This window comes from Geodermatophilus marinus (assembly GCF_003428645.1).
Taxonomy (GTDB): Bacteria; Actinomycetota; Actinomycetes; order Mycobacteriales; family Geodermatophilaceae; genus Geodermatophilus.
On the sequence record NZ_QVQH01000027.1, the window covers coordinates 1 to 57,038 of the forward strand.

At 75.8% G+C, this 57,038-nt stretch carries 50 protein-coding genes and 3 tRNA genes; 18 read left to right on the plus strand and 35 right to left on the minus strand.

Annotated elements, in window-relative coordinates; translation table 11 throughout:
- Positions 1-450 precede the first annotated feature (450 nt).
- Positions 451-1,674, plus strand: a complete 1,224-nt coding sequence (locus tag D0Z06_RS20980) for an HNH endonuclease signature motif containing protein (protein ID WP_158580051.1) — start codon at positions 451-453, stop codon at positions 1,672-1,674.
- Positions 1,675-1,721: 47 nt separating this feature from the next.
- Here D0Z06_RS20980 and D0Z06_RS20985 read toward each other — a convergent pair whose 3' ends face one another.
- From D0Z06_RS20985 to D0Z06_RS20995, 3 genes are read right to left on the minus strand one after another with little or no spacing between them, the layout of a single operon-like run.
- Positions 1,722-2,348, minus strand: coding sequence for a cytidylate kinase-like family protein (locus tag D0Z06_RS20985; protein WP_117379495.1), 627 nt, complete (start codon positions 2,346-2,348; stop codon positions 1,722-1,724).
- Positions 2,336-2,866, minus strand: a complete 531-nt coding sequence (locus D0Z06_RS20990) for a GNAT family N-acetyltransferase (RefSeq protein ID WP_117379496.1) — start codon at positions 2,864-2,866, stop codon at positions 2,336-2,338. Before D0Z06_RS20990 ends, D0Z06_RS20985 begins: the two co-directional genes overlap by 13 nt.
- The gene (locus D0Z06_RS20995; protein WP_117379497.1) at positions 2,850-3,890 is read right to left on the minus strand and encodes a thiamine-phosphate kinase; all 1,041 of its coding nucleotides are present in this window, start codon (positions 3,888-3,890) and stop codon (positions 2,850-2,852) included. The genes D0Z06_RS20990 and D0Z06_RS20995 overlap by 17 nt, the downstream gene beginning before the upstream one ends.
- Before the next feature lie 92 nt (positions 3,891-3,982).
- Between D0Z06_RS20995 and D0Z06_RS21000 the strand changes: the two genes are divergently transcribed.
- Positions 3,983-4,216: an Lrp/AsnC ligand binding domain-containing protein gene (locus D0Z06_RS21000; RefSeq protein ID WP_117379498.1), complete on the plus strand. Its 234-nt coding sequence runs from the start codon at positions 3,983-3,985 to the stop codon at positions 4,214-4,216.
- Between the two features lie 66 nt (positions 4,217-4,282).
- Complete coding sequence (locus D0Z06_RS21005) at positions 4,283-4,819, plus strand: DUF3515 domain-containing protein (RefSeq protein WP_233517862.1); 537 nt, start codon at positions 4,283-4,285, stop codon at positions 4,817-4,819.
- Position 4,820: 1 nt separating this feature from the next.
- Here D0Z06_RS21005 and D0Z06_RS21010 read toward each other — a convergent pair whose 3' ends face one another.
- Together D0Z06_RS21010 and D0Z06_RS21015 are read right to left on the minus strand one after the other, a co-directional pair.
- A complete protein-coding gene (locus D0Z06_RS21010) occupies positions 4,821-5,474 on the minus strand; it encodes a DUF7373 family lipoprotein (RefSeq protein ID WP_117379499.1) in 654 nt (217 codons plus the stop codon).
- Positions 5,471-6,607 carry a D-alanine--D-alanine ligase family protein gene (locus tag D0Z06_RS21015; protein WP_117379500.1) on the minus strand — a complete coding sequence of 379 codons (1,137 nt, stop codon included), beginning with the start codon at positions 6,605-6,607 and terminating at the stop codon, positions 5,471-5,473. Before D0Z06_RS21015 ends, D0Z06_RS21010 begins: the two co-directional genes overlap by 4 nt.
- Before the next feature lie 81 nt (positions 6,608-6,688).
- On the opposite strand from D0Z06_RS21015, the gene D0Z06_RS21020 reads away from it, so the two are divergent.
- Positions 6,689-7,426 carry a CDP-alcohol phosphatidyltransferase family protein gene (locus D0Z06_RS21020; protein WP_117379501.1) on the plus strand — a complete coding sequence of 246 codons (738 nt, stop codon included), beginning with the start codon at positions 6,689-6,691 and terminating at the stop codon, positions 7,424-7,426.
- Positions 7,427-7,458: 32 nt separating this feature from the next.
- Here D0Z06_RS21020 and D0Z06_RS21025 read toward each other — a convergent pair whose 3' ends face one another.
- The 4 genes from D0Z06_RS21025 to D0Z06_RS21040 are packed head-to-tail and all read right to left on the minus strand — an operon-like array spanning position 7,459 to position 12,102.
- Complete coding sequence (locus tag D0Z06_RS21025) at positions 7,459-9,105, minus strand: TIGR03767 family metallophosphoesterase (RefSeq protein ID WP_158580052.1); 1,647 nt, start codon at positions 9,103-9,105, stop codon at positions 7,459-7,461.
- 4 nt (positions 9,106-9,109) lie between these two features.
- Positions 9,110-10,267, minus strand: coding sequence for a cystathionine gamma-lyase (locus D0Z06_RS21030; RefSeq protein WP_117379503.1), 1,158 nt, complete (start codon positions 10,265-10,267; stop codon positions 9,110-9,112).
- A 39-nt stretch (positions 10,268-10,306) separates the two neighbouring features.
- Positions 10,307-11,302 carry an NAD(P)H-dependent glycerol-3-phosphate dehydrogenase gene (locus D0Z06_RS21035; RefSeq protein WP_117379504.1) on the minus strand — a complete coding sequence of 332 codons (996 nt, stop codon included), beginning with the start codon at positions 11,300-11,302 and terminating at the stop codon, positions 10,307-10,309.
- Complete coding sequence (locus D0Z06_RS21040) at positions 11,299-12,102, minus strand: lysophospholipid acyltransferase family protein (RefSeq protein WP_233517863.1); 804 nt, start codon at positions 12,100-12,102, stop codon at positions 11,299-11,301. Before D0Z06_RS21040 ends, D0Z06_RS21035 begins: the two co-directional genes overlap by 4 nt.
- Positions 12,103-12,251: 149 nt before the next feature.
- On the opposite strand from D0Z06_RS21040, the gene cofC reads away from it, so the two are divergent.
- The 3 genes from cofC to D0Z06_RS21055 are packed head-to-tail and all read left to right on the plus strand — an operon-like array spanning position 12,252 to position 15,936.
- Positions 12,252-12,917, plus strand: a complete 666-nt coding sequence (cofC, locus tag D0Z06_RS21045) for a 2-phospho-L-lactate guanylyltransferase (protein WP_233517864.1) — start codon at positions 12,252-12,254, stop codon at positions 12,915-12,917.
- Between the two features lie 18 nt (positions 12,918-12,935).
- Entirely contained in the window at positions 12,936-14,990 is a 2,055-nt protein-coding gene (locus D0Z06_RS21050) for an RNA degradosome polyphosphate kinase (protein WP_117379505.1), read from the plus strand.
- The gene (locus D0Z06_RS21055) at positions 14,980-15,936 is read left to right on the plus strand and encodes an NUDIX hydrolase (protein WP_117379506.1); all 957 of its coding nucleotides are present in this window, start codon (positions 14,980-14,982) and stop codon (positions 15,934-15,936) included. Before D0Z06_RS21050 ends, D0Z06_RS21055 begins: the two co-directional genes overlap by 11 nt.
- A 150-nt stretch (positions 15,937-16,086) precedes the next feature.
- Here the strand turns inward: D0Z06_RS21055 and leuD are convergent, their stop codons facing one another.
- Positions 16,087-16,689 carry a 3-isopropylmalate dehydratase small subunit gene (gene leuD / locus D0Z06_RS21060; RefSeq protein WP_117379507.1) on the minus strand — a complete coding sequence of 201 codons (603 nt, stop codon included), beginning with the start codon at positions 16,687-16,689 and terminating at the stop codon, positions 16,087-16,089.
- A gap of 4 nt (positions 16,690-16,693) precedes the next feature.
- On the minus strand, positions 16,694-18,154 hold the full coding sequence (gene leuC / locus D0Z06_RS21065; protein ID WP_233517865.1) for a 3-isopropylmalate dehydratase large subunit: 1,461 nt from the start codon (positions 18,152-18,154) through the stop codon (positions 16,694-16,696).
- 64 nt (positions 18,155-18,218) lie between these two features.
- Between leuC and D0Z06_RS21070 the strand changes: the two genes are divergently transcribed.
- Positions 18,219-18,896 (plus strand): IclR family transcriptional regulator, encoded by a 678-nt coding sequence (locus D0Z06_RS21070; RefSeq protein WP_255419367.1) that lies wholly within the window; start codon positions 18,219-18,221, stop codon positions 18,894-18,896.
- A gap of 32 nt (positions 18,897-18,928) precedes the next feature.
- On the opposite strand, the gene D0Z06_RS21075 is transcribed toward D0Z06_RS21070, so the two are convergent.
- From D0Z06_RS21075 to D0Z06_RS21120, 10 genes are all read right to left on the minus strand, one after another.
- Positions 18,929-19,222 carry a hypothetical protein gene (locus D0Z06_RS21075; protein ID WP_117379510.1) on the minus strand — a complete coding sequence of 98 codons (294 nt, stop codon included), beginning with the start codon at positions 19,220-19,222 and terminating at the stop codon, positions 18,929-18,931.
- A gap of 14 nt (positions 19,223-19,236) precedes the next feature.
- Positions 19,237-20,898 carry a sodium:solute symporter family protein gene (locus tag D0Z06_RS21080; protein WP_233517866.1) on the minus strand — a complete coding sequence of 554 codons (1,662 nt, stop codon included), beginning with the start codon at positions 20,896-20,898 and terminating at the stop codon, positions 19,237-19,239.
- A gap of 25 nt (positions 20,899-20,923) precedes the next feature.
- Positions 20,924-22,117: a galactokinase gene (galK, locus tag D0Z06_RS21085; RefSeq protein WP_117379512.1), complete on the minus strand. Its 1,194-nt coding sequence runs from the start codon at positions 22,115-22,117 to the stop codon at positions 20,924-20,926.
- A complete protein-coding gene (galT, locus tag D0Z06_RS21090; protein WP_117379513.1) occupies positions 22,114-23,202 on the minus strand; it encodes a galactose-1-phosphate uridylyltransferase in 1,089 nt (362 codons plus the stop codon). Before galT ends, galK begins: the two co-directional genes overlap by 4 nt.
- Before the next feature lie 109 nt (positions 23,203-23,311).
- Positions 23,312-23,384, minus strand: a tRNA-Glu gene (locus tag D0Z06_RS21095).
- A gap of 101 nt (positions 23,385-23,485) precedes the next feature.
- Positions 23,486-23,558, minus strand: a tRNA-Glu gene (locus tag D0Z06_RS21100).
- Positions 23,559-23,614: 56 nt separating this feature from the next.
- A tRNA-Gln gene (locus tag D0Z06_RS21105) sits at positions 23,615-23,686 on the minus strand.
- Positions 23,672-25,000, minus strand: a complete 1,329-nt coding sequence (locus D0Z06_RS21110; protein ID WP_117379514.1) for a CPBP family intramembrane glutamic endopeptidase — start codon at positions 24,998-25,000, stop codon at positions 23,672-23,674. Before D0Z06_RS21110 ends, D0Z06_RS21105 begins: the two co-directional genes overlap by 15 nt.
- Positions 25,001-25,004: 4 nt before the next feature.
- On the minus strand, positions 25,005-26,492 hold the full coding sequence (gltX, locus tag D0Z06_RS21115; protein WP_117379515.1) for a glutamate--tRNA ligase: 1,488 nt from the start codon (positions 26,490-26,492) through the stop codon (positions 25,005-25,007).
- Positions 26,489-27,301 carry a fumarylacetoacetate hydrolase family protein gene (locus D0Z06_RS21120; protein WP_117379516.1) on the minus strand — a complete coding sequence of 271 codons (813 nt, stop codon included), beginning with the start codon at positions 27,299-27,301 and terminating at the stop codon, positions 26,489-26,491. The genes gltX and D0Z06_RS21120 overlap by 4 nt, the downstream gene beginning before the upstream one ends.
- A gap of 53 nt (positions 27,302-27,354) precedes the next feature.
- Here D0Z06_RS21120 and D0Z06_RS21125 point away from each other — a divergent pair, with 53 nt between their 5' ends.
- The gene (locus D0Z06_RS21125) at positions 27,355-27,723 is read left to right on the plus strand and encodes a VOC family protein (protein WP_117379517.1); all 369 of its coding nucleotides are present in this window, start codon (positions 27,355-27,357) and stop codon (positions 27,721-27,723) included.
- 482 nt (positions 27,724-28,205) lie between these two features.
- Positions 28,206-28,874, plus strand: a complete 669-nt coding sequence (locus D0Z06_RS21130; protein WP_117379518.1) for a hypothetical protein — start codon at positions 28,206-28,208, stop codon at positions 28,872-28,874.
- 27 nt (positions 28,875-28,901) lie between these two features.
- Here the strand turns inward: D0Z06_RS21130 and cimA are convergent, their stop codons facing one another.
- Positions 28,902-30,500, minus strand: a complete 1,599-nt coding sequence (gene cimA, locus D0Z06_RS21135) for a citramalate synthase (protein WP_117379519.1) — start codon at positions 30,498-30,500, stop codon at positions 28,902-28,904.
- 286 nt (positions 30,501-30,786) lie between these two features.
- Here cimA and D0Z06_RS21140 point away from each other — a divergent pair, with 286 nt between their 5' ends.
- Both D0Z06_RS21140 and D0Z06_RS21145 read left to right on the plus strand, forming a co-directional pair.
- Positions 30,787-32,310 carry a class I adenylate-forming enzyme family protein gene (locus D0Z06_RS21140; protein WP_233517867.1) on the plus strand — a complete coding sequence of 508 codons (1,524 nt, stop codon included), beginning with the start codon at positions 30,787-30,789 and terminating at the stop codon, positions 32,308-32,310.
- Between the two features lie 40 nt (positions 32,311-32,350).
- Complete coding sequence (locus D0Z06_RS21145; RefSeq protein WP_117379520.1) at positions 32,351-33,331, plus strand: phosphotriesterase family protein; 981 nt, start codon at positions 32,351-32,353, stop codon at positions 33,329-33,331.
- Between the two features lie 123 nt (positions 33,332-33,454).
- On the opposite strand, the gene D0Z06_RS21150 is transcribed toward D0Z06_RS21145, so the two are convergent.
- Together D0Z06_RS21150 and serA are read right to left on the minus strand one after the other, a co-directional pair.
- Positions 33,455-34,477 carry a 3-isopropylmalate dehydrogenase gene (locus D0Z06_RS21150; protein WP_117379521.1) on the minus strand — a complete coding sequence of 341 codons (1,023 nt, stop codon included), beginning with the start codon at positions 34,475-34,477 and terminating at the stop codon, positions 33,455-33,457.
- Between the two features lie 16 nt (positions 34,478-34,493).
- Positions 34,494-36,095, minus strand: coding sequence for a phosphoglycerate dehydrogenase (gene serA / locus D0Z06_RS21155; RefSeq protein WP_117379522.1), 1,602 nt, complete (start codon positions 36,093-36,095; stop codon positions 34,494-34,496).
- Between the two features lie 185 nt (positions 36,096-36,280).
- Here serA and D0Z06_RS25940 point away from each other — a divergent pair, with 185 nt between their 5' ends.
- From D0Z06_RS25940 to D0Z06_RS26985, 3 genes are all read left to right on the plus strand, one after another.
- Entirely contained in the window at positions 36,281-37,126 is an 846-nt protein-coding gene (locus D0Z06_RS25940) for a hypothetical protein (RefSeq protein ID WP_199522460.1), read from the plus strand.
- Positions 37,127-37,182: 56 nt separating this feature from the next.
- On the plus strand, positions 37,183-37,644 hold the full coding sequence (locus D0Z06_RS21165; RefSeq protein ID WP_117379523.1) for a hypothetical protein: 462 nt from the start codon (positions 37,183-37,185) through the stop codon (positions 37,642-37,644).
- A 196-nt stretch (positions 37,645-37,840) separates the two neighbouring features.
- Positions 37,841-38,554, plus strand: coding sequence for a DUF805 domain-containing protein (locus D0Z06_RS26985; RefSeq protein WP_199522461.1), 714 nt, complete (start codon positions 37,841-37,843; stop codon positions 38,552-38,554).
- Between the two features lie 208 nt (positions 38,555-38,762).
- On the opposite strand, the gene ilvC is transcribed toward D0Z06_RS26985, so the two are convergent.
- The 6 genes from ilvC to ilvD all read right to left on the minus strand — a co-directional run bounded on the left by ilvC (position 38,763) and on the right by ilvD (position 50,068).
- On the minus strand, positions 38,763-39,791 hold the full coding sequence (gene ilvC, locus D0Z06_RS21180; RefSeq protein ID WP_117379526.1) for a ketol-acid reductoisomerase: 1,029 nt from the start codon (positions 39,789-39,791) through the stop codon (positions 38,763-38,765).
- 89 nt (positions 39,792-39,880) lie between these two features.
- Positions 39,881-40,420 carry an acetolactate synthase small subunit gene (gene ilvN / locus D0Z06_RS21185; protein WP_117379527.1) on the minus strand — a complete coding sequence of 180 codons (540 nt, stop codon included), beginning with the start codon at positions 40,418-40,420 and terminating at the stop codon, positions 39,881-39,883.
- 262 nt (positions 40,421-40,682) lie between these two features.
- Positions 40,683-42,554, minus strand: coding sequence for an acetolactate synthase large subunit (locus tag D0Z06_RS21190; protein WP_117379528.1), 1,872 nt, complete (start codon positions 42,552-42,554; stop codon positions 40,683-40,685).
- Between the two features lie 273 nt (positions 42,555-42,827).
- Positions 42,828-45,488, minus strand: coding sequence for a putative bifunctional diguanylate cyclase/phosphodiesterase (locus D0Z06_RS21195; protein WP_147332100.1), 2,661 nt, complete (start codon positions 45,486-45,488; stop codon positions 42,828-42,830).
- Between the two features lie 35 nt (positions 45,489-45,523).
- Complete coding sequence (locus tag D0Z06_RS21200; RefSeq protein ID WP_117379530.1) at positions 45,524-48,187, minus strand: putative bifunctional diguanylate cyclase/phosphodiesterase; 2,664 nt, start codon at positions 48,185-48,187, stop codon at positions 45,524-45,526.
- A 177-nt stretch (positions 48,188-48,364) separates the two neighbouring features.
- Entirely contained in the window at positions 48,365-50,068 is a 1,704-nt protein-coding gene (gene ilvD / locus D0Z06_RS21205; protein ID WP_117379531.1) for a dihydroxy-acid dehydratase, read from the minus strand.
- A 167-nt stretch (positions 50,069-50,235) separates the two neighbouring features.
- Between ilvD and D0Z06_RS21210 the strand changes: the two genes are divergently transcribed.
- Together D0Z06_RS21210 and D0Z06_RS21215 are read left to right on the plus strand one after the other, a co-directional pair.
- On the plus strand, positions 50,236-51,117 hold the full coding sequence (locus tag D0Z06_RS21210; RefSeq protein ID WP_117379532.1) for a helix-turn-helix transcriptional regulator: 882 nt from the start codon (positions 50,236-50,238) through the stop codon (positions 51,115-51,117).
- Positions 51,114-51,461: a PH domain-containing protein gene (locus D0Z06_RS21215; RefSeq protein WP_117379548.1), complete on the plus strand. Its 348-nt coding sequence runs from the start codon at positions 51,114-51,116 to the stop codon at positions 51,459-51,461. The genes D0Z06_RS21210 and D0Z06_RS21215 overlap by 4 nt, the downstream gene beginning before the upstream one ends.
- A 2-nt stretch (positions 51,462-51,463) precedes the next feature.
- Here the strand turns inward: D0Z06_RS21215 and D0Z06_RS21220 are convergent, their stop codons facing one another.
- On the minus strand, positions 51,464-51,916 hold the full coding sequence (locus D0Z06_RS21220; protein WP_117379533.1) for a hypothetical protein: 453 nt from the start codon (positions 51,914-51,916) through the stop codon (positions 51,464-51,466).
- 170 nt (positions 51,917-52,086) lie between these two features.
- Here D0Z06_RS21220 and D0Z06_RS21225 point away from each other — a divergent pair, with 170 nt between their 5' ends.
- Positions 52,087-53,235 (plus strand): PQQ-dependent sugar dehydrogenase, encoded by a 1,149-nt coding sequence (locus D0Z06_RS21225; RefSeq protein WP_233517868.1) that lies wholly within the window; start codon positions 52,087-52,089, stop codon positions 53,233-53,235.
- An 81-nt stretch (positions 53,236-53,316) separates the two neighbouring features.
- Here D0Z06_RS21225 and gatB read toward each other — a convergent pair whose 3' ends face one another.
- From gatB to gatC, 4 genes are read right to left on the minus strand one after another with little or no spacing between them, the layout of a single operon-like run.
- Complete coding sequence (gene gatB / locus D0Z06_RS21230) at positions 53,317-54,828, minus strand: Asp-tRNA(Asn)/Glu-tRNA(Gln) amidotransferase subunit GatB (protein WP_117379535.1); 1,512 nt, start codon at positions 54,826-54,828, stop codon at positions 53,317-53,319.
- Positions 54,825-55,004 carry a hypothetical protein gene (locus tag D0Z06_RS21235; protein ID WP_117379536.1) on the minus strand — a complete coding sequence of 60 codons (180 nt, stop codon included), beginning with the start codon at positions 55,002-55,004 and terminating at the stop codon, positions 54,825-54,827. Before D0Z06_RS21235 ends, gatB begins: the two co-directional genes overlap by 4 nt.
- Positions 55,001-56,527 carry an Asp-tRNA(Asn)/Glu-tRNA(Gln) amidotransferase subunit GatA gene (gene gatA, locus D0Z06_RS21240; protein WP_199522462.1) on the minus strand — a complete coding sequence of 509 codons (1,527 nt, stop codon included), beginning with the start codon at positions 56,525-56,527 and terminating at the stop codon, positions 55,001-55,003. Before gatA ends, D0Z06_RS21235 begins: the two co-directional genes overlap by 4 nt.
- 5 nt (positions 56,528-56,532) lie before the next feature.
- The gene (gene gatC, locus D0Z06_RS26545) at positions 56,533-56,970 is read right to left on the minus strand and encodes an Asp-tRNA(Asn)/Glu-tRNA(Gln) amidotransferase subunit GatC (protein WP_117379538.1); all 438 of its coding nucleotides are present in this window, start codon (positions 56,968-56,970) and stop codon (positions 56,533-56,535) included.
- Positions 56,971-57,038: the final 68 nt, after the last annotated feature.

The following is a 57,038-nucleotide window of genomic DNA, read 5'->3' on the forward strand; positions in this document are numbered from 1 at the left end:
GACGGCAGGCACGAGCGGTCCACATCTCACGGAGCGTTAGCACCTTCGCGAGCGTGGCCCTCGTGCCTGCCCCCAACGATCAGCCACGCCGAAGGCGACGATCACGCCTACTGGCGGGGACTCTTAGTAGGACATTCCTCACCCGCTCGCGGGCGGGCCTCGGGACGGGGGCCCACCGCGGAGCGCCGGTACGTGACGAGGACCCCGGAGGTCGGTGACCTCCGGGGTCCTCGTCGCGTGCGTCCGCCCCTGGGCGGGGCCCTTCGAGGCCGCCCCGGCCCCGCGCGGCAGCCTCCTCGCGACGGGAGAAGACCCGGCTGGGACGACTACCGAGCACCCCACCTCGGACAACGGACAGCACATCTGACCTGGGCGTTTCTGTCGTATCTTTCCCTTGCCGTGGGCGTGTCGGCAGGTCCACCGGCGGTGCTGGGGCGGAGGGAGGGCGGGGTGTCCGAGCTGCGTTCGGCCCTCGACGGGCTGGCCGCCCTCGACCTCGACGAGCTGGCCGACGGGCCGCTGCTGGAGCTGGTCGGCGAGCTGGTGTGCGCGGCGAACCGGGTCGCCGCGGCCCTCACCACCGCGGTGCGCGCGGCCGACCGCCGCGAGGCGCACCGCCGCGACGGTGCGGTGTCGATGCGGGCCTGGCTGCGCGGGCAGTGCCGGCTGGCGCCCTCCGACGCCGCCGCGATCGTCTCCACCGGCCGGCGCCTGGCCGGCATGCCCGCCACCGCGGCCGCCTTCGCCGCCGGCGAGATCACCGCCGCGCACGCCCGGGTGATCACCCGGGCCATGACCCCGCGCCGGGTCGCCAAGGCCGCCGCGGCCGGCATCGACCCCGCCGTCACCGACCGCATCCTGGCCGAGCTCGCCCGCCGGACCGGCCCCGGCGCGACCGCCGCCGGCGTGGCCCGCTGGGTGGCCGGCGTCGACCCCGACGGCACCCTCGACGACGCCGCCGATCCCCGCCGCCGGCTCTCCCTCGCCGCCGGCACCGACGGGCGGGTGCACCTGCGCGGTGAGCTCGACGCGGTCGGCGGGGAGTTCGTGCGCACCGCGCTGACCGCGCTGGTGAACGGCGACCGCCCGGCCGGAGACCGGCGCGGGCACGCCGAGCGGCAGGCCGACGCCCTGGTGGCACTGGCTCGCGGTGCGCTCGACGGCGGCGCGCTGCCCGCGGTGCGGGGTGAACGAGCGCACGTGCGCGTCACCATCGACTGGCAGGCGCTGTGCGCGGCCCGCGGCACCCCCGGCGTGGCCGGCGGCGAGCTCGGCTGGGCCGGTCCGATCAACCCCGAGACGGCCCGCCGGCTGGCCTGCGACGCGCAGGTCGTCCGCATCATCACCGGCCCCGACGGGCTGCCCCTCGATGTCGGCCGCGCCCAGCGCACCGTCACCGCCGCCATCCGCCGCGCCGTCGAGGCGCGCGACGGGCACTGCGTCTTCGCCGGCTGCGACGCCCCACCCGAGTGGTGCGACGTGCACCACGTCATCCACTGGGCGTTCGGCGGGCCGACCTCCTGCGACAACGGTGCTCTGCTCTGCGAACGGCACCACACGGCCTGCCACGAGGGCGGCTTCAGCGTCAGCCGCGACCCGCGCACCAGCACCTGGCACACCCGGCGGCCCGACGGCAGCGAGGTCCGACCGCCGCTCCCGCACCTCCGGATCTGACGCGGGGCCCGCCGCCCATGCGATCGGGTGACCCGGGACCCCGCCGGTCAGCCGCCGATGCCGCGGGCGCGGGCGGCGGTGACCACCAGCTCGACCACGGTCTCCAGCGGCAGGGCCGTGCTGTCCACCACCAGGTGGTAGCCGCGCGGGTCCGACGGCTCGCACCGGTAGAAGTGGCGCACGTAGGCCTCGCGGGCCGCGTCGTTGCCGGCCATCTCCCGGCGCACCTCCTCCAGCGGCCGGCCGGTCCGCAGCACGGCGAGCTCCAGCCGCCGCTCGGGCGGGCCGTCCAGGCGCACGTGCAGGGCGTCCGGCCGGTCCCCGAGGACGAAGGCGGCGCCCCGGCCGAGCACCACGCCGCCGGGTCCGTCGGCGATCTCGGCCAGGACCCGCTCGGTCTGCTGCCGGAAGGACCGCTCGTCGGGCAGCGCGGCCACCGGGACCACACCCCCCACCGGGTCCGGCATCGTGCCGAGCGAGGCCACCAGCCGCCACAGGCCGCGCAGGACCCGCTCGTCGTTGGCCTCCGCCTCGGCGACCGGGACGCCGAGGCGGCCGGCCACCTGCGCCGGGATCGCCCGGTCGTGGAACGTCAGCCCGAGCCGCTCGGCGACCGCCGGACCGACCTCGGCACCCCCGGCCCCGTACGAGGCCGACACCGTCACGACGACCACGGCCCACCTCCCTCTCCGCCCGCGGGGGGCAGCTCCCGGCCGAGGAACACCGCCCCCGGCGACTCCGCGTACACCCCGTACCCGGGGACTGGGCCGTACCCCAGCGCCGCGTACAGCGCCAGGGCCTCCGGCTGCCGGTTCCCGGAGTTGAGCACGACCGCGCGGTGGCCCGCCCGCGCCGCGCTCGCCTCCAGCTCGGCCATGAGCACCTGGGCCAGCCCGCGGCGGCGGAAGCCCGGCGCCACGAAGACCCGCTTGACCTCCACGACCCCGGGGGCGTGCACCCGCCAGGCCCCGCAGCCGGCGGGCCGGTCCCCGACCTCGGCGACGAGGAACAGCCCGGCCGGAGGCTCGAACTCCGCCGGGTCGACGGTCGCCTCGTCCGGGCCCCCGTAGCGGGTCACGTACTCCTGCTGCACCGCGGCCACCAGGCGACGGGCCACCGGGTCGTCGTAGGGGACGGCCCGCAGGCGGACGACGTCCCCACTCGGCAGCAGCGCCTCAGCGGAAGTGGGCATGACCGGTCCCCCCTGCCCCGACGGCGGCGGCGACCGCCGCGGCCGGTTCCCCGTCGACGGTCACGGCGGCGCCGCCCGGCGCCTCCCGCACCGCCCCGACCGCGGCCCAGCCCGCGGGCAGCACCGCCCCGGCCGGGAAGGTGGCCAGCAGCGCGTGGTCCTCCCCACCGGTCAGCACCCAGGCCAGGGGGTCACCGCCGAGCGCGGCCGCCACCTGCTGCAGCGGGCCGGACGGCTGGAGCGTGGCCCGCACGAGCGCGGCCCGGTCGACGTCCACGACCACACCGCTCTCCTCGGCGAGGTGGCCGGCGTCGGCCAGCAGGCCGTCGCTGACGTCGCACATGGCGGTGGCGCCGGCGTCGGCGGCGTCCGGACCCGCGGCGTACGGCGGCGTCGGCCGGCGGTGTGCCTGGACGACGGCGATCGGGCTGGAGAACCCGCGGCGCAGCACCGCCAGCCCGCAGGCCGACCAGCCCAGCCGACCGGCGAGCGCGAGCACGTCGCCCGGCCGGGCCCCGGACCGGAGCACCGGCGCCCGGCCGCCGAGGTCCCCGAGCGCGGTGACCGACAGGACGACGGCCCCGCTGCCCGGCGCGGCGGCCACCGTGTCACCCCCGACGACGGCCGCCCCCAGGGGAGCGCACTCGGCGGCCAGCCCCGCCGCCACGCCCTCCAGCCAGGTGGTCGCGGTGTCAACCGGGCAGGCCAGGCCGACCAGCAGCGCGGTGGCCACCCCGCCCATCGCCGCGACGTCGGCCAGGTTGGCCGCCGCGGCCTTGTGGCCGACGTCCTCCGGCGAGGACCAGTCGCGGCGGAAGTGCCGGCCCTCGACCAGGACGTCGGTGGTGGCGACCACGCGCCCGTCGGGGGCGCGCAGCACCGCGGCGTCGTCCCCGGGCCCGACCTCGGCGACCCGCGCCCGGCCGGCCCGGGCGACGACCCGGGCGATGACGCCGAACTCCCCGACGACGCGGACGCTGTCGGCCGGGTCGTCCCGGGGGACGAGCGGACGGGGCCGTGTCACCGGCTCCTCCCGCCCGCTGCGGTAGGTTGCCGAGGTGTCCGCCGGCCTGCGCGGACGTCGCACCGGCAGCGCTGCCCGAGGAAGGGTCTCCCGTGGTCCACGCCTACATCCTGATCCAGACCGAAGTCGGCAAGGCCGCCCAGGTCGCCTCCACGATCAGCGGGATCGCCGGGGTGACCACGGCCGAGGACGTCACGGGCCCCTACGACGTCATCGTGCGCGCCGAGGCCGAGACCGTCGACGAGCTCGGCCGGCTGGTCGTGGCGCGGGTGCAGTCCGTCGACGGGATCACCCGCACGCTGACCTGCCCCGTCGTCAACATCTGACCGCTGAGCGAGCAGCCTCCCCCGGCGTCCGGCGGGCGCGGTCGGTCCGACGACCCGCTGCGCCGGGTGGCCGTCGTCGCGCTGGCCGTGGGCCTGCCGCTCGTGCTGGCGCTGGCCGTCCTGCTGCGGGTCACCGCGAGCGACCCGGACGACGACGCGCCGGCCGAGGTCGCCGGCGCCCCCGCCACCGAGCGGGCCGACCTGCCGCCGCTGGACGTCGAGGTCCCCGAGCTCGCGCCCGAGACCGAGGCGGCCTGCCTCGACCTCGTGGAGGCGCTGCCGTTCGAGCTGGCCGGCGAGGTGTCCCGGCCGGTGCGGTCGGAGCGGCCCGTCGCCCATGCCTGGGGCGATCCGCCGGTGGTGCTGGTGTGCGGCGTCGACCGCCCGGAGGGCTTCGTCGCCGACTCGCCGCTGATCCAGATCAACGGCGTCCAGTGGTACGTCGACACCTCCGACCCCGGCGAGATCGTCTGGACGGCGGTCGACCGCCCCGTCTACGTCGAGGTCACCGTCAGCCCGGACACCGACAGCGCCCCGGTCACCGCGCTGGGCCCGGTCATCGCCGGCACGCTGCCCGCCCAGGAGCTCGACCCCGGCCCGTGAGTCAGCCGGGCGGCAGCAGCGCCAGCTGGGCGTCCACCACCGCCGCGACCTCGGCCGTGGCCGCCTCGAGGGTCCCGGCCACCGCGCTGACCCCCACGCTGAACACCCCGTGCGCGCACCAGGCGAAGGCCGCCGGCCCGGCGAGGTCCGTCCCGGGCGGCGGCTGCTCCACGGTCAGCAGCGCGCAGCCGCCCGGCAGGTGCGGCGGCGACTCCCGCAGCACCCCGTCGTAGTGCTCGGCGTCGTTGCCGGCCAGGTCGGCGGCGTAGGCCCCCGCGCCGGCGCGGCTCTCGAACTGGTCGACGAAGACGCTGGTCAGCTGCTGGGGACCGGTTCCCCAGAACCGCTCCCAGCCGTGCCGGTAGCCGTAGTCGTGGAGCACCTCGCGCTCCCGCGCGGGGTCGTCGGCGTAGGCGGCGAGGTCCTCGGCGGACTTCTCCCCCGCCGGCGGGTCCAGCTCGGCGTCGGGGATGCGCGGCAGGCCGGAGGGCACGGCGTCGACGACCAGCTCCTCGAGCTCGGCCGGTGTCGCGGGCCCGGGCGCCGGCGGGGCGGCGGTGGCCGTGCCCTCGACGCTCGAGGTGCACCCGCCGAGCAGGGCCACGAGGACCGGCAGCAGCACGCCCGCGCCGACCGACCCGCGCGGCCGCGTCACCTCCGCGGCGTCGCGTCGGCCGCCGGGACCCGGCGGGCGAGCGCGGCCGCGACGAGGCGGTCGACCACGGCGGAGGCCTCCACCCCGCTCACCGACCACATCCGCGGGAACATCGAGATCGGCGTGAACCCCGGCATCGTGTTCACCTCGTTGACCACCAGGCGGTCGGCGCCGTCCGGGCCGGTGCCGAGGAAGAAGTCCACCCGCGCCAGCCCCTGGCACTCCAGCGCGAGGTAGGCCCGGCAGGCGGCCTCCTGCACGGCGCGGGTCTGCTCGGGGGTCAGCTGCGCGGGGACGTCGAAGTCGACGGCGTCGGCCAGGTACTTGGCGGTGAAGTCGTACCAGTCGGTGCCCGGCCGCAGCCGGATCTCGGCGGGCAGGCTGGCCTGCGGCGGCCCCCCGCCGGGCCCGGCCAGCACGCCGCACTCGATCTCCCGGCCCGGCACCGCGGCCTCGACGACCACCTTCGCGTCGACGGCGGCGGCGGTGGCCACGGCCTCGGGGAACTGCGCCCAGTCGGTGACCCGGCTGATGCCGATGCTCGACCCGGCCCGGGACGGCTTGACGAACACCGGCAGGCCGAGCCGCTCCCGGGTGGCGTCGTCCAGCGCGGCGGGGTCGGCGGAGAGCCCGCCGGCGGCGTCCCGGAGGACGACGTGGTCGCCCTGCGGCAGGCCGGCGGCCGCCAGGAGCTTCTTGGTGACCTCCTTGTCCATCGAGGCGGCGCTGGAGAGGACGCCGGAGCCCACGTAGGGCAGCCCGCTCATCTCCAGCAGCCCCTGGATGGTGCCGTCCTCGCCGAACGCCCCGTGCAGCACCGGGAAGACGACGTCCACGCCGACCACCGGGCCGCCGTCGAGGGGCAGCAGCCCGCGGCCGGAGGGGTCCCCGACCAGCGCCACCGGGCGCCCGCCGCGCACCTCGGGCAGCTCGCCGCCGACGATCGCCATGCGCTGGCCCGGCTCGGGCAGCACCCACCCGCCGTCGCGGGTGATGCCGACCGGGACGGTGTCGTAGCGGTCCGGGTCCAGCGCGTCGAGGACGGCGCCGGCGGAGACGCAGGAGATGGGGTGCTCGGCGCTGCGTCCGCCGAAGACCACCGCGACGCGCAGCTTGCCTGCCTGTCCGCTCATCGCGGCCGACCCTAGTCGAGGCCGGCGCCGTCCCCGGCGCGACGGGCGGACGCCGGCGGGCGTGTGCGACCCTCGACCCCCATGCACGCTCCCGCCGCCGGGCCGGCCCCGGCTCCGCTCGGGCTGCGCCTGGCCGGGGCGGCGGTCCACGCCTACACCGCCGCCGGCTCGGTCCTCGGCCTGCTCGTCGTGCTCGCCGCGGTCGAGGGCGAGGCGGTGACCGCCTTGTGGCTGCTGCTCGCCGCACTCGTCGTCGACGGCACCGACGGGACCCTGGCCCGCTGGGCGCGGGTGAAGGAGACGATCCCCTGGTTCGACGGCGCCCGCCTCGACGACATCGTCGACTACCTCACCTACGCCTTCGCCCCGGTCGTGCTGCTGTGGACCACGGGGTCGCTGCCCGGTGGCGCCCTCGGGTGGGTGGTGGCGGCGCTGCCCCTGCTGGCCTCCTGCTACCAGTTCTGCCGGGTGGACGCGAAGACCGACGACCACACCTTCCTGGGCTTCCCGAGCTACTGGAACGTGGTCGCCTTCTACGCCGTCGTCCTCGACGTCGCGCCCGGGGTCGTGGCCGCCGTCCTCGTGGTGTGCTCGGTGCTGGTGTTCGTGCCGGTGCGCTACCTGTACCCCTCGCGCACGCCGGTGCTGCAGGGGCTGAGCCTGGTGCTGACCGCGGGCTGGGTGGTCACCTACGTGGTCCTGCTGCTGCAGTACCCGGACCCGTCGCCGGTGGTGGCTGCGCTGTCGCTGGCCTACGTCGCCTACTACCTCGGGGTCAGCCTGTGGCTCACCGCGCGGGCGGCGGCCCGCCGCGGGTGACGGGCGGGGACGGCGAGCGGCGGCGCCGCGGGTCACCGGGTCCCGGGGGCGCGCAGCACCAGCTCGACGTTGCGGTCGGTCGGGCGCCCGGACAGCCCCGCGTCCAGCCCCGACCACGGCACGTTGGCCGCCAGCTCGCGGTGCAGCGACGCCAGCCCGAGCGGTCCGCGCGCGGCCGGCTCGAACGGGCCGGGCGGGCGTGCCGGGCTGTCGTGGTCGACCATCGTGCAGACCAGCGAGAGCGTCCCGTCCCCGTTGTCGAGCAGCTCGACCAGCCGGGCCTGACCGGGCCAGTCGACGACCGCGCAGGTGGTGACCTCCCAGAAGCCGCCGCCGGGCTCCCCCGGCGCCGGCCAGGGCCGCACCTCGCTGACGTGGGTGTGCCCGTTGAGCCACAGGACGACGTTGGGGTGGCGGTGCAGCACCGCCCGCAGCTCCGCGCCGCCTGCGGCCCCGGCCTCCGCCCCCGGGCGCAGGGGGTCCTCCCGGGCCAGGGTCGAGGACCCGTGGTGGGAGGTGAGCACCACCAGCCGGTCCTCGTTCCCGGTGCGCACGAGGGTGCCGTCGGGCGCCCGGTACGCCGAGGAGACCTCCCGCAGCCGCTCCTCCAGCCAGCGGACCTGGAGGGCGTCCAGCGAGCCGTCCCCGCCCCCGGTGACCCGGGTGGTGTCCAGGCAGATCACCCGGATGCCGGGCAGCCCGTCCCAGGCGTAGTACGCGGTCCCGTCGCGCAGGTTGGCCGCGGTGAAACCGTGCCCGGCCGGCTCGCCGCCGTCGGCCAGGTGCGCGGCCACGAACTCGCGGCGGCCGATGAACCGCCGCCCGGCCAGCGCGGCGACCGAGCGCGCCCCGGCCGTGGTGAACGCCTCCGAGGACCGGGTGAACAGGGCCAGCGCGTCGTCCAGCTGCACGTCCGGACCCATCTCGACCGGCTTGCGGCCGGCCGGCAGCAGCTCGGCCAGCGCCGGCGTCGGGACCCCCACCCCGGCGACCAGCGCCTCGTGGTTGCCGTGGCACCCCAGCCACGGCAGCCGCAGCCCCTCGGCGACGAACGGGGCGAAGGCCGCGGCCAGCAGGCCGGGGCGGTGGGGGAAGCCGTAGCGGGCGCGGAACAGGTCGGGCTCGCCGCCGCCGTCGGGCCGCCAGAACAGGTCGTGCGGCCAGCCCACCGCCTGCACGCCGTCGTAGGCGGTGAGCCCGGCGCCCGGGGAGACGGGGCCGCCGCCGAGCACCTCGAGCAGCAGGGTGAGCTCGTTCCACTGCGCGTTGTCGATGGCGTCCCCGGTGGTGAGCACCACCTGGACCGGGTGGCCGGTCGCGGGCCCGCCGCCGACCCGGTTGAGGGTGCGCACGAGCGCCTCGACCGCGTGCGCGGTGATCGCCTCCTGCGGCCGGTGCATCGGCACGAGGGCGCGCATGCGGGGGTCGGCGAAGTGCCCGTGGAAGTACTCGAACCGGGCCGGTGAGCAGACGTCGGCCAGCTGCAGGTCGGTCACGTGCGCCATGCAGGCGCGGGCCCGGCGGCCGGTCCGCGGCGCCGTCCAGGTGGGGCCGACGAGGTCCCGGCGGGTCAGGTGCGGCTCGCCGGGGTGCCAGTCGAGCGCGCGGTAGTCGGCGTCGCGGCCCCGGCGCAGCACGGGTCCGGCGCCGAGCACCCGGTCGAGGGTCGTCCCGCTCACGGCGTCAGCGGGGGCCGTGGGCGGCATCGTGGACGGCATCGAGCGCGGCGGCGAGGTCGGCGACGAGGTCGGCGGTGTCCTCGATGCCGCAGGACAGGCGGACGAACCCGGGCGGCACGGCGTCCCCGCCCCACTGCGCCCGCCGGTCGAGGGTGCTGTGCACGCCGCCGAAGCTGGTCGCCGCCGTCCACAGCCGGCTGGCGGCCAGCAGCCGGCCGACCGCGGCCTCGTCGGCGAGCTCGGCGGAGACCACCCCGTTGGGCCGCAGCATCTGGCGGGCGGCCAGGGCGGACGAGGGGTCGCCGGGCCGCCACGGCCACCGGACGCCGGTCACCGCCGGGTGCTGCGCCAGCAGGTCGGCGACCGCCGCGGCGGTCTGCGCCTGGCGGGCCAGCCGCAGGTCCAGGGTGCTCATCGAGCGGTGGCCGAGCCACGCCTCGAACGGGCCGGGCGTGCCACCGGTGCGGTCCCGGAAGCCCTTGAGCCGGGCGTGCAGGGCCTCGTCGGTGGTGCTCACGTGGCCGAGCAGCAGGTCCGAGTGGCCGGTCAGGGCCTTCGTGTCGCTGGCCACCGTGATGTCGGCGCCCAGCGCCAGCGGCCGCTGCCCCAGCGGGGTCGCGGTGGTGTTGTCGACGGCCAGCACCGCGCCGGCGGCGCGGGTGGCGGCGGCGACCGCGGCGATGTCGCAGACGTCCAGCAGCGGGTTGCTCGGGGTCTCCAGCAGCACGAGGGCAGCGCCCTCGAGGTCGCCGCGGGCGGCCACCGCGCCGATCTCGGGCGTCGCGACGAGGTCGACCCGCAGGCCGAGGCGCTCGAGGTCGTCGCGGGCGAGCAGGCGGGTGGCGTAGTAGCCGTCCGACGGCAGGACGACGCGGTCGCCGGCGCGGACGGCGGCCAGCAGCACCGCGCTGATCGCGGCCATGCCGGTGGCGAAGGACAGGCAGCGGCCGCCGTCGAGCTCGCCCACGGCCGCCTCGAAGGCCCGCAGGGTCGGGTGCTCGGTGCGGGCGTAGGAGTCGGCGCCCCCGGCCCGCGGCGGGGCGTCGGCGAGGTGGAAGGGCGCGGCGAACACCGGGGACGGGCGCAGCGGCGCACCGGCCACGGGGTCGGGCTCCCCCGCGCGCACCGACCGGGTGCCGTCCCCCCGGCCCGGGTCGGTCACCGCGGCCGCGCCAGGTCTCGCGTCCTCACTCCGGCTCCCTCACTCGGGCTTGGCTTCCCGGGACATGATCTCCTTGACCATCTGGGCGGCCGTCGCGCCGTCGTGGCAGACCCGGACGACGGCCTCGGTGAGCGGCATGTCGACCCCGTGCGCGCGGGCCAGGTCCAGCACCGGGCGGCAGCTCTTGACCCCCTCGGCGGTCTGCCGGGTGGTGGCCTGCACCTCCTCCAGCGACATCCCGCGGCCCAGCCGCTCCCCGAAGGTGCGGTTGCGCGACAGCGGTGAGCTGCACGTGGCCACCAGGTCGCCCAGCCCGGCCAGCCCGGCGAACGTGGTCAGCTCCGCGCCCATGGCCAGCCCCAGCCGGGCGGTCTCGGCCAGCCCCCGGGTGATCAGCGAGGCGCGGGTGTTGTCACCGAAGCCCAGGCCCTCGGCCATGCCGGAGGCCAGCGCGATGACGTTCTTGACCGCGCCGCCGAGCTCGCAGCCGACCAGGTCCGGGTTGGTGTAGGGCCGGAAGTAGGGCGTGTGGCAGGCGGCCTGCACCTGCGCGGCCCGCGCCGCGTCGGCGCAGGCCACGACGGTGGCCGCGGGCTGCTCCTCGGCGATCTCCCGGGCCAGGTTCGGCCCGGACAGGGTCGCCACCCGGTCCGGGCCGGCGCCGGTGACCTCGGCGATCACCTCGCTCATCCGCTTGGTGGTGCCCAGCTCGATGCCCTTCATCAGCGACAGCAGCACCGCGCCGGGGGGCAGCAGCGGCGTCCAGGCGGTCAGGTTGGCGCGCAGCGACTGCGAGGGGACGGCCAGCACCACGACCTCGGCGCCGTCCAGGGCCTCGGCGGGGTCGCAGGTGGCGCGCAGCCGGCCGGGCAGCCGGATGCCGGGCAGGTAGTCGGGGTTCTCGCCCCGCTCGGTGATCGCCGCGGCCAGCTCCGGCCGCCGGGCGTGCAGCACCACCTCGGAGCCGGCGTCGGCCAGCACCTTGGCGAACGTCGTCCCCCAGGACCCGGCGCCGAGCACCGCCGCCCGGGTCACGCGACGTCCCCGGGCAGGTCCCCCGGCAGGGCGCGGCCGGGGCGGCGGGTGAAGGCCGCCGGGGCCGGCTCGTCGCGCAGCTCGGCGAGCTGGTCGCGCACCTGCACCATCATCCGGTCGGTCACCGCGCGCAGCAGGTCCCCCGTCAGCGGGCGACCGGCCCGCACCTCGGCGCGGAGGTCGGCGAGGTCCAGCGGCTCGCCGACGAGGTAGTCCACGGGCGTGCGCAACCGCAGGTGCAGCCGCTTGGTGTGGTAGTCGTGCAGCCGCTGCGGGCCCCACTGGGCCACGGGCAGGACGACGGCGTCGCTGGTCAGCGCCAGCCGGGCGACCCCGGTGCGGGCCTCCATCGGCCACCAGTCGGGGTCCCGGGTGACCGAGCCCTCCGGGTAGATGACCACGACGTTGCCGGCCTCGAGGTCGGCGCGGGCGGCCTCGAGCGACCCCCGGGCCTCGGCGGTCCCCCGCGCGACCGGGATCTGCCCGGCGGCGCGCAGGATGCGCCCGGCCGTCCCGCGGAACACCGATGCCTTGGCGAGGAAGTGCGGGACCCGGCCGGCGTCCCAGACCAGCCGCGCGCAGGAGAGCGGGTCGAGGACCGACACGTGGTTGGCCACGACGATCACCGGCCCGGTGCGCGGGAAGCGCTCGCCGTGCCGGGGACGCAGCCGGAACAGCAGCACGGTCACCGGGTAGACGACGAGGACGCACAGCCACAGCGCCGGCGGCAGGGGCCGCCGGGTCCGCCACCGGTTCGGCGGCCGCCCACCCCGTGCGACCGGGGGTCGTCCCTGGCTCACCGGTACCTCCTCGCCCACGCGGGCCCGTCCCGGGTGCGGCACCGGGCCCCTCGACATCGCGCCCATCATTGGGCCTCACCCGGCCCCGGCGCTGCACCGGGTCCCCCGCGGCCCACCGCCCCGGGAACCGGTGTGCTCACATTGTGGCCGTGGTCGAGTGGTCGGTCGTCGTCCCGGCGAAGCGGCTGGCGCGCGCCAAGACGCGGCTGTCCCCGCTCACCGACGCCCTGGGCGACCGGCCCGGGCGTGCGCACGCCGACGTCGTCCTCGCCCTGCTCGCCGACACCGTCGCCGCGGCGCTGGCCGCGACCGCCGTGGGTGCGGTCCTGGTCGTGACCGACGACCCCGCCGCGGCCGACGTCGTCACCCGGCTCGGGGCCCGAACGGTGCCCGACGAGCCCGACGCCGGCCTCAACCCGGCGCTGGCGCACGGGGCGCGCGCCAGCGGGGCGCGCGCGGTGGCGGCCCTGTCCTCCGACCTGCCCGCGCTGCGCGCGGCCGAGCTCACCGCCGCGCTGGCCGCGGCCGGGTCGGCGCCGCGCTGCTTCGTCGCCGACGCGCCGGGCACGGGGACGACGCTGCTCACCGCCCGGGACGCGCCGCTGTCGCCCGCCTTCGGGCGGGACTCGGCCGCCCGGCACCGGGCCGGCGGCGCGCGGGAGCTGACCGGGGCCTGGCCGGGGCTGGCGCGCGACGTCGACACCCCCGCCGACCTCGAGCAGGCCCTGGCCCTCGGCGTCGGGCGGCACACCGCCGCGCTGCTGGGCGGCGCCGACCTGGACCGATCCGCGCAGAGGCTGCTGCCGTTCACCTGACTGCGGCACGATGACCCCGTGCCTCCCGCCCGCCCGGCCCCGGCCGACCGCTTCATCAACCGCGAGCTGTCCTGGCTCGACTTCAACGCGCGGGTCCTGGAGCTCGCCGAGGACGAGTCGCTGCCCCTGCTCGAGCGGGTGAAGTTCCTCGCCATCTTCGCCAGCAACCTCGACGAGTTCTTCATGGTGCGCATCGCGGGGCTCAAGCGCCGGCACAGCACCGGGCTGACCGTCCGCTCCCCCGACGGGCTCACCATCCGGGAGCAGCTGGCCCGGGTCACCGAGCGGACCCGCGAGCTGGTGCACCGGCACTCCGACGCCTTCACCAAGGACATCACCCCGCGGCTGGAGGAGGCCGGGATCCGGATCGTCCACTGGGACGAGCTGGCCGACACCGAGGCCAAGCGGCTGCGCGAGTACTTCCGCGACCAGGTCTTCCCCGTGCTGACCCCGCTGGCGGTGGACCCGGCCCACCCGTTCCCCTACATCAGCGGGCTGTCGCTGAACCTCGCCGTGTCGGTGCGCGACCCCGACACCGGGGCGCCCCGGTTCGCCCGCCTCAAGGTGCCCAACAACGTGCCCCGGTTCGTGCCCGTGGGCGCGCCGGACGACGAGGCGACCTTCCTGCCGCTCGAGGACCTCATCGCCGCGCACCTGCCGCAGCTGTTCCCGGGCCTCGACGTCATCGACCACCACCTCTTCCGGGTCACCCGCAACGCCGACCTGGAGGTCGAGGAGGACCGCGACGAGGACCTGCTGCAGGCGCTGGAGCGCGAGCTGGCCCGCCGCCGGTTCGGCCCGGCGGTGCGGCTGGAGGTCGCCGAGCCGATGGACCCGCAGATCCTCCAGGTGCTCATGTCGGAGCTGGAGGTGGACCCGGAGGACGTCGTCCACGTGCCCGGGCTGCTCGACCTCGCGGCGCTGTGGCGCCTGTACGACCTCGACCGCCCGGAGCTCAAGGACGAGCCGTTCGTGCCGGCCACGCACCCCCGGCTCTCGGAGGGCGAGACCCCCATGAGCGTCTTCGCCACCCTGCACGACGGGGACGTGCTGGTGCACCACCCCTACCACTCGTTCGCCACGAGCGTGCAGCGGTTCATCGAGCAGGCCGCCGCGGACCCGAACGTGCTGGCCATCAAGCAGACGCTCTACCGGACCTCCGGTGACTCCCCGATCGTCAACGCGCTCGTCGAGGCGGCCGAGGCCGGCAAGCAGGTCGTCGTCCTCGTCGAGGTCAAGGCGCGCTTCGACGAGGAGGCCAACATCAGCTGGGCACGCGAGCTGGAGAGGGCCGGCTGCCACGTGGTCTACGGCCTGGTGGGCCTCAAGACGCACTGCAAGACCGCGCTGGTCGTGCGCCGCGAGGGCGGGGTCATCCGCCGGTACTGCCACATCGGCACCGGCAACTACAACCCGAAGACCGCGCGCATCTACGAGGACCTCGGCATCCTCACCGCCGACCCCCGCGTGGGCGCCGACCTCACCGACCTGTTCAACACCCTGACCGGCTACTCGCGGCAGACCACCTACCGCACCCTCATGGTGGCCCCGCACGGCATCCGCCAGGGGCTGGTGGAGCGGATCCGCCGCGAGGCGCGCAACGCCAGGGAGGGCCGGCCCGCCGGCATCCGGGTCAAGGTGAACTCGCTCGTCGACGAGGAGGTCATCGACGCGCTCTACGAGGCCTCGGCGGCCGGCGTCCCGGTCGAGCTGCTCATCCGCGGCATCTGCGCGCTGCGCCCCGGCGTCCCCGGCCTGTCCGAGAACGTGCGGGTGCGCTCGATCGTCGGCCGCTACCTCGAGCACTCCCGGGTCATCCACTTCGCGGCCGGCGGCGAGGGCGAGTGGTGGCTGGGCAGCGCGGACCTCATGCACCGCAACCTGGACCGCCGCGTCGAGGTCCTGCTGCGGGTCGGCGACGAGTCGGCCCGGGCCCAGCTCGAGCAGGTCTTCGACGCCGCGATGGCCGACGGGGTCCGCTGCTGGGAGCTCGGCGGTGACGGCACCTGGCGGCGCACCGGCGAGCGGGACTACCAGGCCGCGCTGATCGCGGCGGTCGAGCATGCCGGCTGAGGGCCCGGCCGGGACCCGTCCCGACCCCGAGGCCCTCGTCCGGGCCGGCGGGGGTGCGGTGTGGCGTCCCGGCCCCGACGGGGTCCTGGAGACGGTGCTCGTGCACCGGCCGCGGTACGACGACTGGTCGCTGCCCAAGGGCAAGCTGGAGGACGGCGAGCACCCCCTGGCCGCCGCCGTCCGGGAGGTCGCCGAGGAGACCGGGCTGGCGGTCGTGGCCGGGCGGCGCAGCGTGCGCACGGAGTACCCGGTCGAGGCGGGCACCAAGCGGGTCGACTACTGGCTCATGCGCTCCGCCGGCGGCGAGTTCACCCCGTGCGACGAGGTCGACGCCCTGCGCTGGCTGCCGGTCGAGGAGGCCCGCGCGGCGGTCAGCCACGAGGCCGACCGCGCCGTGCTCGACGACCTGACGCGCACCGACGTGCCGCGGGAGCCGGCCCTGGCGCTCGTGCGGCACGCCCACGCCGGCAGCCGCTCGGAGTGGGACGGCCCGGACGAGCTGCGCCCGCTGTCGACCAAGGGCCGGCGGCAGGCCCGAGAGCTCGCCGCGGCGCTGCCGCTGTTCGGGCCGCGGGAGCTGCTCAGCGCTCCGCGCACCCGCTGCCGGGAGACCCTCGAGCCCCTCGCCGAGGCCCTGGGCCTGCCGGTGGGTGAGCTCCCCGAGCTGGGCGAGGAGGAGTTCGCCGCCGACCCGCCGACCGGGCTCGCGGTGGTCGACCGGCTGCTCGAGCCCCGCACCGACGGCGGGGTGACCGTGGTGTGCAGCCAGGGCGGGGCGATCCCGTCGGTGCTGGTCAGCCTGGGGGTCCGCTTCGCCGGCGTGGGCGGCGGGCTGTGGCCGCCGGCGGCGAAGGGCAGCACCTGGGTGCTCGGCGGCCGCCCGGGCGCGCTGTCGGCCGACTACTACCGCGACTTCGGCCCGGACGGCGAGAACCCCGCCCGCTGAAGGAGGACCCCGGGAAGGCCCCCGTCCTCCTCACCGCTCGCACGCTCGCGGCGAGCCTCCGGACGGGGCCCTCGCCTCGCAGGCTCGGGGTGGGTCCCTGCGCAGGGGCCGCGTCGGTGCCGTCCCGGCGCGAGCGGCCCCGGCGAGGGCTCAGCCGCGGGCGGGGAGCGCCGTGGGCAGCCAGGGCTCGCGGGTCGCCTCGTAGGCCTCGATGTCGGCCAGGTGCCGCTCGGTGAGGCCGACGTCGTCGAGCCCCTCGAGCAGCCGCCAGCGGGTGTAGTCGTCGATCTCGAACGGCACCGTCGTCGACCCGTACGCGACGGTCCGCGACCCGAGGTCGACCGTCACCTGCGTGGTGGGGTCGGCCTCGACCGCCTGCCACAGCGCCTCGACCTCGGGCTGCGGCAGGAGCACGGTGAGCAGCCCGGCCTTGGTCGAGTTGTTGCGGAAGATGTCGGCGAACCGCGAGCTGATGACGACGCGGAAGCCGCCGTCCATCAGCGCCCAGACGGCGTGCTCGCGGGAGGAGCCGGTGCCGAAGTCGGGCCCGGCGACCAGGATCGAGGCGCCCGCGTGCTCGGGGCGATTGAGCACGAAGTCCGGCTCGTTGGTCCGCCAGGCGACGAACAGGCCGTCCTCGAACCCGGTCCGGGTGATCCGCTTGAGGTACTCGGCCGGGATGATCTGGTCGGTGTCCACGTTGGTCCGCCGCAGCGGGGCCGCGGTACCGGTGTGGGTGGTGAAGGCGTCCATCGGCTCAGACTCCAGCGCTGGTCAGGTCGGCGGTCTCGAGGTCGGCCGGGGCGGTCAGGCGGCCGGTCAGCGCGGTGGCCGCCGCGACGGCCGGGCTGACCAGGTGGGTGCGCCCGCCCTTGCCCTGCCGGCCCTGGAAGTTGCGGTTGCTCGTGGACGCCGAGCGCTCCCCGGGTCGGAGCTGGTCGGGGTTCATCCCCAGGCACATCGAGCAGCCCGCGCCGCGCCACTCGGCGCCGGCGTCGAGGAACACCCGGTCCAGGCCCTCGGCCTCGGCCTGCGACTTGACCGCGACCGACCCGGGGACGACGAGCATCCGGGTGCTCGGGTCGATCCGCTTCCCGCGCAGCAGTTCCGCGGCCACGCGCAGGTCCTCGATCCGGCCGTTGGTGCAGGAGCCCAGGAAGACCGTGTCGACCTCGATCTCGCGCAACGGGGTGCCCGGGGTCAGGCCCATGTAGGCCAGCGCGCCCTCGACGTCGCGGCGGTCGCCCTCGTCGGCGAAGTCGGCCGGGTCGGGCACCCGCCCGGAGATGGGCAGCCCCTGGCCCGGGTTGGTGCCCCAGGTGACGTAGGGGGCCAGCGACGCGGCGTCGATGCGCACCTCGCGGTCGAACACGGCGCCCTCGTCGGTGCGCAGCGTCCGCCAGTGCTCGACCGCGGCGTCCCAGTCGGCACCCTGCGGGGCGTGCGGCCGGCCGGCCAGGAAGGCGAAGGTGGTCTCGTCGGGGGCGATCAGCCCGGCCTTGGCGCCGGCCTCGATCGACATGTTGCAGATGGTCATCCGGGCCTCCATCGACAGCTTCTCGATGGCGCTGCCGCGGTACTCGATGACGTGGCCCTGCCCGCCGCCGGTGCCGATCTGCGCGATGACGGCGAGGATGACGTCCTTCGCCGAGACGCCCGCGGGCAGCTCGCCGTCGACGGTGACCGCCATCTGCCGGGGCCGGTACTGCGGCAGGGTCTGCGTGGCCAGCACGTGCTCGACCTCGCTGGTGCCGATGCCGAAGGCCAGGGCGCCGAAGGCGCCGTGCGTGGAGGTGTGGCTGTCACCGCAGACGATCGTCATGCCCGGCTGGGTCAGCCCGAGCTGCGGGCCGATGACGTGCACGATGCCCTGGTCGCGGTCGCCCATCGGGGCCAGCCGGACGCCGAACTCGGCGGCGTTGCGGCGCAGCGCCTCGACCTGCGCCCGGCTGACCGGGTCGGCGATGGGCGCGAGGACGTCCAGCGTCGGGACGTTGTGGTCCTCGGTGGCCATGGTGAGGTCCGGGCGCCGCACCGTTCGGCCCGCGGCCCGCAGCCCGTCGAACGCCTGCGGGCTGGTGACCTCGTGCACGAGGTGCAGGTCGATGAAGAGCAGGTCCGGCTCGCCCGCGGCGCTGCGCACCACGTGGGCGTCGTAGACCTTCTCCGCCAGGGTCTTCGGCACGAGGGCCCCCTCCTGGGTCGTCGTCGCGCCCACCGGCTGGTCTTCTCAGACAGTGGGATGCAAGTATTGCTCTGTGGGACAGCCTAACCCCGTTGCCGTGCTCGACAAAGCCGTGTCCATCCTGCGCGCCGTCGCCGCCGAGCCGGCGACCCTCGCCGAGCTGGTCGAGCGGACGGGGCTGCCCCGCGCCACCGCGCACCGGCTGGCGGTGGCCCTGGAGGGCCACCGCCTCGTGCGCCGCACGGCCGCCGGCGCCTGGGCGCCCGGGCCCGGGCTGGCCGAGCTGTCCCGCGGGGTCGCCGACCTGGCCGACCTCGCCGGCCGGCACCTGGTCGTGCTGCGCGACGCCAGCGGCGAGAGCGCCCAGTTCTACGTGCGGGACGGCGCCACCCGGGTGTGCCTCGCCGCGGCGGAACGGGCGCACGGGCTGCGCGACACCGTCCCGGTGGGCGCCCGCCTGCCGATGACCGCGGGCTCGGCCGCGCACGCGCTGCTCGCCTTCGCGCCGGTGGACGAGGTCACCCCGCTGCTGCCCGCGGCCAGCTTCACCGCCCGCACCCTGCTCGACGTGCGGCGCCGCGGCTGGGCGCACAGCGTCGCCGAGCGCGAGGCCGGCGTCGCCTCGCTGTCGGCGCCGGTGCGCGACGCCGCCGGCGGCGTGCTCGGTGCGGTCTCCATCTCCGGGCCGGTCGAGCGGCTGGGCCGCCGCCCCTCCCCCGAGGTGGTCGGCGCGGTCCTGGAGGCGGCCGGCGCGATCTCCCGCGCCGCCCGCTGACGCCCGACCCCTCCGAGGGGCCGCCCCCGGGGTCAGTGCGCGGGGGGCCGGTCCTCGTCCCCGGTCACGTCGGCGCCCTCGTCGACGACCACCGGCCGCAGCCGCGACCAGAGCGCGAAGGCCAGCGCGAAGACGACCATCGCGAGCCCGGCCCAGAGGTTGGCGTTCAGGTCGCCGGTCTTCTCGCGGTCGGCCGGTGAGTCGGCGAACAGCCCCATGAGGACCAGCACGACGCCGTAGAAGCCGATGAGCGCGGCGATGACGTTGCGGACGTCGAAGGCGCCCGCGGCGTGGGGGCGCCCGCCGCCGTCGTTTCCCGTGGACATGTCCCGAGCTCCTCTCACCGGAAGACCACGTTGAGCGCGATCACCATCACCAGGGAGATCCCGGCGAGCTTGGTGGGCGACTGGTACCAGGGCAGCCGGTGCGCGTCGGGGTCGGTGCGCTGCTCCTTCGGCGTCTCGGAGTACACCAGGCCGACCAGTTCCCGCGCCGGCTTCGGCCGGGTCACCATCGTGACCGCGACGCTGACGACGATGTCCACGACGAAGGCCGCCCCGGCCGCGACGAACGCCGTCCCCTGGCCCGGCAGGTCGAACACGCCGGTCTCGGAGAGGACGAAGACGACGATCGCGGCCAGCGTGCCCGACACCAGCCCGGTCCAGCCCGCCGTCGCGGTCATCCGCTTCCAGAACATGCCGAGGATGAACGTGGCGAACAGCGGGGCGTTGAAGAAGCCGAACAGGGTCTGCAGGTAGTCCATCAGGTTCTGGTAGCCCGCCGCGATGAGCGCCGTCCCGATGGCGACCACCGTCGCCCCGACCGTGGCCCACCGGCCGACCACCAGGTAGTACTGGTCGGGCCGGTCCTTGACGACGTAGGTCTGCCAGAGGTCGTAGCTGAAGACGGTGTTGAAGGCCGAGACGTTGGCCGCCATCCCCGCCATGAAGGCCGCCAGCAGGCCGGCGATCGCGACCCCCAGCAGGCCGTTGGGCATCACGTCGCGGATCAGGCCCAGCAGCGCCTCGTTGTAGGACAGGTCGCTGTCCTGGCCGGCCTTGAGCTGCTGGATCTCCGGCACCAGGATGCCGGCGATCAACCCCGGGATGACGACGATGAAGGGCACGAACATCTTCGGGAACGACCCGATCACCGGGGTGCTGCGCGCCGCGGACATCGACTTGGTGGCCATCGCGCGCTGGACCTCGACGAAGTTCGTCGTCCAGTAGCCGAAGGAGAGCACGAAGCCGAGCCCGAAGACGATGCCGACGGTCGACCACACCGGGCTCTCGAAGCCCGACAGGTCCGTGGCCGGCCAGGAGGACAGCTGCTCGGCGCCGTCGGTGGCGGTGACCTCGTCGACCAGCCCGTCGATCCCGCCGACGCGGTGCAGCCCGATCAGGGTCAGCGGCAGCAGGGCGGCGACGATGACGAAGAACTGCAGGACCTCGTTGTAGATCGCCGCCGACAGCCCGCCGAGGGTGATGTAGCTGAGCACCACCGCGGCGGCCACGATCAGCGAGATCCACAGCGGCCAGCCGAGCAGCGCGTTGACGATCGTCGCCAGCAGGAACAGGTTGATCCCGGCGATGAGCACCTGCGCGACGGCGAAGGACAGCGCGTTGACCAGGTGCGCCCCGGTGCCGAACCGGCGCCGCATGAACTCCGGGACGCTGCGGACCTTGGACCCGTAGTAGAAGGGCATCATCACGATGCCGAGGAACAGCATCGCCGGGACCGCGCCGACCCAGAAGTAGTGCATGGTCGACATGCCGTACTGCGCCCCGTTGGCCGACATGCCGATGATCTCGACCGCGCCCAGGTTGGCGGAGATGAACGCCAGACCGGTCACCCAGGCCGGGAGGCTGCGGCCGGAGAGGAAGAAGTCGAGGCTGTCGGAGACCCGTCGTCGGGCGGCGAACCCGATCATCAGGACCACGCCGAAGTAGACGGCGACGAGGAGGTAGTCGACGAACGAGGCGTCGAGGCGGAGCGCATCCACGGGCAGGACCTCCGGTGCTGAGCGGTCAGTCGAGTCGGCGGGCCCCCGGAGACGGCGTGACGGCGAAGGTCCGCGGCGCTCTGTACCCCTCGACGGCGAAGCGATCTGTGATCGCGGTCACTATCTCGTCGGTGCGCTCCCGGCGGACCAGCACGACGGCACTGCCGCCGAACCCACCCCCGACCATGCGGGCCCCCTCGGCGCCGTGGTCCAGGGCCGTGGTCACGCAGGTGTCGAGCTCGACGGTCGAGATCTCGAAGTCGTCCCGCAGCGAGGCGTGGCCCTCGGTCAGGAGCGGGCCGACGGCGGCCGGGCCGGCGTCCCCGCGCAGCACGCGGACCACCTCGAGCACCCGGGCGTCCTCGGTGACCACGTGCCGCGCCCGCCGGAGGAGCAGCGTCCCCTCGGGCGTGCCGTCGTCCAGCGGGGCGAGGTCCGCCACCGCGGCGACGTCGCGCAGCGCGGCCACGCCGAGCCGCTCGGCGGCCCGCTCGCACTCCCGGCGTCGGTCGCCGTAGCCGCCGGTGGCGTGGTCGTGCGTCGTCCCGGTGTCCACCACCAGCAGCTCCAGGCCGGCCGCGGCGAGGTCCAGCGGCACCTGCTCGCTGCTGCGGTCGCGGGTGTCGAGGAACAGCGCGTGCCCGGCCGTGCAGAGCAGCGAGGCCGACTGGTCGAGGATCCCGGTCGGGGCGCCGACGAAGTCGTTCTCCGCGCTGCGGGCGACGTCGACCAGGTCGGCGAGGGCCAGGTCCGGGGCGGCCGGGTCGGGGGCGGTCAGGTCCCGCAGCGCCAGTGCCACCGAGCAGGACAGCGCGGCCGACGAGGACAGCCCCATCCCCGCCGGGACGTCGCCGTCGACCAGCACGCTGACCCCGCCGGGCACCCGGTCGCGCAGCGCGTGCACCACCCCGGCCGGGTACCCGGCCCAGCCGGCCGGCCGGCCCGGGGCGAGCTCGGCGACGTCCAGCTCGACCCGCTCCCCGGGGTGCTGCACCGAGGCCAGCGCCACCACGCCGTCGTCCCGCCGGGCGACCGCGGCCCGGGTGGTGTGCGGCAGGGCCACCGGCAGCACGAAACCCTCGTTGTAGTCGGTGTGCTCCCCGATGACGTTCACCCGCCCCGGGGCGGCCCAGACCCCCTCGGGCGCGGTGCCGAAGGCCTCGGTGAAGGCCCGGCGGGCGCGGTCGGCGGCGTCCGCACCGGAACCCGGCGCGCTCACGCCGGCGCCCGCAGCTGCTCGGCGACGTCCTCGGGCGTGGTGTCGCTGATGAAGGCCCCCATGCCCGACTCGGAGCCGGCCAGGTACTTCAGCTTGCCCGGCGCCCGGCGCAGGCTGAACAACTGCAGGTGCAGCCACCAGTCCTCCCGGCCGCGGGCGACCGGGGCCTGGTTCCACGCGGCGATGTAGGGCATCGGGGTGTCGAAGCGGCGGGCGAAGCGGCCGAGCACGTCGAGGTAGAGCCCGGCCAGCGCATCCCGCTCGTCGCCGTCGAGGGCGGCGAGGTCGGGCACCCGGCGGTGCGGGAAGACCTGCACCTCGTAGGGCCAGCGGGCCGCCGCGGGCACGAAGGCGGTCCAGTGCGGGTTGCCGGCGACCACCCGGGGGCCGGACCGCTCGGCGGCGAGGACGTCGGCGAACAGGTCCCCGCCGGTGTCGGCGCGGTGGCGGGCGACGGAGGCCAGCACCTTCTCCACCCGTGGCGTCACGAACGGGTAGGCGTAGATCTGCCCGTGCGGGTGGGAGAGGGTCACCCCGATCTCCTCCCCGGAGTTCTCGAACACGAAGACCTGCTCGACGCCGTCGATGCCCGACAGCTCCGCGGTGCGCTCGGCCCACACGTCGACGACCAGGCGCGCCCGGTCCTGCCCCAGGGTGGCGAACGAGCGGTCGTGCTCGCTGGTGAACACCACGACCTCGCAGCGCCCGAAGCCGGGCCGCAGCCCGGTGAGCGGGGCACCCGGGGCGACCGGCGGGACGTCGGTGTCGACGGTCGTGGCCAGGGACGGGAACCGGTTCTCGAAGACGACGACCTGGTAGTCGGCCTCGGGGACCTCGGTGGACTCCCGCCCGGGGCGGGTCGGGCACAGCGGGCAGAGGTCGGCCGGCGGGAGGAAGGTCCGGGTCTGCCGGTGCGAGGCCAGCACCACCCACTCGCCGAGCAGGGGGTCCCAGCGCAGCTGGGAGCGGGTGCTCACCGGCGGCAGGTCCCGCGGGTCCTCCGCCGTCCGCGCCGGGGCGGAGCCGTCGGCGTCGAAGTAGAGGAGCTCCCGGCCGTCGGCCAGACGGCGACTGGTGCGGATCACGTGCAGGGACGCTAGCCCGCGGCGGGGCCCGCCACCGACCCGCCTCCCCGGGACCTCCCCCGGAACGGCGAGGGCCCCCGGCCGGGTGGCCGGGGGCCCTCCCCTGCTGTAGCCCCGAAGGGATTCGAACCCTCGCTACCGCCGTGAGAGGGCGGCGTCCTGGGCCGCTAGACGACGGGGCCGTGCGGGCACCATGGTGCCACGCCCCGGGCAGGGGCCCGCGACCGGGTCCCCCGGGACGACGAGAGCCCCCGGCCTGGTGGCCGGGGGCTCTCGCCTGCTGTAGCCCCGAAGGGATTCGAACCCTCGCTACCGCCGTGAGAGGGCGGCGTCCTGGGCCGCTAGACGACGGGGCCGTGCGGTGGTGCGGTCGTGCTGAGGACAGGTCGCCCAGGACGGACGACGTTCCTCGCTGGGGTACCAGGACTCGAACCTAGACTAACGGAGCCAGAATCCGTCGGGCTGCCAATTACCCCATACCCCAAGGGTCGTGCTGCACCTCGCGGCGCCGGGGACCACCATACCCGACCCCCGGGGGCGCCCCCGGCCCCCCCGGGGGTGACGGTGGTCGCAGGTCCAGCGCGGCCGTCCGCGTCTCCGGCCGCAGGCGCCGGCCGGAGCGGGCGACCAGCCACACGTAGGCCGCCATGACGAGCAGGTCCAGCGTCACCACGACCAGGCCGGCGCCGGCCGGGATCGAGTCGGTGGACACCCCCTCACCCAGCGCGCCGAGCAGCAGGAACACCAGCACGTTGTTGACCGCGTGCAGGACGATGGCCGCCTCGAGGCCCCCGGTCAGCCAGACCACGGCGGAGGCGGCCAGGCCGAAGGCGAAGCGGTCGAGGAAGGTCCACACGTCCGGCGGGAGGTGGGCGGCGGAGAACATCGCCGCGGTGAGCACCCCGGCGACCACCGCACCGGTGCGCGGGTCGCGGATCCAGGCGGCGACCGTCTGGCTGAGGTACCCGCGGAAGACGTACTCCTCGGCGGCCGACTGCAGCGGGGTGGTGAGCAGCACCACGAGCACCAGCCACCCGTAGGCCGGCGTCGGGCCGGTGACCTCGCCGCCGTCGACCCAGAGCCCGGCCAGCAGCGACAGCGCGATGCCCGCCCCGAGCGTGGGCAGGGCCAGCAGCGTGTAGGGCGGGAGCAGCCGCCAGCGCAACCGGGCGAGCACCGACGAGGACCAGCCGCGGCGCATGCCGTGCGCGACCACCCAGGCCAGCCAGACCGTCGGGATCGCGACGATCAGCGACAGGTTGGTGATGAGCAGCACGCCGGGGTCGACCAGGTCGAGCAGCTGCAGGTCGGGGAACGCGCCGGTGACGAACGCGACGAGGACGACGACCGTGGCCGCGACCGTGTACACCACGGTGATCAGGAGCAGGCCGAGCAGCGGCCGCCACCAGCGCCAGTCCCGCGAGCGCATGGCCAGCAGGAAGGGCGCCGGCCGGTCGTGCGGGGGCGTGCCCGGCGGTGGCGACCACGGCGCACCGGGGGGCGGCGGGCCCGGGAACGGCCGCCGGTCGAGCGGCCCGCGCTGCCACGACGGCGGGCCCGGCGCGGCGGGTGGGAGCTGCCCGGGGTGGGTGTGCGGGCCCGGCGGCAGGGGCACCGGGCCCAGCGGCCACGCCACCGGGCCGGCGAAGGCGCCGGTGGCCGGCAGCGAGTGGACGCCGTGCAGCGCGCCGGGCACGCGCGGCGGCGCGCCGTAGGGCCCCGTGGGCGGCGGCCCGGTGTAGGGCTCGTCGTCCGGGTCGGGGGCCGGGCCACCGCCTGGCGGCACCGGCGCGCTCACCGTGTCACCCCGGCACCGCGGCCCGCGCCGCCGCCAGCCGGGCCAGCGTGCGCTCCCGACCGAGCAGCTCGATCGACTCGTACAGCGGCGGGGACACCGTGCGGCCGCTCACCGCGACCCGTACCGGCCCGAACGCCTGGCGGGGCTTGCGCCCGAGCCCGTCGACCAGGGCCGTCCTGAGCGCGGCCTCGACGGCCTCGGTGGTCCAGTCCCCCAGGTCGCGCAGGGCCGCGGCCGCCGCGTCGAGGACCTCGGCCGCCTCGGGCCCGGACAGCTGCTTGGCCGCGGCGGCCGGGTCGATCTCGACGTCCTCCACGAACAGGAACCGCAGCAGCTCGACGGCGTCGGAGAGCACCACCACCCGCTCCTGCACCAAGGGCGCGATCGCCCGCAGCAGCCGCTCCTGCTCCGGGGTGGGCGGGTCGGCGACCAGCCCCGCACCGGCCAGGAACGGGACGACCCGGGTGACGAACTCCCCGACCGGCAGCGCACGCAGGTGCGTGGCGTTGATCGCCTCGGCCTTCTTCAGGTCGAAGCGGGCCGGGTTCGCGCTGACCCGGGTGACGTCGAAGGCCTCGGCCAGCTCGGCCGTCGAGAACACGTCGCGGTCCTCGGCGATGGCCCAGCCGAGCAGCGCCAGGTAGTTGGCGAAGCCCTCGGGGACGAACCCTCGCTGCCGGTAGACGTCGACGTTGGACTGCGGGTCCCGCTTGGACAGCTTCTTGCTGCCCTCACCGGTCACGTAGGGCAGGTGGCCGAACCGCGGGGCGCCGGACGCCACGCCGATGTCCTGCAGCGCCGCGTAGAGCGCCAGCTGCCGGGGCGTGGAGGGCAGCAGGTCCTCCCCCCGCAGGACGTCGGTGATGCCCATGAGCGCGTCGTCGACCGGGTTCACGAAGGGGTACAGCGGCACCCCGTTGGCCCGGACGACGACGAAGTCGGGCACCGACCCCGCCGCGAACCGCACCTCGCCGCGCACCAGGTCGGTCCAGGCGAGGTCCTCGTCGGGCATCCGCAGCCGCAGCACCGGCTCGCGGCCCTCGGCCCGGAAGGCGGCCTTCTGCTCGTCGGTGAGGAAGCGGTCGGCGTTGTCGTAGCCGAGCTTGGGGTCCTGCCCCGCGGCCAGCCGGCGCGCCTCGACCTCCTCGTTGGTCGAGAACGACTCGTAGGCGTGCCCGGCGGCCAGCAGCTTCGCCGCGACGTCGCGGTAGACCTCGTGGCGCTGCGACTGCCGGTAGGGGGCGTGGGGGCCGCCGACCTCCGGGCCCTCGTCCCAGTCCAGGCCCAGCCAGCGCAGGCTGTCGAGCAGGTGGCGGTAGGACTCCTCCGAGTCGCGGGCGGCGTCGGTGTCCTCGATGCGGACGACGAAGGTGCCGCCGGTGTGCCGGGCGTGCGCCCAGTTGAACAGCGCCGTCCGGAGCAGCCCGACGTGCACGGTGCCCGTCGGCGACGGGCAGAAGCGGGTGCGCACGCCGCTCGTGGGCGAGGTCATCGCGCGCCCCCGGCGGTCGAGGTGGTGTCGGCGCCGGCGACGGTGTTGGTCAGCGTGCCCAGGCCCTCGATCGTGACCTCCACCCGCTGCCCCGGTGCCAGGGGACCGACCCCCGACGGGGTGCCCGTGAGCACGACGTCCCCGGGCAGCAGCGTCATCACCTGCGAGATGTGCGAGACCAGGGTCGGGACGTCGAACAGCAGCTGGCTGGTGCGGCCGGACTGCCGCAGCTCGCCGTCCACGGTGCAGGTGACCTCGAGGTCGGCGGGGTCCTTGCCCAGGCCGGGCAGGTCGGTCTCGATCCACGGGCCGAGCGGGCAGAAGGAGTCGAAGCCCTTGGCGCGGGTCCACTGCCCGTCGTTGCGCTGCATGTCCCGCTCGGTGACGTCGTTGGCGATCGTGTAGCCGAAGATGCTCGCCGGGACCTGCTCGGGGCTCACGTGCCGGGCCCCCCGGGCCCCGATGACGACGGCCAGCTCGGCCTCGTGGTGCACGTTCGTGCTGCCCGGCGGGATGCGGATGGCGTCGCCCGGGCCGATCACCGCCGTGGACGGCTTGAGGAACAGCAGCGGCTCGCTCGGCGCGTCGCCCGTCTTCATCTCCGCCACGTGGGCGGAGTAGTTCTTGCCGACGCACACCACCTTGCTCGGCAGGATCGGCGAGAGCAGCCGCACGTCGGCCTGGGCGTACCGCTGGCCGGTGAAGGAGATGGTGCCGAAGGGGTGGCCCTCGATCTGGGCGACCTGGCCGTCCCCGTCGAGGACGCCGAAGGACATGCCCGAGGGCGAGGCGAAGCGGACGATGCGCACGGCGTCGAGGCTACTGACCCGCACCGGCCGAGCTGCGGCCCTACGGTTCCGGGGTGGCCTGCCGACTCAGCGAGATCGTGATCGACTGCCGGGACCCCGAGCGGCTGTCCGCGTGGTGGGCGCGGGTCCTCGGGTACCGGGTGCTCTCCCGGGAGGAGGGGGCCGTGGAGATCGGCCCGGAGGAGGGCTTCGGCGGGCCGGCACCCACGCTGGTCTTCTCGCCGTCCCCCGACCCGGCGCCGGGGAAGCCGCGGCTGCACCTGGACCTCTCCCCCACCGACCGGGACCAGGACGCCGAGCTCCAGCGGCTGCTGGACCTCGGGGCGACGCCCGCGGACGTCGGGCAGACCGGCAGCGAGAGCTGGCACGTCCTGGCCGACCCCGAGGGCAACCCGTTCTGCCTGCTGCGCCGCCGGCTGTGACGGTGACGTCGGTCGGCCTACCGGCCTCCCACCGCGGCCAGGTGCCGTCCCCCACCGCCGCTGAGCCGTGCGCCCGCTCCGCTCGTCGGGGACCCTCCGGGCCCCGCTCCTGCCGGGCGCACCGCGGCCAGGTGCCGTCCCCCACCGCCGCCGAGCCGTGCGCCCGCTCCGCTCGTCGGGGACCCTCCGGGCCCCGCTCCTGCCGGGCGCACCGCGGCCAGGTGCCGTCCCCCACCGCCGCCGAGCCGTGCGCCCGCTCCGCTCGCCGGGGACCCTCCGGGCCCCGCTCCTCCCGGGCGCAAAGCGGCCAGGTGCCGTCCCCCACCGCCGCTGAGCCGTGCGCCCGCTCCGCTCGCCGGGCCGTGCGCCGGCTCCCCGGCGTCCCCCGACCGGGTGGTGCCGCCCGGCTCCGCATCGCAGCGCCACGCCGGGGGTAGTGCACACGGGCACAGCACCGTCCGCTCGTGCGCAGGGAGACCACCATGGCCGAACCCCGTACCGCCGACCGCCCCAGCCGGATGCGCGTGGCCCGCAGCCGCGGTGCGGTCAGCGGGCTGCTGCTGGTCCTGCTGGGCGCGTGGGGCGCCCTCATCCCCTTCGTCGGCCCGTACTTCGACTTCGCCTACACGCCCGACGACCCCTGGACGTGGACCGCCGACCGCTTCTGGCTGGAGGTGCTGCCCGGGTTCGCCACCGTCGTGGGCGGCCTGCTGCTGGCCACCACGGCCAACCGCGCCGTCGGCGTGGTGGGCGGGTACCTCGCCAGCGCCGGGGGCGCGTGGTTCGTGGTCGGGCCGGTCGTGGGCCAGCTGTGGGCCGGGCCGGGTGGAGCGGCCGGGTCGCCGGCGGCCACCGACGAGACGCTGGCCGTGCTCGAGCAGCTGGCCTTCTTCTCGGGTCTCGGGGTGCTGATCGTCTTCCTCGCCGCCCAGGCCCTGGGCCGGTTCACGGTCCGCTCGACGAAGGACGTCCGCGCCGCGGTCCGGGACGCCGAGCGCCGGGCCGTCCAGCGGGAGGCCGAGCGGCTGGCCGCCGAGCGCCCGCCGAGCGTCGTCGTCGACCAGGCGCCCGTGGCCCCGTCCGACCCCGGGGAGCACCGGGCCACGCCGTCGCCCGACCCGACCGGCAGCGGGGCCACCCGCCGCAGCTGAGGCGGCCGGCGGCCCCGCCCGCCGGCGTCAGCGCGGGCGGCGGTGGCGGACGGCGTAGGTCAGCGCGTCGACCAGCGCGTGCCAGGAGGCCTCGACGACGTTGTCGTGGACGCCGACGGTCGTCCACTCCCCCACCCCGTCGGTGGTGTCGATGAGCACGCGGGTGGTCGCGCTGGTGCCGCCCTTCCAGCCGAGGATGCGCACCTTGTAGTCGGCCAGGGAGACCCCGGCCAGCTGGGGGTAGCGGGCGACGAGAGCGGCCCGCAGGGCGTTGTCCAGGGCGTTCACCGGGCCGTTGCCCTCCCCGGTGGAGATGATCCGCTCGCCGTCGACGTGGACCTTGACGGTGGCCTCGCTGACGACCACGCCGTTGCCCCAGTGCTCGACGGAGGTGCGGTAGCTCTCCAGCTCGAACAGCGGGGGCGGGGCGTCGGGCAGCTGGGCGCGCAGCAGCAGCTCGAACGAGGCGTCGGCGGCCTCGAACGACCAGCCGTCGGCCTCGAGGACCTTGACCTGGTCGACGACCCGGGCGATGGCATCGGGGTGCCCGTCGAGGTCGACGCCGAGCTCGCGGCCCTTGAGCTCGACGGAGGCCCGGCCGGCCATCTCGGTGACCAGGATGCGCATGTCGTTGCCGACCACGGCCGGGTCGAGGTGGTTGTACAGCTCGGGGCTGACCTTGATGGCGCTGGCGTGCAGGCCGGCCTTGTGCGCGAACGCCGAGGCGCCCACGAAGGGCTGGTGGTCGTCGGGGGCGATGTTGGCCAGCTCGGCGATGGCGTGGCTGACCCGCTGCAGCTCGGGCAGGCACTCGGCCGGCACGACCGGCAGCCCCATCTTGGTCACCAGGTTGGCGATGAGCACGAACGTGTCGGCGTTGCCGGCCCGCTCGCCGTAGCCGTTGGCCGTCCCCTGCACGTGGGTGACACCGGCCTCGACCGCGGCGAGGGTGTTGGCCACCGCGCAGCCGGTGTCGTCCTGGCAGTGGATGCCCAGCTTGCCGTCGACGCGGGACCGGACGTCGGCCACCACCCGGCCCACCCCCATGGGCAGCATCCCGCCGTTCGTGTCGCACAGGACGCCGACCTCGGCGCCGGCGTCGAAGGCCGCCGCCAGCACGCGGACGCCGTAGTCCGGGTCGGCGGCGTAGCCGTCGAAGAAGTGCTCGCAGTCGAGGAACACCCGCCGGCCGTGGCGCACCAGGTGGGCGACGGTGTCGGCGACCATCGCGAGGTTCTCCTCGAGCGTGGTCCGCAGCGCCTCGCGCACGTGCCGGACGTCGGACTTCGCGACCAGGCAGACCACCGGCGTCCCGGCGTCCAGGAGCGCCTGCACCTGGGCGTCGTCCTCCACGCGGACGCCGGCCTTGCGGGTGGCGCCGAAGGCGACCAGCTGGGCGTGCTTGAGCGTGAGCTCCGCGCGGGCGCGGGCGAAGAACTCGGTGTCCTTCGGCAGCGCCCCCGGCCAGCCGCCCTCGATGTACCCGACGCCGATCTCGTCGAGCAGCCGGGCGACGGCCAGCTTGTCGGCGACGGAGTAGCTCACGCCCTCGCGCTGCGCGCCGTCGCGCAGGGTCGTGTCGAAGACGTGGAAGTCGAGCGGGGTGGACTCGAGCGCGGTGGGCATCGGATCTCCTGCGGGTGGGGCGGCCCGAACACGAAAAAGACCCCCCGGGTACGGGAGGTCTGCGCGCAGTCGGGGAGGTGACTGCGCGCTACGCGATAATGAGCGCTGCGGTGATCAGCGCTGCGCTGGTGGTCGAGGCGGCGGGGTGCATCGCCGTCGAGTAAAGCACGGGCGGGCGCCGGGATCGACAGCCGCGACGCCGCGCCCTGCGGTGGACACGCAGGGTGCGGCCCGACACACTCCGCACGCAGGCTCGGAGACGACGACGTCCCACCGGGAGGCGCGGGTGACCGGTACCGCCGCTCGTACGCGGCCCTACCCCTACGACCGCAGCGGCACCGAGGTCGGCCCCGACGGCGTCCGGCGCTACACCGGGCTGCCCCGGAACCTGACGGTGATGCTGCGCGCGGCCGTCGAGGCCCACCCCGACGCCGAGGCGCTGATGGAGCTCGGCGGCGAGCGGGTGACCTACCGGCAGCTGTGGGACCGCGCCGCGCGGGTCGCCGGAGGGCTGCGGGCGCTGGGCGTGCAGCCGGGCGACCGGGTCGCCAACCGGCTGGGCAACGGCACCGACTGGGTGGTCGCGTTCTGGGGCACGCTGCTCGCCGGCGCGGTCGCCGTCCCGGTGAACACCCGCTTCGCCGAGCCCGAGGTCCGCTACGTCGTCGAGGACTCCGGCGCCGCGTACGTCGTCGAGCCCGGGGCCGCGCTGCCCGACGGCGAGCCGGTGGAGGTCACCGACCAGGGGCACACCGACCTGGCGGCGATCTTCTACACCAGCGGGACCACCGGCTTCCCCAAGGGTGCGATGACCACCCACGAGAACTTCCTGTCCAACGTCGAGACCTGCCTGCGCTGCCTGTCCCTCGACCGCGACCAGCGGCTGACCACCCTCGTCTCCGTGCCGCTGTTCCACGTCACCGGCTGCAACTCGCAGCTGCTGGTGGTCACGGCGGTCGCCGGGCGGGCGGTGGTCATGCCGGTGTTCGAGGTGCACGCCTTCCTGCGCGCCATCGCCGACGAGCGCGTCGACGTGCTCACGACGGTGCCGGCGATCTACTGGCTGGCGCTGCAGCAGCCGGAGTTCGCCGAGGTCGACACCTCGTCGGTGCGGGCGCTGAGCTACGGCGGGGCGCCGATCGCTCCCGACCTCGTGCACCGCATCAAGGCGGCGTTCCCGACCGCGCGCGTGGGCAACGGCTTCGGGCTCACAGAGACCTCCTCGGTGTCGACGTACCTGCCCGACGAGTACGCCGCCGAGCACGCCGACTCGGTCGGCTTCGCGGCCCCGGTGGTCGACCTCGACCTCGCCGACCCCGACCCGCGGACCGGCGTCGGCGAGCTGCTGATCCGCGGCCCGAACGTCGTCGCCGGCTACTGGCGCAAGCCCGAGCAGACGGCGGAGACCTTCGTCGACGGCTGGCTGCACAGCGGCGACCTCGCCCGCATCGACGAGTCGGGGCTCGTGCACGTCGTCGACCGCAAGAAGGACATGATCAACCGCGGCGGGGAGAACGTGTACTGCGTCGAGGTGGAGAACGCCCTCGCCGCGCACCCGGCGGTGGGCGAGGTCGCGGTCGTCGGCGTGGCCGACCCGATGATGGGCGAGAAGGTGGGCGCCGTCGTCGTCCCCCTGCCGGGCCGGCAGGTCGACGCGCCGGACCTGCTCGCCTTCGCCCGCGAGCGGCTGGCCGACTTCAAGGTGCCGCAGTACCTGTCGATCCGCAGCGAGCCGCTGCCCCGCAACCCCGGCGGCAAGGTCCTCAAGCCACCGCTGCGCGAGCAGGGCGACTGGCAGCCGGTCCGCTGAGCCCCCACCCCGTCCCCGACCGACGACCCCGAGGAGACCCGTGCCCACCGTCGAGACCGTCCGTGGCCCGATCGACACCGCCGAGCTCGGCGCGACCCTCATGCACGAGCACGTGTTCGTCGTCTCGACCGAGCACCTGCAGAACTACGGTGCGGGAGCCTGGTGGGACGAGGACGAGCGCGTCGCCGACGCCGTGGACAAGCTGGACGAGCTGAAGACCCTGGGCATCGACACGATCGTCGACCCGACGGTGTGGGGCCTGGGCCGCTACATCCCGCGGGTGCAGCGGGTCGCCGAGCAGACCGACATCAACATCGTCGTCGCCACGGGGCTCTACACGTACGACGAGATCCCGCACCAGTACGAGCACCGCGGGCCCGGTCTCGCCCTCGACCTGCCCACCGACCCCATGGTCGACGACTTCACCCGCGACATCCGCGACGGCATCGCCGACACGGGGGTGCGGGCGGCGTTCCTCAAGTGCGTGGTCGAGGTCAAGGGCCTGACCCCGGGCGTCGAGCGCACCCTGCGGGCCTGCGCGGCCACCCACCGCGCCACCGGGGCGCCGATCACCGTGCACACCGCCTCGCACACCCAGGCGGGCCGGCTGGCCGTGCAGGTGCTCGGTGAGGAGGGGGTCGACCTCACCAAGGTGGTCATCGGGCACGCCGGGGACAGCAACGACCTCGACTACCTGACCGGCCTGGCCGACGCCGGCTGCCTGCTCGGCATGGACCGGTTCGGCCTGGACATCTACAACCCGACGGACGCCCGGGTGGCCACGATCGTGGCGCTGGCCGAGCGCGGGTACGCCGATCGCATGGTGCTCGCGCACGACGCCAGCTGCTTCATCGACTACTTCCCCGACCCGGCGGCCCGTGCGGCGTTCCAGCAGGTCCAGCCGAACTGGAACTTCACGCACATCAGCAAGGACGTCCTGCCGGCGCTGCGCGAGCACGGGGTCACCGAGGAGCAGATCCGGCAGATGCTCGTCGACACGCCCCGGCGCTACTTCGAGTGACCCGCACCCGTCCGGGCTGACCGTCGGAGGTCCGGGCTCACCGTCGGGGTTCCTGGCTCACCGTGGCCCCGTCCAGGGCACCGCCCCGAGCGGAGCGAGGGGTGGGGAGGACGGGGTCCTCGCTCAGCCGCCGGCGAGCGCGGCCAGGCGGTCACCGACCTCCCGGGTGCGCACGGGACCCTGCGGGTCCCGCGTGGAGAGGTCGAAGGCGACCGCCGCGTTGACCTTCTTCGCCAGGTCGGCGTGGCCGAGGTGCTCGAGCAGCAGCCCGACCGAGAGCACGGTCGCCGTCGGGTCGGCGACGCCGGTGCCGGCGATGTCGGGCGCCGACCCGTGCACCGGCTCGAACATGCTCGGGTTGGTGCCCGAGGCGTCCAGGTTGCCGCTGGCGGCCAGTCCGATGCCCCCGGTCACCGCGGCGGCGACGTCGGTGACGATGTCGCCGAAGAGGTTGTCGGTGACGATGACGTCGTAACGGCCGGGGTCGGTGATGAAGAACATCGTCGCCGCGTCGACGTGCTGGTAGGCCACGGTGACGTCGGGGAACTCCGCGGACACCTCCTCGACCACCCGCGACCACAGCGACCCGGCGTGGGTGAGCACGTTGGTCTTGTGGATGAGGGTCAGGTGCCGCCGCGGCCGGGCCAGCGCCCGCTCGAAGGCGTACCGGACGACGCGCTCCACGCCGAAGGCGGTGTTGAGGCTGACCTCGGTGGCGACCTCCTGCGGGGTGTCCTTGCGCAGCACGCCGCCGTTGCCCACGTAGGGCCCCTCGGTGCCCTCGCGCACGCAGAGCATGTCGATCGGCCCGGGGTCGGCCAGCGGGCTGCGGACGCCGTCGAACAGCCGGGCCGGGCGCAGGTTCACGTGGTGGTCGAGCTCGAAGCGCAGCCGCAGGAGCAGGCCGCGCTCGAGGATGCCCGGCGGCACCCCGGGGTCGCCGATCGCGCCGAGCAGGATCGCGTCGTGCCCGCGCAGCTCCTCGAGCACGCTGTCGGGCAGCAGCTCACCGGTCCGCTGCCAGCGCTGGGCGCCGAGGTCGTACGGGGTGCTCTCCACCTCGGGGGCCACCTCGCGGAGGACCTTGAGGCCCTCGGCCACCACCTCCGGGCCGATGCCGTCTCCGGGGATCACTGCCAGGCGCATGGGACCAGACCCTAGGTCAGCCGTCGGTGAGGTCCGCGGAGCGGGCCTCGCGCGCGCCGATGCGGCCGGCGATGTCGGCGAGCAGCTCGGCCGGGACCCGGCTGTCCACGGTCACCGCCATGAGCGCCTCGCCGCCGCGGGTGGAGCGGCTGACCTGCGCCCCGGCGATGTTGACCCGGGCCTCCCCCAGCGCCGCGCCGACGGTGCCCACCACGCCCGGCCGGTCGGTGTAGACGAAGAACAGCAGGTAACCGGTGGGGTCGAGGTCCATGTCGAAGCCGTTGACGCAGACCAGCTTGGGGACCTGGTTCTTGCCGAAGAGCGTCCCGGAGACGGTCACCTCGGTGCCGTCGGCCATCGCGCCGTGCAGCCGGACGAGGTTGCGGTAGTCGGGGCTCTCCAGGTCGCTGGTCATGCCGACCTCGAGGCCGCGCTGCTCGGCGAACAGCGGGGCGTTGACGTAGGTGACCTGCTCCTCGACGACGTCGGAGAACACCCCCTTGAGCGCGGCCAGCTGCACCACCGAGGCGTCGAACTCGGCGATCTTGCCGCGGACGTCGACGGTCAGGGACTGCGCCAGGCCACCGGCCACCGCGGTGAAGACCCGGCCCAGCTTCTCGGCCAGCGGCAGACCCGGCCGCACGTCCTCGGCGACGACGCCGCCCGCCTGCACGTTGACCGCGTCGGGGACGAACTCGCCCTGCAGGGCCAGCCGCACCGAGTGCGCGACCGCGGTGCCGGCCTTGTCCTGGGCCTCGGTCGTGGAGGCGCCCAGGTGGGGGGTGACCACGGTGTTGGGCAGCCCGAACAGCGGGCTGTCGGTGCACGGCTCGGTGGCGAACACGTCGAGGCCGGCCGCCCCGACCTGGCCCGAGCGCAGCGCGTCGGCCAGCGCGGCCTCGTCGACCAGACCACCTCGGGCGGCGTTGACGACGATGACCCCGCGCTTGGTGGTGGCCAGCTCGGCGGCGCCGATCAGCCCGAGGGTCTCCGGGGTCTTCGGCAGGTGGACGGAGATGAAGTCGGCCTCGCGCAGCAGCTCCTCCAGCGACACCATGCGGACGCCGAGCCCGGCCGCGCGCCCGGGTTGGATGTAGGGGTCGTAGGCGATCAGCGTGACGCCGAAGGCGGCCAGCCGCTGGGCCACCAGCTGCCCGATGCGGCCCAGCCCCACGACGCCGACGACCTTGTCGGTGACCTCGACACCCATGAACGCCGAGCGCTTCCACGCGCCCTGGCGCAGCGAGGCGTCCGCGGCCGGGATCTGCCGGGCGGCGGCCAGCAGCAGGGCGACGGCGTGCTCGGCGGCGCTCACGATGTTCGACGTCGGCGCGTTGACCACCATGACGCCGCGCTCGGTGGCCGCCGCGACGTCGACGTTGTCCAGGCCGATGCCGGCGCGGGCGACGACCTTGAGGTTCGGCGCCGCGGCGAGGGCCTCGGCGTCGATCCGGGTCGCGCTGCGGATCATGACCGCGGCCGCGTCGGCCAGCGCGGGCAGGAGCGCCGCGCGGTCGGCGCCGTCCACGTGGCGGATGTCGACGTCCCCGCCGAGCACCTCCAGCACGCTCGGGGCCAGTTTCTCGGCGATCAGGACGACGGGGGCGCTCGTGGTCACGGGACCACAGCCTAGGGCGGGCGCGTGCGGCGCCCGGTGGAGCCCCGGGGCGCACGCTCCGCGCCTGGGCGGCTCCGCGGCGCAACCCCCCGCCGAAGGGTGGGGTGTGCTTGCCGCGGGGGGCGACCTCCCCGATCCTGGCGCGCGCAGAGTCGGCGGAGGGCCGGCGCCTTGCGGAGGGGACCATGAGCAGCAGCGACAACGAGCACGGGTCGAGCGCGAGCGGCCAGCGCGGTCAGCCGTCCTACGGCGAGCAGCCCGGCCAGCCGCAGCAGTACGGCCAGGCCTGGGGCGAGGGTCAGCAGTACGACCAGCCGGGCCAGGACCAGCCGGGCCACGGGCAGCCGGGCTACGGGCAGCAGGGCTACGGCCAGCAGCCGGGCTACGGGCAGCAGGGCTACGGCCAGCAACCGGGCTACGGGCAGCAGTACGGCCAGCAGTACGGCCAGCAGGGCCACGACCAGCCCGGCTACGGGCAGCCGTACGCCCAGCAGTACGGCCAGGGGTACGAGCAGGGGTACGGCCAGCAGCCCGCCTACGGCCAGTACGGCCGGTCGGGCGCCCCGGCCAAGCCGGGCGGCGTCGTCACCGCCGCGGTGCTCGGGTTCGTCTTCGGGGCGATCGGCGCGCTGTTCAGCCTGGTGTTCATCTTCGCCGGCGCGGTGTTCGGCAGCGCCGGTGACGACTTCGAGGCGGAGCTGCCGGGGTTCGAGGGCGTCGCGGGCGCGCTGGCCGGGATCGCCCTGGTCATCGGCCTCATCGCCCTGGTGTGGACCGTCGTCATGATCTGGGGGTCGGTGCGCGCGCTGACCGGGCGCAGCCGGGTGATGCTCCTGGTGGGCGGCTCCATCGCCCTGGCCTTCACCGCGATCGGCCTGATCGGCAACCTGTCCGACTCGAGCGCGGCCGGGGCGGGCGGGATCATCACCAGCCTCGTGTTCTTCCTGGCCGCGCTGGCGATCGTCGTCCTGCTCTCGATGAAGCAGGCGGCCGCCTACTTCGCCGCCCACCGCGCCCGCCGCGGCAGCTGAGCACCCGCGCGCCCGACCCGTCACCGGCCGGACGGCCACGACCCCGGAGGAATGCGATGTCCACGCCGAGCGGCCCCGACTTCTCGAAGGACGACCGCCCGCCCCGGCAGCCCGGGTGGGACCCCGTCCCGGTGCGGCGGCCGGGGGTCGTCACCGGTGCGGCCGTCGTCGGCATCGTCTGGGGCGGCCTGGGCACCCTGTTCGGCCTCCTCGCGCTGAGCGTGGCGTTCGAACTGGGCGCGCTCGTCGGCCTGGTCGTGCTGCTGTCGGTCGCCCTCTCCGTCGGTCTGCTGATCGGCGGCATCCGGGTGGTACGGGGTGAGTCGCCGAGGCTGCTGCTGGTGATCAGCTACGTGGCGATCGGCATCAACCTGCTGTCGCTGGTCGTCGCGCTGATGTCCGACGGTGGGTCGGCCGCCAACGGCCTGCTCGGCTTCGTCCTGCCCGGCATCGTGGTCGCGCTGCTGCTGCAGCCGGCGGCCCGGCAGTACTACGCGGCCCGCGGCATCAGCTACTGACGCACTCCCCGTGACCCCCGCCGCCCCGGCCGCGGGGGTCACGGGCGTCCGGGGCCGGGCATCTCCGCCCCGCCGCGCGGTGGCCGGACACCGCCGACGCGGACCGCGCCGGAAAGCCCCCGCAGAGGCCTGCGCCCCCCTACACTCCGTCGCCGGCCGCCAGCCGGGCGGTGACGAACGTGTGGAGGAGCCAGAGATGTCCAGCCCCAGCGGCCCCGATCTGACCAAGGGTGGCGCGACCTCGTCGCAGCCGGCGGGATGGGGTGCCGCACCGCCCCCAGCCGGCCAGCAGCAGGACGGCGGCTCCCCGTACGGTGCCCCGCAGCACGGCGCGCCCCAGTACGGCGCCCCCCAGTACGGCGCCCCCCAGTACGGCGCCCCCCAGTACGGCGCCCCGCAGTACGGCGCACCGCAGCACGGGGCCCAGCCCTACGGCACCCAGGCGCACGGGGCCCCGCAGGGCGGGTGGAACGGCTCCGCCGGTTACGCCCCGGCCCCGCCGTACGCCGGCCCCGTCCCGTCCGCGAGCCCGATGAGCCCGGTGGACGCCGTGCGCACCGTGCTCGCCAAGTACGCCGACTTCTCGGGCCGCGCGCGGCGGGCGGAGTACTGGTGGTTCGTCCTCGCCTACGCCGTCGCCTCGATCGTCGCGTCGATCATCGACGCGGTGCTCGGGTTCCCGCTCCTGGCGCTGGTGCTGGGCCTCGGCCTCCTCGTGCCGAGCCTGGCGGCCGCCGTCCGCCGTCTGCACGACACCGGCAGGTCCGGCTGGTGGCTGCTGATCGGCCTGATCCCCTTCGGGGGGATCGTCGTGATCGTCTTCCTGGCGACGGAGGGCCAGCCCGGCCCCAACCGGTACGGCCCGTCGCCGAAGCACGCGGCGAGCAGCTGGGGCCCCGGCGCCTACTGAACCGGAGCCCGGACGACGAACGGGCCCCCCACCTCGCGAGGTGGGGGGCCCGTTCGCGTCCCGTGGCCGCGATCACGAAGTCCGGGAGCCGACACGCGGGGTCGTCGCGGCGTGCCGTTCCCCGGACATCATGATCGCGAGGCCGATCGCGAGGCCGATCGCGAGGCCGATCGCGAGGCCGGGAGCGAGGCCCGGGGCGGGGGTCCTCCTAGCCGCGGGCCGCGGTGCCGGTGTAGTCGTCGGAGGCCGACACCCAGCTCATCAGGCCCCGCAGCTTGCGCCCCGTCTCCTCGATCGGGTGCGCCTCGGCCTCGGCGCGACGGCGCCTGAAGTCCGGCGCACCGGCGTCCTGGTCGGCGATGAAGCCGGCGGCCCACGAGCCGTCCTTGATCGCGGCCAGGACCTCCTTCATCGACTCCTTGACCCGGGCGTCGATGACCTTCGGGCCCGAGGTGTAGTCGCCGTACTCGGCGGTGTCGGACACCGACCAGCGCTGCTTGGCGATGCCGCCCTCGTACATCAGGTCGACGATCAGCTTGAGCTCGTGCAGGCACTCGAAGTAGGCGACCTCGGGCTGGTAGCCGGCCTCGGTGAGGGTCTCGAAGCCCGCGGTGATCAGCGCGCTGGCGCCGCCGCAGAGCACGGCCTGCTCGCCGAACAGGTCGGTCTCGGTCTCCTCGGCGAAGGTCGTCCGGATGACCCCGGCCCGGGTGCCCCCGATCGCCTTGGCGTAGGACAGCGCCAGCTGGAGGGCCTGCCCGCTGGCGTCCTGCTCGACGGCGACGAGGCAGGGCACGCCCTTGCCGTTCTCGAACTCGCGGCGCACGAGGTGGCCGGGGCCCTTGGGGGCGACCATGGCGACGTCCACGCCGGTCGGGGGCTTGATGTAGCCGAACCGGATGTTGAAGCCGTGGCCGAAGAACAGCGCGTCGCCGTCCTGCAGGTTGGGCTCGACCGACTCCTTGTACAGGTTCCGCTGCACGTGGTCGGGCGCCAGGATCATCACCAGGTCGGCCTCGGCGGCGGCCTCGGCGGGGGTCACGACCCGCAGGCCCTCGGCCTCGGCCTTGGCGCGGCTCTTCGACCCCTCCGGCAGCCCGACGCGGACGTCGACGCCCGAGTCGCGCAGCGACAGCGCGTGCGCGTGCCCCTGGCTGCCGTAGCCCAGGACGGCGACGGTCCGCCCCTGGACGATCGAGAGGTCGGCGTCGTCGTCGTAGAAGATCTCGGCGGCCATGCGGTGGTGCTCCTTCTGCGGTTGGTGTGCGTGCGGCCCCGTCCGAGGTCCCGCCCCGAGCCTGCGAGGGGTGGGGAGGGCGGGGTCCTTCAGGCGGTGCGGTCGACCGGGCGCAAGGTACCGGCGCCGGCCGTCGACCCGGACATCGACCTCGGCCCCCGCCCGAGGGCGACGGTCCCGGACTGGGCCATCTCCTTGATGCCGAGGGGGGCCAGGATCGCGAGCAGCGCCTGGAGCTTGTCCGGGGTGCCGGTGGCCTCGAGGGTCACCGTGTCGGTGTTGACGTCGACCACCCGGGCGCGGAAGAGCTCGGCGGTCTGCAGGACCTGGGTGCGGTCGGCCATGGGGGCCCGCACCTTCACCAGCAGCAGCTCCCGCTCGACCGCGGCCGGGGACTCCAGCTCGACGATCTTGATGACCTCGACCAGCTTGTTCAGCTGCTTGGTGATCTGCTCCAGCGGCGCGCTCTCGGCGTCCGCGACGATCGTCATCCGGGACAGGTCGGGGTTCTCGGTGGGCCCGACGGCGAGGGACTCGATGTTGAAGCCGCGGCGGCTGAACAGCGCCGAGACGCGGGCCAGCACGCCGGACTTGTTCTCGACCAGCACCGACAGCGTGTGACGGGTCATGTGCCCTTAGTTCCTTTCAGGGCCGATCGGCCCGGCGTGGCCCCGTCCGGGGTCCCGCCCCGAGCCTGCGAGGGGTGGGGGGAACGGGGGTCCTTCAACGGAGCGAGTGGTGGGGGGCGGCCCCCGTCCGGGGCCCCGCGCCGAGCGGAGCGAGGCGTGGGGGGAACGGGGGTCCTTCAACGGAGCGAGTGGTGGGGGGCGGCCCCCGTCCAGGGCCCCGCGCCGAGCGGAGCGAGGGGTGGGGGGAACGGGGGTCCTTCACCTACACCTGGCCCTCGCCGAAGACCGGGCGGATCCCCCGCGCGGCCAGGATGTCGTCGTTGCTGGCACCCGCGGCGACCATCGGCCAGACCTGGGCGTCGTGCCCGACGACGAAGTCGACGACCACCGGGGCGTCGTCGATCGCCATGGCCTTCTCGATCACCGCGTCGACGTCGTCCTTGCTCTCGCAGCGCAGGCCGACGCAGCCCAACGCCTCGGCCAGCGCCACGAAGTCCGGGATGCGCACGGGCTTGGGCTTCCCGTCCTCGCCCACCGGGTGCAGCTTGGTGTTGGAGTAGCGGCCCTCGTAGAAGAGGGTCTGCCACTGCCGGACCATCCCGAGGTTGCCGTTGTTGATGACGGCGACCTTGACCGGGATGCCCTCGATGGCGCAGGTGGCCAGCTCCTGGTTCGTCATCTGGAAGCAGCCGTCGCCGTCGATCGCCCAGACGGTGGTGTCGGGGCAGCCGTACTTGGCCCCCATGGCGGCCGGGACGGCGTAGCCCATCGTCCCGAGGCCGCCGCTGTTGAGCCACGTGCCGGGCTTCTCGTAGGAGATGAACTGCGCGGCCCACATCTGGTGCTGGCCCACGCCGGCGGTGTAGATGGCGTCCGGGCCGGCGATCGCGCCGAGCCGCTCGATGACGTACTGCGGCGACAGGGTGCCGTCCTCGGGCCAGTCGTAGCCCAGCGGGTAGCGCTCCCGCCAGCTGTCCAGCTGGGTCCACCACGCGGCGAGGTCCGGGGTGCGGCCGGCCTCGTGCTCGGCGCGCAGGGCCACGACGAGCTCGGCGATGGTCTCGCGGGCGTCGCCGACGATCGGGACGTCGGCCTTGCGGTTCTTGCCGATCTCGGCCGGGTCGATGTCGGCGTGGATGACCTGCGCCTCGGGTGCGAAGGAGGACAGCCGGCCGGTGACCCGGTCGTCGAAGCGGGCACCGAGGGCGACGAGGACGTCGGCCTTCTGCAGCGCGGTCACCGCGGCCACCGTGCCGTGCATGCCGGGCATGCCCAGGTGCTGCGGGTCGCTGTCGGGGAAGGCGCCGCGGGCCATGAGCGTGGTGACCACGGGGGCGCCGGTGAGCCGGGCGAGCTCGGCGAGCTCCTCGGTGGCCGAGGCCTTGAGCACGCCGCCGCCGACGTAGAGCACCGGGCGGCGGGCCGCGGCGATCAGCGCGGCGGCCTCGCGGACCTGCTTGCCGTGCGGGCGGGTGGTGGGCCGGTACCCGGGGAGGTCCATCCGCGGCGGCCAGGAGAAGTCCGTGGTGGCCTGCAGCGCGTCCTTGGAGATGTCGACCAGGACCGGGCCGGGGCGGCCGGTGGCGGCCAGGTGGAACGCCTCGGCGATCCGCTGCGGGATCTCGTCGGCGGAGGTGACCAGGAAGTTGTGCTTGGTGATCGGCATCGTGATGCCGCGGATGTCGGCCTCCTGGAAGGCGTCGGTGCCGATCGAGGCGCTGGGCACCTGGCCGGTGATGGCCACGACGGGCACCGAGTCCATGTGCGCGTCGGCCAGGGGGGTGACCAGGTTGGTCGCGCCCGGGCCGGAGGTGGCCATGCAGACCCCGACCCGCCCGGTGGCCTGGGCGTACCCGGTGGCCGCGTGCCCGGCACCCTGCTCGTGCCGGACCAGCACGTGCCGCACCGTGGAATCGAACAGCGGGTCGTAGGCCGGCAGGATCGCCCCGCCCGGGATGCCGAACACCACCTCGACACCCACGGCCTCGAGCGCGCGGACCAGGCTCTGCGCGCCGGTGATGCCGGTGGCCGGCTCGGCGGCGGCCGCGGCGAGCGAGCGGGCGGTCGTCTCGACCCCCGTCAGCGCGGCGGCGGCCTCTCGGGTGGCGGACTCGCCCGGGGTGCTGCTGTTCATGTCGACGTCTCCTGTGCCCTTCGAGGGGCCGTCGTCCTGGTCCCCCCGTGAGGGGCCGTCGGGGTGGGGCGGCGGTGTGCGGCTCGGCTGCCTGCGGGCGCGGGCTCTGATCCGTCCGCCCGGGGGTGCACGGGGCCCGCAAACGAAAAACCCCTCGTGCCGCTGGCACAGAGGGGTGGCGCGCGTCGGTCGGGTCGACCGGCGCGCTAGGCGATTACGAGGAGGGGGCAGGCCGGGCGCACGGGACCACTGTGCGCCCGGCGCGCCCGGACGTCAACCACCGCGTCCCACCAGGTGGACCGTCGGGTCCTCGTGGATGGGACGAACCTCGGGCCCGGGGGCGGCCCCGCCGGGGACGGCGGGGTCGAGGAGGGTCGCGTCGAACCCGTCGAGCAGCGCGGGCAGCTCCTCGGCCGGCACCGGCCGGGCCAGCAGCCAGCCCTGCAGGAAGCGGCAGTCCAGCGCCCGGAGGGCGGCCAGCTGGCCCGCCGTCTCGACGCCCTCGGCGACGACGTCCATGCCGAGGGTCCGGCCGAGGTCCACCACGCCGGCGACCAGCGCGCGGGTGCGCGGGTCGTCCTCGATGTGCGCGACGAACGCCCGGTCCATCTTGAGGACGTCGACCGGCACCCGGGCCAGCCGGGCCAGGGTCGAGTACCCCTTGCCGAAGTCGTCGAGGGACAGGACGCAGCCCAGCTCCCGCAGCGCCGCGATGTCACCGTCGGTGCGGTCGTCCCCGCCCATGAGCGCCGACTCGGTGATCTCCAGCATGAGCCGGTGCGGCGGCATCCCGGAGGCGGCGAGCGCGTGCGCCACGTCGGCGACCAGGCACCCGGCCTGCAGGTGCCGGACGGAGACGTTCACACCGAGCTGGAGGTCCTGGCCGGCCGCCAGCAGCGGGGCCATCGCCGCGGTCGCCGCGCCGAGCACCCAGCGCTCGAGGGCCACCACCAGGCCGTCGTCCTCGGCGAGCGAGACCAGCTCGTCGGCCGGCACGGCCCCCAGCACCGGGTGCTCCCAGCGCACCAGGGCCTCCACGCCCAGCACCCGGCGCTCGTGCACGCCGACGACGGGCTGGAACGCCAGCCCCAGCCGGCCCTCCTCGATCGCGCCGGGGAGGTCCTGCGCGAGCCGGGCGCGGCGGGAGACCGCGCGGTCCAGGGCCTCGCCCGAGGTCCGCATGCAGTTCTTGCCCGCGGCCTTGGCGGTGCGCAGGGCCAGGTCGGCCCGCCGCACGGCCTCGGTGGGGTCGTCGCCGGGGAGGATCTCGGCCAGCCCGACGCTGCCCGAGACGGCGAACACCGGCCCCGGCTGCCGGCTGCCGTCCGGCGCGGCCGGCCGGTGCGCCTGGTCCAGCACGAGCACCAGCCGCTCGGCCAGACCGGCGGCCTCCTCGCGGTCCGCCGGGACCAGCAGGGCGAACTCGTCGCCGCCCAGCCGGGCCACGACGTCGTCCTCCCGCGCCGCGGAGCGCAGCTGGTCGGCGACCGTGGCGAGCAGCCGGTCCCCCGCGTCGTGCCCGGCCACGTCGTTGACGGCCTTGAAGCCGTCGAGGTCCACCAGCAGCAGGCACCCGGGGTCGGGCCGGAGCACGGCCTCCTCCAGGGCGGCCATGAAGCGGGCCCGGTTGGGCAGGCCGGTGAGGAAGTCGGTGAAGGCCAGCCGCTCGAGCTCCCGCTGCGTGCTGCGCCGGTCGCTGACGTCGCGCAGGTGCAGCACCACGCCGTCGCCGCGGCCGGCACGGGCAGCGCCGGAGACCTCCAGGTCCCGCCAGTGGCCGGAGCGGGAGCGCAGCCGGACCGCCGCGGGCAGCCCGGGCACCGGCGCGCCGGCGGCGACCGCCGCCCGGACGCGGCGGACCAGCCCCCGGTCGTCGGGGTGCAGCAGGGCCTCCAGCGCGCGGGCGGCGAGGTCGGGCTCGGTCCAGCCGAGCTGGTCCTCGACGGGCCCGGAGACCCAGCCCACCCGGCCACCGTCGTCGAGGACGACCGTGACCGCGTCGCCGCTGTGCAGCAGCGCCCGGAAGTAGCTCTCGGTGCGCTGCAGCCGCCGGGTCACCCGCCGGTTGTCCGCCGCCCACAGGGCGGCGCGCCACGCGGAGAGGACGACGAGGAGCGCCGCGGCGCCGGCCTCGTGCGGCGCCGGCGGCCGGCCGGCGAGCGCGTGCAGGACCACCAGCAGCAGGGCCGCGTGGGCCAGGCCCGTCGCCACGACCACGCCCCGGAGCGGCACGGCGACGTCGCGACCCACGGCCGGTGGCCGCGGGGGGTCGGCGGCGGCGCCGGCCACCGTGGCGGCGAGCACGGCCAGCCACAGGACGGCGGGCAGGCCGGTCGGCGCGGCGCCGGCCGCGGCCAGCAGGTCGGCGGTCGCGGCAGCGGCCATCGCGGTGCAGGCGGCCAGCACCCAGCCGGCCGCGCGGCGGCGGGGCGGGGCGACCGCGGTGACCGCGACCACGCCCACCCCGCAGAGCACCGCACCGAGCAGCGGGTAGGCGGCGACCAGGCCGCGGGGCAGCCCGTCGACCGCGGCGAGGACGTCGGCGAGCATGAGGGAGCCGGCCAGCACCACGGCGACGGTGAGCACCGCGCCGTCGAGGGCGACCCGCGACCCCAGCCCGCGCCGCCGCCGCGGGAGCAGCAGGGCCACGGCCACCACCGGGACCGGGACGCCGGCCAGCGCGAGCAGGGCGCCGGGCTCCACCGGGCCCCCGGCCGCGGCCAGGACCTGACCGCCGGCCAGGAGGACCGCGCCCAGCGCCATGAACCGCCACGGCAATCCGCGGCGGCCGGGCAGGCGGGCACCGGTGCGGTCGAGCGCCGCCGCGGCGGCGAGCCCACCCGCCGCCACGCAGAGCGGGACCAGCCGGGAGGCGGGGGCGATGGCGGCGAGCAGCGCGGCGGCGAGCGCCAGGACCCCGAGCAGGACGGGCACCGCGGTGGTACCCCGCGGCCGGGTCGGGGCGCCCGTCACCGCGACCCGACCAGGCCGGGCCACAGCACGCCGGCCCCCGTGTCGAGCAGCGCGGCCAGGGCGGTCGCGGTCATGGGCCGGGCCAGCAGGAAGCCCTGGGCGAAGCCGCAGCCGAGCGCCTGGAGGGTGGCCAGCTGCGCGGGGGTCTCCACGCCCTCGGCCACCACGTCGAGGCCCAGGGCGCGGCCGATGGCCACGACCGACTCGCACAGCGCGCGGGCCTTCCGGTCGCGGTCGACGCGGGAGACGAAGGACCGGTCGAGCTTGAGCACGTCGATGGGCAGCCGGGTGAGGTGGGCCAGCGACGACTGCCCGGTGCCGAAGTCGTCGAGCGCGACGTGCACGCCCATGAGCCGCAGCGCCTCGACGTCCAGCCGCACGTACTCGCCGTCGGCCAGCACGGTCGCCTCGGTGATCTCGAGGATCAGCCGCTCGGGGGCCAGGCCGGTGCAGCGCAGCACCTCCGCGACGTCGCCCACCAGGGTGCGGGCGGCGACGTGCGAGGCCGAGATGTTCACCCCGAGGCGCAGCGGCGGCCCGTTCCCCGCCAGCGCCGTGGCCGCGACGGCGGCCTGGTGCAGCGCCCAGCGCTGGAGGTCACCGATGACGCCGGTGCGCTCGGCGATGGGCACGAACTCGGCCGGCGGCACCTCGCCCAGCTGCGGGTGCTGCCAGCGCAGCAGCGCCTCGACGCCGACCACCCGGTGCTCCTCCAGGGAGACGACCGGCTGGAGCAGCACGGACAGCTCCCCGCGGGTCCAGGCGCCGGGCAGGTCGTCGCGCAGCCGGGCGCGGCGCTCCTCGGCGCTGCTCAGCGCGGGGCGGTACCGGCAGGCGGTGCCCGGACCCGACGCGCCGGCCGCGCGGACGGCGAGCTCCGCGCGGGCGAACAGCTCGGTGACCGACACCTCGGCGTCCAGCTCGACGACGCCCACGCTGGCCCCCAGGTCGAAGACCCCGGCGGCGGTGGGGATGGGCTGCTCCAGGACCGCCAGGCAGCGGTCGGCGAGCAGGTCGACGGTGCGGGCCGGGCCCTCGGAGAGGACGGCGAACGCGCCGCCGCCGACCCGCGCGACCGCGTCGTCCCCGCGCACGGTGGCCCGCAGCCGCCGACCGACCTCGACGAGCACGGTGCTGACCACGTCTCGGCCGGCGTGCTCGCGCACCTCGTCCAGGCCGTGCAGCTCGACCAGCAGGATGCTGGCGCACGTCGGGTGGGCGCCCCGCGCGGCCGCCGCGCGTGCGGCCGCGCTCACCGGCTCGGCCGGCCCCCGCCGACCGGCGGCCCGGGCGTCGCCCACCAACCGCGTCCAGCCGGCCCGGTTGGGCAGGCCGGTGACCGGGTCGGTGAAGGCGACCTGCTCGAGGTCGCGCTCGCGGGCCAGCCGCTCGGTGACGTCGCGGCAGTGCAGCACCACGGCGCCGACGTCGGCGTCACGGGTCAGGTCGGAGACGTTCGCCTCCAGCGCGCGCCACGTGCCGTCGGCCGCCTGCAACCGCAGGACCAGCGGGGTGCCCGTGCCGGCCGCGCCGCCGGGCTGCAGGGCGCGGCCCACCGGCAGGACGTCGTCCGGGTGGACCAGCTCGAGCAGGTCGCGGCCGGTCACCGCTGCTGCGGCCGCACCGAGGGAGGCGGTCAGACCAGGGGCGGCCCAGGTGACGCGCAGGTCGCCGTCCAGGATGAGCACGGCGTCGCCGCTGGAGTTGACCAGGGACCGGAAGTAGGCCTCGCTGCGCCTCAGGAGGGCCGCCAGGGACTGCTCGTCGCGGGTGGTGACCCAGCGGTGCACGACGGCCAGCAGCACGCAGAGCACGGACCCGGCCACGTCGGTGACACCGGGCAGCCGGCCGCCGACCACCGCGGCGGCCGGGACGACGACGGCGACGACCATCGCCACGTGCGGCAGCAGCTGACCGAGCTGCGTCGGGCGGGTCGTACGCCCGGACGGGCGGGCGCCGGGGGCACCGCCCGGGCCGCGGTCGAGCAGCACGGCCGCGCCCAGCGACACCAGGCCCCCGCTGACGAGGAAGCGGCTGACGTCCTCGACCACCCCGGCGTCGTGCAGCCCCGCGGAGGTGGCCAGGGCGCGGCCGGTCGCCAGCAGCCCCGCCCCGCCGAGCAGGGCCAGCGCCATGGGCTGGCGCCGCTCCTCGACGCTGCCCAGGACCACGAGGGCCGCCGCCATGGCGGCGGAGGTGACGAGCACGGCGGCGGCCAGGAGGAGGCCCGTGCCGACGCCGAGGGAGGGCCAGCCGCGCCCGGGGCCGACCACGAGCAGCTGCACGACGACCAGGCAGGCCACCCAGAACAGGGCCAGCTCCACGACCGCGCGCCGGCCGCCGCCGAGCCGCCGGCAGCTGACCAGGGTGAGCAGGCCGGCCACGAAGAGCAGGTAGCCGGGAACGGTGGGCAGCCAGCGCAGGACGACGGCCTGCACCGGGTCGACCGGCTGCGCCACGGCGGCGAGCACGTACCCGGCGACCGGGAACAGCGGCGCGACCGCGATCAGCCGCCAGCCGCGGGCACCGGGCCGGCGCCGCCGGCCGGCCGCCCAGACGACCGCCGCGGTCGCCACCCCCAGCACCGCCACCGCGAGGTCGGCCGCCCGGCCCGTGCCGGGCGTGACCGCCGGCACCGCGCAGGCGAGACCGGCGGGCACGGCGCTGCCGAGGAGCCACCACCTGAGCCTGTCCACACCCCGGGCTTCGGCAGCCCACGGCCCGCGGCACAGCCGGCGGGGGCCGGGGCTCACCCGATGGGGTGGGCGCCCCGCCCCGGCCCCCTTCCAGGGCCCCGCCCCGAGCCTGCGAGGGGTGGGGAGGAAGGGGGCCCTCCCTCAGCCGCAGATGGCGCCCTGCGCGGCCGAGCCGACCAGCTTGGCGTACTTGCCCAGCACCCCGGTGGTGTACCGCGGGGGCAGCGGCTGCCAGGCCTGGCGGCGCCGGTCCAGCTCCGCGGGCTCGACCAGCAGGTCGAGGGTGCGGGCGGCGAGGTCCAGCCGGATCCGGTCGCCGTCCTGCACCAGGGCGATCGGCCCGCCGTCGGTGGCCTCCGGGGCGACGTGGCCCACGCACAGCCCCGTCGTCCCCCCGGAGAACCGGCCGTCGGTCAGGAGCAGCACGTCCTTGCCCAGGCCGGCGCCCTTGATGGCGCCGGTGACGGCCAGCATCTCCCGCATGCCCGGGCCGCCCTTGGGGCCCTCGTAGCGGATGACGACGACGTCCCCGGCCTGCAGCGTGCCGTCGGTGACGGCGTCCATGGCGCCCTGCTCGCCGTCGAAGACGCGCGCTGTTCCCTCGAAGACGTCGGCGTCGAACCCGGCGGACTTCACCACCGCGCCGTCCGGCGACAGCGAGCCGCGCAGGACGGTCAGGCCCCCGGTGCGGTGGATGGGGTCGGCCATCGCGTGGATGATCGCGCCGTCGGGGTCCGGCGGGGCGATCTCGGCCAGGTTCTCGGCCATGGTCTTCCCGGTGACGGTGAGCGCGTCGCCGTGCAGCAGCCCGGCGTCGAGCAGCGCGCGCAGCACCACGGGGACGCCGCCGACGCGGTCGACGTCGGTCATGACGAACCGGCCGAAGGGCTTCACGTCGGCCAGGTGCGGCGTGCGGTCGCCGATGCGGTTGAAGTCCTCGAGGGTGAGGTCGACCCGGGCCTCGTGGGCCATCGCCATGAGGTGCAGGACGGCGTTGGTCGACCCGCCCAGGGCCATGACCACGGTGATCGCGTTCTCGAAGGCCTCCCGGGTCATGATGTGCCGCGCGGTGATCCCCTTGCGCAGCAGGTTGACCACGGCCTCCCCGGAGGCGACCGCGAAGGCGTCGCGCCGGGAGTCCGGGGCCGGCGGTGCGGCGCTGCCGGGCAGGGCCATCCCGAGCGCCTCGGCGACGCTGGCCATCGTGTTGGCGGTGTACATGCCGCCGCAGGAGCCCATCCCGGGGCAGGCGGCCTTCTCGATGGCGTCCAGCTCCTCGCGGCTGATCAGGCCGCGGGCGCAGGCCCCGACGCCCTCGAAGACGTCGATGATCGTGAGGTCGCGGTCGCCGAGCTTCCCGGGCAGCGTGGAGCCGGAGTAGAGGAAGACGCTGGCCAGGTCGAGCCGGGCGGCGGCCATGAGCATCCCCGGCAGGGACTTGTCGCAGCCGGCCAGCAGCACGGTGCCGTCGAGGCGCTCGGCGAACACCACCGTCTCCACCGAGTCGGCGATGACCTCGCGGCTGACGAGGGAGGCGCGCATGCCCTCGTGGCCCATGGAGATGCCGTCGGAGACCGAGATCGTGCCGAACTCGAGCGGGAAGCCGCCGGCGGCGTGCACGCCCTCCTTGGCCCGCTTGGCCAGCCGGTCCAGGGACAGGTTGCAGGGGGTGATCTCGTTCCAGGACGACGCGACGCCGACCTGCGGCTTGTCCCAGTCGTCCTCGCCCATGCCGACCGCGCGCAGCATGGCGCGGGCGGGGGCCCGGGTGATGCCGTCGGTCACCTCGCGGCTGCGGGGCTTGACGTCGGCGGTGCTGGTCCGGGGGTCCTCGACGGTCGTCACTCGTTCTCCTCGCTGGTGCTCGCCGACCTCGCGCCGACGGCCCGTGCTCTCGTCCCTGCGCCGGCCGCGCACGCGCGGCCCACGGCGAGGAGGGTAGGCGCGCCGGACGGCGTCCCCCAGACGCCGGTGATACTGGTACCGACACCACCACCGTCCGGAGGTCGCCCGTGCCCACCCCCGCCCGCCGCGAGCTGGCCGAGTTCCTGCGCTCGCGCCGCCGCCAGGTCGACCCCCGGACGGCCGGGCTGCCCGCCGGGGGCGCCCGCCGGACGCCGGGCCTGCGCCGCGAGGAGGTCGCGCTGCTCTCCGGGGTCAGCCACACCTGGTACACGTGGCTCGAGCAGGGGCGCGACATCCACCCCTCCCGACAGGTGGTCGACGCGCTCGCCCGGACGCTGCGGCTGTCGGTCGCCGAGCACGGGTACGTGCTGCGGCTGGCCGGCCACGACGGCGCCACCCCGGCCGGCGCGGACGACGGCATGCCCGCCCACGTGCAGCGGCTGCTCGACGCCCTCGGCCCCTCCCCCGCGTACGCGATCACCGCCGGGTGGTCGATCGTCGGGTGGAACCGCGCCTACGAGCGGCTCTACCCGGGGGTGGCCGCCGTGGCCCCGGCCGACCGGAACCTGCTGTGGCTGGTCTTCACCGACCCGGCGGTGCGCCGGCTGCTGGCCGACTGGCCGGGTGACAGCCGGCGCTTCCTCACCCAGTTCCGCGCCGAGGTCGGGCCCCGGCTGGCCGACCGGGAGGTCACCGACCTCGTGGCCCGCCTGGAGGCCGCCAGCCCGGACTTCCGCGCCGGGTGGGCCAGCCACGACGTCGACCGGTTCAGCTCCGCCGAGCGGCGCTTCGAGCACCCGGAGGTCGGCACCCTCCTCCTCGAGCACCACCAGGTCACGCCGTCCGACGCCCCGGGCCTGCAGCTGGTCGTCTACACGGCGGCCGAGGGCGGCGACGCGGCGGCCAAGCTCACCGCGCTGGCCGGTGGAGGGGCGCCCCGGGGCTGGGAGACTCGGCAGGCGTGGCCCTCCCCGCCCGACTCCGGATGAGCCGGACCGCCCTGCTGCCCGTCGTCCTCCTCGCCGTCTGCGCCGTCCCGCTGGCCTCCGCCGCGCCCTGGGCCCTCGTCGTCCTGGTCGTCCCGCTGCTGGCCGCCGCCTGGGTGCTCCGGACCGGCGTCGACCTCACCGCCGACGGCCTGACCGTGCGCTCGCTGGCCGGGCACCGGCACGTGCCCTGGGACGAGCTGGCCGGCCTGCGCGTGGGCGACCGGGGTGCGCTATGGGTGGTCACCACGCGGGGCACCCGGATCCGGCTGCCGGTGCTGCGGGTCGGCGACCTGCCGCGGCTGGCCGCGCTGTCGGAGGGGCGCATCCCCGACCCGGCCGCCTGACCTCAGGCGACCAGGGCGGCCTCGCACACGGGCCGGCGGCCCAGCCAGCGGTCGGCGAGCCGGACCGTGAGCACGGGCAGCAGCGGGATCGTGGCGAACACCGCCGCCGACGTCAGGGCGAGGGCGAGCCACTGGAGCGGGCCGAAGCCGCTGGTCGCCCCGATCTCCTCACCGGCGACGCCGACCGCGGGCACGACCAGGAAGAGGGCGCCGGCGACCGGCAGCAGCCACCGCACGCGGCGGGTGGTCACCACCGCGGCGAGCGCGCCGGGCAGCATCACCGCGGCGTAGAGGCCGAGCACGAAGCCCGTCCCCGACCAGGAGAAGCTGCTCTCGTGCCCGGCCGCGACGGTCACCGCCGCCATGGCCGCCCGCGACAGCCCGCCGGCGACCACCCCGGCCACCAGCGCGGCGGCGATCCCGACCCCGATCCTGACCAGCACCTGCACCTGCACACCAGCCTCCCGTCCCGTGCGGCGGCGGACCGTAGCAGCACGGGGGACGCCGCGGAACGGCTCCGCACGCGGGACCGGCCGGCGCTCGGGGCACGGGTCGTCCCGGGGGGCCGCGGAGCCCGACCCCGGGCCGCGCCGCACGTACTGTTGCCGGGGTGAGCCGGCGGTGCGTGCGAGGGGTCTCCCGGGGGGTGGCCGCCGCGCTGCTCGCCGCCCTGCTGGCCGGCTGCGGCTCCGACGGCTACGAGGCGGCCGGCCCGTGGCAGCCGCTGCCCGAGGACCCGCCGCCCCAGGTGGGCCCGCCGGCCGAGACGACGCCGCCCCCGCGGCCCGGCCAGCCCGCCGACCCGAACGCCGAGGACCAGGGCGGGGACCCGAACGTGGTCGCCTCGGGCCTCGTCGTGCCCACCGGCCTCGTGGTGCTGCCCGACGGCACCGCCGTCGTCGGCGAGCGGGAGACCGGCCGGCTGCTGCAGGTCTTCCCCGACCGCTCCCCCGCCCGCGAGCTCATGACCGTGCCCGGCGTCGACACCGCCGGGGACGGCGGGCTGCTCGGGCTGGCGCTGTCACCGACCTTCGACCAGGACGGCCTGTTCTACGCCTACGTCTCGACCGCCACGGACAACCGGGTGGTCCGCTTCCCGATGGGTGGCACGCCCAACCCGGTGCTCACCGGCATCCCGCGCGGGGAGGTGCACAACGGCGGCGGGCTGCTGTTCGCCCCCGACGGCACGCTGTACGTCGGCACCGGGGACGCCGGGGACCCGGCGCTGGCCGGGGACCCCGGCTCCCTGGCCGGGAAGGTGCTGCACGTGGACGTCTTCGGCCGGCCGGTGGGCGGCGACCTGGTCCACAGCTCCGGCCACAGCGACGTCACCGCGCTGTGCCTCGGCGGCGACGAGACGCTGTTCGCCACCGACGAGTTCGCGCAGGGCCCCGACGAGCTCAACGCGGTCCGGCCCGGCACCGACCACGGCTGGCCGACCCCGGGCCCGGACTCCACGGCACCGCTGCTGGAGATCGAGCCGGCCGCCGGCGGCCTGGGCGGCTGCGCCGTCGCCGGCCGCACGGTGTACCTGGGGGCCCTCGACGGCCGGCGGGTGCACGTCGCCCAGCTCGACGGCGGCGGCGCGCCCGACGGCGAGCTCGAGCAGTTCCTCGCCGACCGCTACGGCCGGCTGCGCACCGTCGTCCTGGACGCCGAGGGCGCGCTGTGGATCACCACGTCGAACCGCGACGGGATCGGCAGCCCCGCCGAGGACGACGACAAGGTGCTGCGGATCCTGCCGCCGGGCGGGGCCAGCGACTCCCCGCTGTGACATCGCGGTCCTCCGGACCACCCCCGTCCCCGCTCGTCGGCCCGGCGACCCCCCGCGGGGCCGCCGGCCCGGCCGCGCGGCTCAGCCGAGCACCCGCTCCTCGAGCATCCGCCTGACGGTGGGCGCGTCGGCCGTGCCGCGGGTCGCCTTCATGACCTGCCCGACCAGCGCGCCGAGGGCCTGCACCTTGCCGCCGCGGACCTTCTCCACCACGTCGGGTGCGCCGGCGATCGCGGCCTCGACCGCGGCCACGAGCTCGTCGGACTCCCCCATGACCGCCAGCCCGCGGGCCTGGACGACCTGCGCGGGGTCGCCCTCGCCGGCCAGCACGCCGTCGAGCACCTGGCGGGCCAGCTTGTCGTTGATCGTCCCCTCGCCGACCAGCCGGGCGAGCTCGGCGACCTGCGCGGGGGTGACGGCGAGGTCGCCCAGCTCCGCGCCGGCGTCGTTGGCCCGGCGGGCCAGGTCGCCGAGCCACCACTTCCGGGCCTCGGCGGGGGTGGCCCCGGCGGCGACGGTCGCCTCGACCAGGCCCAGCGCCCCGGCGTTGACCAGCCAGGTCATCTCGGTGGCCGACAGCCGCCACTCCTCCTGCAGCCGCCGGCGCCGGGCGGCCGGCAGCTCGGGCAGCTCGGCCCGGAGCCGCTCCACCCAGTCGGCGTCCGGGGCGACCGGCACCAGGTCCGGCTCGGGGAAGTACCGGTAGTCGGTGGCCTCCTCCTTGCTCCGCCCCGGCGAGGTCGTCCCGGTGTCCTCGTGGAAGTGCCGGGTCTCCTGGAGAACGCGGCCGCCGGCGTCGAGCACCGCGGCCTGCCGGCGCATCTCGTACCGGACCGCGCGCTCGACGCTGCGCAGCGAGTTCACGTTCTTCGTCTCGGTGCGCGTGCCCCAGGCGAGGCTGCCGATCGGCGCCAGCGAGGTGTTGACGTCGCAGCGCAGGCTGCCCTGCTCCATCCGGACGTCGGAGGCACCGAGGGTCTGGATGATGTCGCGCAGCTCGGCGACGTAGGCGCGGGCCACCTCGGGGGCCTTCGCGCCGGCACCGGCGACCGGCCGGGTGACGATCTCCACCAGCGGGATGCCGGCGCGGTTGAAGTCGACCAGCGAGTGGTCGGCGCCGTGGATCCGCCCGGTGGCCCCGCCGACGTGCAGGTTCTTGCCGGTGTCCTCCTCGAGGTGCACCCGCTCGATCTCGACCCGGTAGGTCTCGCCGTCGACCTCGACGTCGAGGTGGCCCGCCGTGCACAGCGGCTCGTCGTACTGGCTGGTCTGGAAGCCCTTGGGGATGTCCGGGTAGAAGTAGTTCTTCCGCGCGAAGCGGCACCAGGAGGCGATCCGGCAGCCCAGCGCCAGGCCGATCCGGATCGTCGCCTCGATCGCCGCGGCGTTGGCCACCGGCAGCGACCCGGGCAGGCCGAGGCACACCGGGCAGGTCTGCGTGTTCGGCTCGGCGCCGAAGGTGGTGGCGCAGCCGCAGAACATCTTCGAGGCGGTGCCGAGCTCGACGTGCGTCTCCAGCCCGATCACCGGCTCGTAGCGGGTGAGGACCTCGTCGAAGTCGACCAGCCGGTCGCCGGTCTGCGTGACGGTCATGGGCGCTCGCCCTCCTTCGGGCCGGTGCGGCCGGTGAACCACGCGCCGAGGGCGGTGAGCACGCCCAGCACGATGAAGACGGCGAAGAAGGCCTCGCCGGTGAGCAGCCAGCCGACCAGGCCCACCAGGACGACGAACGCCGTCAGGGCCCACGCGGCCTTGAGGGCGCCGTTCACGGGGCCACCCCGCGCCGGTCGAGCTCGTCGAGCAGCCGGTGCCCGCGGGCGTCGTCCAGGGCCGCCTCGACGGCCGCGGCGACCCGGTAGCAGCGGTCGTCGGCCAGCGCCGGGGCCATGACCTGCAGGCCGACCGGCAGGCCGCCGGACAGGCCGGCCGGCACCGAGGTCGCCGGCACGCCGGCGAGGCTGGCCGGCAGCGTGCACAGGTCGGCGGCGTACATGGCCAGCGGGTCGTCGACGCGCGCGCCGATCGGCCACGCCACGGTGGGGCTGGTCGGGCTCACCAGGACGTCGACCCCGCTCTCCCAGGCGGCGGCGAAGTCGCGGCCGATGAGGGTGCGCACCTTCTGGGCCTGGCCGTAGTAGGCGTCGTAGTAGCCGGCCGACAAGGCGTACGTGCCCAGGATGATCCGCCGCTTGACCTCCGGGCCGAAGCCCTGCTCGCGGGTCAGCGACATGACCTCCTCGAGCGACCGCGAGCCGTCGTCCCCCACGCGCAGGCCGAACCGCACGCCCTCGAAGCGGGCCAGGTTGGACGACGCCTCGCTCGGCGCGATCAGGTAGTAGGCCGGCAGCGCCAGGTCGAAGGCCGGGCAGGAGACCTCGCGGACCTCGGCGCCCAGGCGCTCGAGGAGGGCCACCGCCTCCTGCACCCGCGCGAGGACGCCGGGCTCGTAGCCGTCGGTGTGCCCCTCGCCGCCGAGCTCGCGGACCACGCCGACGCGCAGGCCGGAGAGGTCCCCGCCGGCGCCGCGGCGGGCGGCCTCGGCGAGCACCGGGACGGGTGCGTCGATGCTCGTCGAGTCGCGCGGGTCGTGCCCGCCGATCGCCTCGTGCAGCAGCGCGGCATCGAGCACGGTGCGGGCCATCGGGCCGGCCTGGTCGAGGCTGGAGGAGAACGCGATCATCCCGTAGCGGGAGACCCCGCCGTAGGTCGGCTTGTGCCCGACCAGACCGGTGAGCGCCGCCGGCTGGCGGATCGACCCGCCGGTGTCGGTGCCCAGCGCCCAGGGCGCCAGCCCGCCGGCCACCGCGGCCGAGGAACCGCCGGAGGAGCCGCCGGGGACCCGGTCCGGGTCCCACGGGTTGCGCGTCGGCCGGTACGCGGAGTTCTCCGTGGAGGAGCCCATCGCGAACTCGTCCATGTTGGTCTTGCCCAGCAGGACGGTCCCGGCCGCCTTGAGCCGGGTGGTGACCGTCGCGTCGTACGGCGGCCGCCAGCCCTCGAGGATCCGCGAACCGCTGGTGGTGGGGACGCCCTCGGTCACGAAGACGTCCTTGAGCGCCACGGGCACGCCCGCCAGCGGGCCGAGCTCGACCCCGGAACCCCGGGCGCCGTCGATCTCCGCGGCACGGGCGAGCGCCGCGTCGCCGTCGACGTGCAGGTAGGCCCCCAGGCCGGCGTCGCGCTCGGCGATCCGGTCGAGGAAGGCACGGGTCAGGTCGACCGAAGAGAGCTCGCCGGCCGCCAGGCGGCGGCCGAGCTCGACGGCGTCGAGCGCGGTCGGGTCGGTGTCCACCGGGGTCACTCCTCCTCGCCGAGGATCTGCGGGACGCGGAAGCGGTCGTCCTCGGCGGCGGGGGCCTCGGCGAGGACGACGTCGCGCGGCAGGCTCGGGGTGACCACGTCGGGCCGCGCGACGTTGGTCAGCGGGACGGCGTGGGTGGTCGGCGGGACGTCGGCGACGTCGGCGCGGCCCACCTGCGCCACCGCGTCGAGGACGGCGGAGAGCTGGCCGGCGAAGGCGTCGAGCTCCTCGTCGCGCAGCGCGAGGCGGGCCAGGCGGGCGAGGTGCGCGACGTCCTGGCGGCCGAGCCCGGCTGTGCCGTCACGCCCGGGTCCGGCGGTGCCGTCACGCCCGGGTCCGGCGGTGCCGTCACGCCCGGGTCCGGCGGTGCCGTCACGCCCGGGTCCGGCGGTGCCACCGCGGTCGTCGACGTCCTGGGGGGCGGGGCTGCTCACGGCGGCAGGGACTCCACTTCGACCGGGGACGGGCGGCCCTGTCCGGGCCGGAGGACCAACCCCGCCAC

Excerpts from the sequence above, each read along its gene's own strand:
- D0Z06_RS20990 (WP_117379496.1), bottom strand. The coding sequence starts at position 2,866 with ATGCCCACTTCCGCTGAGGCGCTGCTGCCGAGTGGGGACGTCGTCCGC.
- D0Z06_RS21190 (WP_117379528.1), bottom strand. The coding sequence starts at position 42,554 with ATGAACAGCAGCACCCCGGGCGAGTCCGCCACCCGAGAGGCCGCCGCC.
- leuD (WP_117379507.1), bottom strand. The coding sequence starts at position 16,689 with ATGGACGCCTTCACCACCCACACCGGTACCGCGGCCCCGCTGCGGCGG.
- D0Z06_RS21075 (WP_117379510.1), bottom strand. The coding sequence starts at position 19,222 with ATGTCCACGGGAAACGACGGCGGCGGGCGCCCCCACGCCGCGGGCGCC.
- cimA (WP_117379519.1), bottom strand. The coding sequence starts at position 30,500 with ATGCCCACCGCGCTCGAGTCCACCCCGCTCGACTTCCACGTCTTCGAC.
- D0Z06_RS21020 (WP_117379501.1), top strand. The coding sequence starts at position 6,689 with ATGCACGCTCCCGCCGCCGGGCCGGCCCCGGCTCCGCTCGGGCTGCGC.
- D0Z06_RS21215 (WP_117379548.1), top strand. The coding sequence starts at position 51,114 with ATGAGCCGGACCGCCCTGCTGCCCGTCGTCCTCCTCGCCGTCTGCGCC.
- gltX (WP_117379515.1), bottom strand. The coding sequence starts at position 26,492 with ATGACCTCGCCCACGAGCGGCGTGCGCACCCGCTTCTGCCCGTCGCCG.
- D0Z06_RS26985 (WP_199522461.1), top strand. The coding sequence starts at position 37,841 with ATGTCCAGCCCCAGCGGCCCCGATCTGACCAAGGGTGGCGCGACCTCG.
- D0Z06_RS21165 (WP_117379523.1), top strand. The coding sequence starts at position 37,183 with ATGTCCACGCCGAGCGGCCCCGACTTCTCGAAGGACGACCGCCCGCCC.
- D0Z06_RS21055 (WP_117379506.1), top strand. The coding sequence starts at position 14,980 with ATGCCGGCTGAGGGCCCGGCCGGGACCCGTCCCGACCCCGAGGCCCTC.
- ilvC (WP_117379526.1), bottom strand. The coding sequence starts at position 39,791 with ATGGCCGCCGAGATCTTCTACGACGACGACGCCGACCTCTCGATCGTC.
- gatB (WP_117379535.1), bottom strand. The coding sequence starts at position 54,828 with ATGACCGTCACGCAGACCGGCGACCGGCTGGTCGACTTCGACGAGGTC.
- ilvN (WP_117379527.1), bottom strand. The coding sequence starts at position 40,420 with ATGACCCGTCACACGCTGTCGGTGCTGGTCGAGAACAAGTCCGGCGTG.
- D0Z06_RS21150 (WP_117379521.1), bottom strand. The coding sequence starts at position 34,477 with ATGCGCCTGGCAGTGATCCCCGGAGACGGCATCGGCCCGGAGGTGGTG.
- D0Z06_RS21130 (WP_117379518.1), top strand. The coding sequence starts at position 28,206 with ATGGCCGAACCCCGTACCGCCGACCGCCCCAGCCGGATGCGCGTGGCC.
- D0Z06_RS25940 (WP_199522460.1), top strand. The coding sequence starts at position 36,281 with ATGAGCAGCAGCGACAACGAGCACGGGTCGAGCGCGAGCGGCCAGCGC.
- D0Z06_RS21015 (WP_117379500.1), bottom strand. The coding sequence starts at position 6,607 with ATGAGCGGACAGGCAGGCAAGCTGCGCGTCGCGGTGGTCTTCGGCGGA.